The organism is Pseudomonas sp. zjy_15 (genome assembly GCF_043101865.1).
Classification (GTDB): Bacteria; Pseudomonadota; Gammaproteobacteria; order Pseudomonadales; family Pseudomonadaceae; genus Aquipseudomonas; species Aquipseudomonas putida_Y.
In genome coordinates, this window is sequence record NZ_JBICII010000064.1 from 112980 (window position 1) to 170254 (window position 57275).

General features: G+C 62.4%; 46 protein-coding genes (2 of these 46 cut by a window edge). 26 read left to right on the plus strand and 20 right to left on the minus strand.

Going from position 1 to position 57275, the window contains the following annotated elements; all coding sequences use genetic code 11:
- The 3 genes from ACF8EF_RS12550 to ACF8EF_RS12560 all read right to left on the minus strand — a co-directional run.
- Positions 1–3, minus strand: the beginning of a protein-coding gene (locus ACF8EF_RS12550; RefSeq protein WP_003256068.1) for an amino acid synthesis family protein. It extends 594 nt beyond the left edge of the window; 3 of the gene's 597 nt are visible here — the first part of the coding sequence; its start codon is at positions 1–3; its stop codon lies off the left edge, out of view.
- Positions 4–267: 264 nt separating this feature from the next.
- Positions 268–1308, minus strand: a complete 1041-nt coding sequence (locus ACF8EF_RS12555; protein WP_392461216.1) for an LLM class flavin-dependent oxidoreductase — start codon at positions 1306–1308, stop codon at positions 268–270.
- 157 nt (positions 1309–1465) lie between these two features.
- Positions 1466–1951, minus strand: coding sequence for a flavin reductase family protein (locus ACF8EF_RS12560; protein WP_176682482.1), 486 nt, complete (start codon positions 1949–1951; stop codon positions 1466–1468).
- A gap of 316 nt (positions 1952–2267) precedes the next feature.
- Between ACF8EF_RS12560 and ACF8EF_RS12565 the strand changes: the two genes are divergently transcribed.
- Positions 2268–3671, plus strand: a complete 1404-nt coding sequence (locus ACF8EF_RS12565; RefSeq protein ID WP_392461217.1) for a purine-cytosine permease family protein — start codon at positions 2268–2270, stop codon at positions 3669–3671.
- A gap of 68 nt (positions 3672–3739) precedes the next feature.
- On the opposite strand, the gene ACF8EF_RS12570 is transcribed toward ACF8EF_RS12565, so the two are convergent.
- Positions 3740–4660, minus strand: a complete 921-nt coding sequence (locus ACF8EF_RS12570; protein WP_392461218.1) for an AraC family transcriptional regulator — start codon at positions 4658–4660, stop codon at positions 3740–3742.
- Between the two features lie 102 nt (positions 4661–4762).
- On the opposite strand from ACF8EF_RS12570, the gene ACF8EF_RS12575 reads away from it, so the two are divergent.
- The 5 genes from ACF8EF_RS12575 (at position 4763) to ACF8EF_RS12595 (ending at position 9252) form a co-directional block, all read left to right on the plus strand.
- Positions 4763–5323, plus strand: coding sequence for a carboxymuconolactone decarboxylase family protein (locus ACF8EF_RS12575; protein WP_003256052.1), 561 nt, complete (start codon positions 4763–4765; stop codon positions 5321–5323).
- A gap of 99 nt (positions 5324–5422) precedes the next feature.
- Positions 5423–6487 (plus strand): acyl-CoA dehydrogenase family protein, encoded by a 1065-nt coding sequence (locus tag ACF8EF_RS12580; RefSeq protein WP_392461219.1) that lies wholly within the window; start codon positions 5423–5425, stop codon positions 6485–6487.
- On the plus strand, positions 6484–7305 hold the full coding sequence (locus ACF8EF_RS12585; protein ID WP_176682486.1) for an ABC transporter ATP-binding protein: 822 nt from the start codon (positions 6484–6486) through the stop codon (positions 7303–7305). Before ACF8EF_RS12580 ends, ACF8EF_RS12585 begins: the two co-directional genes overlap by 4 nt.
- Positions 7292–8497, plus strand: coding sequence for an ABC transporter substrate-binding protein (locus ACF8EF_RS12590; protein ID WP_176682487.1), 1206 nt, complete (start codon positions 7292–7294; stop codon positions 8495–8497). Before ACF8EF_RS12585 ends, ACF8EF_RS12590 begins: the two co-directional genes overlap by 14 nt.
- A complete protein-coding gene (locus ACF8EF_RS12595; RefSeq protein WP_176682488.1) occupies positions 8497–9252 on the plus strand; it encodes an ABC transporter permease in 756 nt (251 codons plus the stop codon). Before ACF8EF_RS12590 ends, ACF8EF_RS12595 begins: the two co-directional genes overlap by 1 nt.
- A 111-nt stretch (positions 9253–9363) precedes the next feature.
- Here the strand turns inward: ACF8EF_RS12595 and ACF8EF_RS12600 are convergent, their stop codons facing one another.
- Positions 9364–10050, minus strand: a complete 687-nt coding sequence (locus ACF8EF_RS12600; RefSeq protein ID WP_339534953.1) for a GNAT family N-acetyltransferase — start codon at positions 10048–10050, stop codon at positions 9364–9366.
- A gap of 77 nt (positions 10051–10127) precedes the next feature.
- Positions 10128–11069, minus strand: a complete 942-nt coding sequence (gene argC / locus ACF8EF_RS12605; protein ID WP_176685733.1) for an N-acetyl-gamma-glutamyl-phosphate reductase — start codon at positions 11067–11069, stop codon at positions 10128–10130.
- 156 nt (positions 11070–11225) lie between these two features.
- On the opposite strand from argC, the gene ACF8EF_RS12610 reads away from it, so the two are divergent.
- Entirely contained in the window at positions 11226–12104 is an 879-nt protein-coding gene (locus ACF8EF_RS12610; protein WP_176685732.1) for a LysR family transcriptional regulator, read from the plus strand.
- 75 nt (positions 12105–12179) lie between these two features.
- On the opposite strand, the gene ACF8EF_RS12615 is transcribed toward ACF8EF_RS12610, so the two are convergent.
- The gene (locus ACF8EF_RS12615; protein WP_176685731.1) at positions 12180–12830 is read right to left on the minus strand and encodes a TIGR04211 family SH3 domain-containing protein; all 651 of its coding nucleotides are present in this window, start codon (positions 12828–12830) and stop codon (positions 12180–12182) included.
- Positions 12831–13111: 281 nt separating this feature from the next.
- Between ACF8EF_RS12615 and ACF8EF_RS12620 the strand changes: the two genes are divergently transcribed.
- Both ACF8EF_RS12620 and ACF8EF_RS12625 read left to right on the plus strand, forming a co-directional pair.
- Complete coding sequence (locus ACF8EF_RS12620) at positions 13112–14455, plus strand: OprD family porin (protein WP_392461220.1); 1344 nt, start codon at positions 13112–13114, stop codon at positions 14453–14455.
- A gap of 188 nt (positions 14456–14643) precedes the next feature.
- On the plus strand, positions 14644–15123 hold the full coding sequence (locus ACF8EF_RS12625) for a VOC family protein (RefSeq protein WP_176685729.1): 480 nt from the start codon (positions 14644–14646) through the stop codon (positions 15121–15123).
- A gap of 81 nt (positions 15124–15204) precedes the next feature.
- Here the strand turns inward: ACF8EF_RS12625 and ACF8EF_RS12630 are convergent, their stop codons facing one another.
- Positions 15205–16950, minus strand: a complete 1746-nt coding sequence (locus ACF8EF_RS12630) for a BCCT family transporter (protein ID WP_392461221.1) — start codon at positions 16948–16950, stop codon at positions 15205–15207.
- Positions 16951–17264: 314 nt separating this feature from the next.
- On the opposite strand from ACF8EF_RS12630, the gene ACF8EF_RS12635 reads away from it, so the two are divergent.
- The 4 genes from ACF8EF_RS12635 (at position 17265) to ACF8EF_RS12650 (ending at position 19477) form a co-directional block, all read left to right on the plus strand.
- A complete protein-coding gene (locus ACF8EF_RS12635) occupies positions 17265–17582 on the plus strand; it encodes a hypothetical protein (RefSeq protein ID WP_003256033.1) in 318 nt (105 codons plus the stop codon).
- Between the two features lie 8 nt (positions 17583–17590).
- Entirely contained in the window at positions 17591–17791 is a 201-nt protein-coding gene (locus ACF8EF_RS12640) for a DUF1289 domain-containing protein (RefSeq protein ID WP_012271937.1), read from the plus strand.
- 49 nt (positions 17792–17840) lie between these two features.
- Positions 17841–18482, plus strand: coding sequence for a LysE family translocator (locus ACF8EF_RS12645; RefSeq protein WP_176685727.1), 642 nt, complete (start codon positions 17841–17843; stop codon positions 18480–18482).
- A gap of 206 nt (positions 18483–18688) precedes the next feature.
- Positions 18689–19477 (plus strand): substrate-binding periplasmic protein, encoded by a 789-nt coding sequence (locus ACF8EF_RS12650; RefSeq protein WP_392461222.1) that lies wholly within the window; start codon positions 18689–18691, stop codon positions 19475–19477.
- Positions 19478–19545: 68 nt separating this feature from the next.
- Here the strand turns inward: ACF8EF_RS12650 and ACF8EF_RS12655 are convergent, their stop codons facing one another.
- Genes ACF8EF_RS12655 through ACF8EF_RS12665 form a run of 3 tightly spaced genes read right to left on the minus strand, consistent with a single transcriptional unit; the run spans position 19546 to position 23618 of the window.
- Positions 19546–20889 carry a c-type cytochrome gene (locus tag ACF8EF_RS12655; protein ID WP_392461223.1) on the minus strand — a complete coding sequence of 448 codons (1344 nt, stop codon included), beginning with the start codon at positions 20887–20889 and terminating at the stop codon, positions 19546–19548.
- A gap of 18 nt (positions 20890–20907) precedes the next feature.
- Complete coding sequence (locus ACF8EF_RS12660) at positions 20908–23163, minus strand: molybdopterin cofactor-binding domain-containing protein (protein ID WP_176685724.1); 2256 nt, start codon at positions 23161–23163, stop codon at positions 20908–20910.
- A complete protein-coding gene (locus tag ACF8EF_RS12665; protein WP_176685723.1) occupies positions 23163–23618 on the minus strand; it encodes a (2Fe-2S)-binding protein in 456 nt (151 codons plus the stop codon). Before ACF8EF_RS12665 ends, ACF8EF_RS12660 begins: the two co-directional genes overlap by 1 nt.
- Before the next feature lie 268 nt (positions 23619–23886).
- On the opposite strand from ACF8EF_RS12665, the gene ACF8EF_RS12670 reads away from it, so the two are divergent.
- Entirely contained in the window at positions 23887–26073 is a 2187-nt protein-coding gene (locus ACF8EF_RS12670) for an OsmC domain/YcaO domain-containing protein (protein ID WP_003256021.1), read from the plus strand.
- Positions 26074–26282: 209 nt separating this feature from the next.
- Here ACF8EF_RS12670 and ACF8EF_RS12675 read toward each other — a convergent pair whose 3' ends face one another.
- The 8 genes from ACF8EF_RS12675 to ACF8EF_RS12710 form a co-directional block, all read right to left on the minus strand.
- Positions 26283–27161 (minus strand): DUF6708 domain-containing protein, encoded by an 879-nt coding sequence (locus ACF8EF_RS12675; RefSeq protein WP_392461224.1) that lies wholly within the window; start codon positions 27159–27161, stop codon positions 26283–26285.
- Between the two features lie 4 nt (positions 27162–27165).
- Positions 27166–30156 (minus strand): T6SS effector BTH_I2691 family protein, encoded by a 2991-nt coding sequence (locus ACF8EF_RS12680; protein WP_392529109.1) that lies wholly within the window; start codon positions 30154–30156, stop codon positions 27166–27168.
- Complete coding sequence (locus tag ACF8EF_RS12685; protein WP_176684156.1) at positions 30149–31072, minus strand: DUF4123 domain-containing protein; 924 nt, start codon at positions 31070–31072, stop codon at positions 30149–30151. The genes ACF8EF_RS12680 and ACF8EF_RS12685 overlap by 8 nt, the downstream gene beginning before the upstream one ends.
- Positions 31069–33237, minus strand: coding sequence for a type VI secretion system Vgr family protein (locus ACF8EF_RS12690; protein WP_176684155.1), 2169 nt, complete (start codon positions 33235–33237; stop codon positions 31069–31071). Before ACF8EF_RS12690 ends, ACF8EF_RS12685 begins: the two co-directional genes overlap by 4 nt.
- A 75-nt stretch (positions 33238–33312) precedes the next feature.
- The gene (locus tag ACF8EF_RS12695; protein WP_176684154.1) at positions 33313–33828 is read right to left on the minus strand and encodes an Hcp family type VI secretion system effector; all 516 of its coding nucleotides are present in this window, start codon (positions 33826–33828) and stop codon (positions 33313–33315) included.
- A gap of 95 nt (positions 33829–33923) precedes the next feature.
- Positions 33924–35234, minus strand: a complete 1311-nt coding sequence (tssK, locus tag ACF8EF_RS12700) for a type VI secretion system baseplate subunit TssK (RefSeq protein WP_392529111.1) — start codon at positions 35232–35234, stop codon at positions 33924–33926.
- 55 nt (positions 35235–35289) lie between these two features.
- Positions 35290–36087 (minus strand): type VI secretion system lipoprotein TssJ, encoded by a 798-nt coding sequence (gene tssJ, locus ACF8EF_RS12705; RefSeq protein ID WP_176684152.1) that lies wholly within the window; start codon positions 36085–36087, stop codon positions 35290–35292.
- Positions 36084–36617: an FHA domain-containing protein gene (locus ACF8EF_RS12710; RefSeq protein WP_392529112.1), complete on the minus strand. Its 534-nt coding sequence runs from the start codon at positions 36615–36617 to the stop codon at positions 36084–36086. Before ACF8EF_RS12710 ends, tssJ begins: the two co-directional genes overlap by 4 nt.
- On the opposite strand from ACF8EF_RS12710, the gene ACF8EF_RS12715 reads away from it, so the two are divergent.
- Genes ACF8EF_RS12715 through tssM form a run of 3 tightly spaced genes read left to right on the plus strand, consistent with a single transcriptional unit; the run spans position 36550 to position 41800 of the window.
- A complete protein-coding gene (locus ACF8EF_RS12715; RefSeq protein ID WP_392529114.1) occupies positions 36550–36732 on the plus strand; it encodes a type VI secretion system-associated protein TagO in 183 nt (60 codons plus the stop codon). The two genes, ACF8EF_RS12710 and ACF8EF_RS12715, sit on opposite strands and share 68 nt — an antisense overlap.
- Positions 36720–38183, plus strand: a complete 1464-nt coding sequence (gene tssA / locus ACF8EF_RS12720; RefSeq protein ID WP_392461225.1) for a type VI secretion system protein TssA — start codon at positions 36720–36722, stop codon at positions 38181–38183. The genes ACF8EF_RS12715 and tssA overlap by 13 nt, the downstream gene beginning before the upstream one ends.
- Positions 38180–41800: a type VI secretion system membrane subunit TssM gene (gene tssM / locus ACF8EF_RS12725; RefSeq protein ID WP_392461226.1), complete on the plus strand. Its 3621-nt coding sequence runs from the start codon at positions 38180–38182 to the stop codon at positions 41798–41800. Before tssA ends, tssM begins: the two co-directional genes overlap by 4 nt.
- Positions 41801–41877: 77 nt before the next feature.
- Here tssM and ACF8EF_RS12730 read toward each other — a convergent pair whose 3' ends face one another.
- Entirely contained in the window at positions 41878–43731 is a 1854-nt protein-coding gene (locus ACF8EF_RS12730) for an ABC transporter ATP-binding protein (protein ID WP_176684143.1), read from the minus strand.
- Between the two features lie 303 nt (positions 43732–44034).
- On the opposite strand from ACF8EF_RS12730, the gene ACF8EF_RS12735 reads away from it, so the two are divergent.
- The 9 genes in view from ACF8EF_RS12735 to bcsC are tightly spaced (each overlapping or abutting the next) and all read left to right on the plus strand, a layout consistent with a single transcriptional unit that may run on beyond the window.
- Positions 44035–45525: a BcsE family c-di-GMP-binding protein gene (locus ACF8EF_RS12735; RefSeq protein ID WP_392461252.1), complete on the plus strand. Its 1491-nt coding sequence runs from the start codon at positions 44035–44037 to the stop codon at positions 45523–45525.
- Positions 45522–45707, plus strand: coding sequence for a cellulose biosynthesis protein BcsF (bcsF, locus tag ACF8EF_RS12740; RefSeq protein ID WP_176684142.1), 186 nt, complete (start codon positions 45522–45524; stop codon positions 45705–45707). The genes ACF8EF_RS12735 and bcsF overlap by 4 nt, the downstream gene beginning before the upstream one ends.
- Complete coding sequence (gene bcsG / locus ACF8EF_RS12745) at positions 45700–47313, plus strand: cellulose biosynthesis protein BcsG (RefSeq protein WP_392461227.1); 1614 nt, start codon at positions 45700–45702, stop codon at positions 47311–47313. The genes bcsF and bcsG overlap by 8 nt, the downstream gene beginning before the upstream one ends.
- Positions 47310–47528, plus strand: coding sequence for a cellulose biosynthesis protein BcsR (gene bcsR, locus ACF8EF_RS12750; protein ID WP_176684140.1), 219 nt, complete (start codon positions 47310–47312; stop codon positions 47526–47528). The genes bcsG and bcsR overlap by 4 nt, the downstream gene beginning before the upstream one ends.
- Complete coding sequence (gene bcsQ, locus ACF8EF_RS12755) at positions 47525–48232, plus strand: cellulose biosynthesis protein BcsQ (protein WP_176684139.1); 708 nt, start codon at positions 47525–47527, stop codon at positions 48230–48232. Before bcsR ends, bcsQ begins: the two co-directional genes overlap by 4 nt.
- On the plus strand, positions 48229–50838 hold the full coding sequence (bcsA, locus tag ACF8EF_RS12760) for a UDP-forming cellulose synthase catalytic subunit (protein WP_392461228.1): 2610 nt from the start codon (positions 48229–48231) through the stop codon (positions 50836–50838). The genes bcsQ and bcsA overlap by 4 nt, the downstream gene beginning before the upstream one ends.
- Positions 50835–53123, plus strand: a complete 2289-nt coding sequence (bcsB, locus tag ACF8EF_RS12765) for a cellulose biosynthesis cyclic di-GMP-binding regulatory protein BcsB (protein WP_176684137.1) — start codon at positions 50835–50837, stop codon at positions 53121–53123. The genes bcsA and bcsB overlap by 4 nt, the downstream gene beginning before the upstream one ends.
- Positions 53123–54238: a cellulose synthase complex periplasmic endoglucanase BcsZ gene (gene bcsZ / locus ACF8EF_RS12770; RefSeq protein ID WP_176684136.1), complete on the plus strand. Its 1116-nt coding sequence runs from the start codon at positions 53123–53125 to the stop codon at positions 54236–54238. Before bcsB ends, bcsZ begins: the two co-directional genes overlap by 1 nt.
- Positions 54226–57275, plus strand: partial view of a cellulose synthase complex outer membrane protein BcsC gene (gene bcsC / locus ACF8EF_RS12775; RefSeq protein ID WP_392461229.1) — the 5' portion only. It continues 469 nt past the right edge of the window; only the first 3050 of its 3519 coding nucleotides appear in the window; the start codon lies at positions 54226–54228; the stop codon falls past the right edge of the window. The genes bcsZ and bcsC overlap by 13 nt, the downstream gene beginning before the upstream one ends.

A 57275-nucleotide genomic window follows, 5' to 3' on the forward strand; every position in this document is an offset into this window, starting at 1 on the left:
CATGGTTGGCTCCTGGTGAGGGGTATCAGCTCTTGTTGTCTGATGGTATACCATAATATTTGTTGTGCAAGAGGTGTCAGGAAATTTCTCTTGTCGGGAGACGAAAGGTGGCCTGATGCCTTGATTTCTCTGTTGTCTGTACTGGTCTCTTCGCGGGCTTGCCCGCTCCCACAGGGACTGCACAGGTTTCAAAAAAAAGCCCGCTCACGCAGGCCGAAGGGGCCCACGGGAGCGGGCGTGTCCCGCAATGTTTCAGGCAATGGGAATTCAGGCGAACGCCGGCACCACTTCCTTGATGAACAGCTCCAGTGACTTTTTCTTCTCGGCGTGGGGCAGGCTGTTGTCGCACCAGAAGCTGAACTCGTCGACGCCCAGTTCCTGGTAGTACTTGATGCGTGCGATGACTTCTTCCGGGGTGCCGATCATGGTGTTCTTGCGGATGTTCTCCAGCTGGAACGCCGGCACTTCGGCAAATTTCGACTCCGGGCTTGGCTCGAGGAAGCCGTTTACCGGGGTGGTCTTGTTGCCGAACCAGGCATCGAACGTGCGGTAGAAGCGCGATATGGCCTGGGCGCCGACCTTCCAGCCTTCCGGTTCGGACGGGCTGTGCACGTGAGTGTGGCGCAGCACCATCAGTTGTGGGCGCGGCACGTCCGGATTGTTGTCCAGGGCGGCCTGGAACTTGTTCTTCAGGTCCAGCACTTCTTCGTCCCCCTTCATCAGCGGGGTGACCATGACGTTGCAGCCGTTGGCCACGGCAAAGTTGTGCGAGTCCGGATCGCGTGCGGCGATCCACATGGGCGGCGTGGCGTTGAACGGCTTCGGCACGCTGGTAGAGGTAGGGAACTTGTAGACTTCGCCATCGTGGGCGTAGTCGCCTTCCCACAGCTTGCGCACCACCGGCACCATCTCGCGCAGCGCCTTGCCGCCGTCGGTGGCCGGCATGCCACCTGCCATGCGGTCGAATTCGAACTGATAGGCGCCGCGGGCCAGGCCCACTTCCATACGACCGTTGCTGATCACGTCGAGCAGCGCGCATTCGCCCGCAACGCGGATCGGGTTCCAGAACGGCGCGATGATGGTGCCGGCGCCCAGGCGGATCTTCTCGGTGCGTGCGGCCAGGTAGGCCAGCAGTGGCATCGGGCTTGGCGAAATGGTGTATTCCATGGCGTGGTGTTCGCCGATCCACACGGTGCTGAAACCGCCGTTCTCGGCCATCAGAGTCAGTTCGGTCAGGTCTTCGAACAGCTGGCGGTGGCTGACCTGTTCATCCCAACGTTCCATGTGCACGAACAACGAAAATTTCATGGGTTTTTCCTCAACGCTTGTTGTTACCCGTCAGTAAAGCGGGCTTCAGTGTGGGGGCGGGCTTGCCCGCGAAACAGAACACGCGGTGGGTGGCACCGGCTTCGCCGGTGTTCGCGGGCAAGCCCGCTCCCACAGGGTCTGCGTCGAATTGCAGGCTTCAGGCAAAGGCCGGCAGGCTGGCCATTTTGCCGCGGCAGTACACCATGGGCCGTGGTGCTTCTGCCGGGACGATCAGGTTGTGCACCTTGCCGACCATGATGGCGTGGTCGCCACCTTCGTATTCACGCCACAGTTCACATTCGATCACCGCGGTTGCGCCGGCCAGGATCGGATTGCCCAGTTCACTCAGGCTCCACTCGATACCGCAGGCCTTGTCCTTGCCCTTCTTGGCGAACGCGTAGGCTTCTGCCTGCTGTTCACCCGAGAGCAGATGAATGGCAAAGCGCTTCTGTTTGATCAGTATCGGGTAGGAGTCGGAGGTGTAGTTGGGGCAGAACAGCACCAGTGGCGGGTCCATCGACAGGGAGGAGAAGGCGCTGGCGGTCAGGCCGACGACCGAGCCGTCGTCGTCCTGGGTGGTGATGACGGTAACGCCGGACGGGAAGGAGCCCAGAACGTTCTTGTAGACAGTTGCGTCGATCATCGGGAGTACCTCTGAAGGGCTGCGGTGGTCCGCGGTTTTTATCGTTGATGTGTCTGATGGTATACCGTAATACCTATTTTGCAAGCGGAATTTTCAACCTGGCTTTTCCACGATGAACGGCTCAAGGCCACGTATACCGTGGCCTTGAGCGATCAGGTGGTTTGCCGCCAGGGTTGCGCAAGCGGATCAGCGGGCTTTTTTTACTGCGGATCAGTGTTGTCAAAAGTTTGGAATACCATAATATGGTCCGCAGCTGAGAGGCCGCCTAGATGCGGTTTCCTTACAAAGATAAAAACGACCTTTCGAGCTGAAAACCATGTCCCAACCGTCGTCGCAACACCAGTTTGTCGAGAATCACACGGTCGATTACGTTCCACCTGCCGAGCGCCATGGGAAGGCGCGCGACCTGTTCACCCTCTGGTTCAGTACCAACATTGCACCACTGCCCATCGTCACCGGTGCCATGGTGGTCCAGGTGTTCCACCTGAACCTGTTGTGGGGGTTGATAGCCATCGTCCTGGGCCATCTGGTCGGGGGCGTGGTCATCGCCCTGGCCTCTGCGCAGGGGCCGCAGCTGGGCATTCCACAAATGGTTCAAAGCCGTGGCCAGTTCGGCCGTTACGGCGCCTTGCTGATCGTGTTCTTCACCGCGCTGATCTATGTCGGCTTCTTTATTTCCAACATTGTCCTGGCAGGCAAGACCATCCACGGCATCGCCCCGAGCGTGCCGATGCCCGGCGCGATCGTGATAGGCGCCCTGAGCGCTACTGCCATCGGCGTGATCGGCTATCGTTTCATCCACATTCTCAACCGCATCGGTACCTGGGTGATGGGTTCGGCTTTGCTGGCCGGTTTCATCATGATGTTCATCCAGGACCTGCCGGCAGACTTCTTCAGCCGCGGCGCATTCAACCTGTCGGGCTTCATCGCCACCGTGTCGCTGGGCACCATCTGGCAGATCAGCTTCTCGCCGTACACGTCAGACTATTCGCGCTATCTGCCGCGTGAAGTGGGCATTGCCAAACCGTTCTGGGCGACCTACCTGGGCGCCACCCTGGGTACCATCCTGTGCTTCAGCTTTGGTGCAGTGGCCGTGTTGTGCGTACCGCAAGGCACCGACGCAATGGACGCGGTGAAGCAGGCTACCGGCTGGCTGGGCCCGATCCTGATGGTGCTGTTCCTGCTCAACATCATCAGCCACAACGCCCTCAACCTGTATGGTGCGGTGCTGTCGATCGTGACCGCAATCCAGACTTTCGTGGCCGAGTGGACGCCGAGCGTCAAGGTGCGGGTGATCCTGGCCTCGGTCATTCTGGTGGGCTGCGGGATGGTTGCACTGAATGCTTCGGCGGACTTCATCGGCCAGTTCATCGGCCTGATCCTGGCGCTGCTGCTGGTCCTGGTGCCGTGGGCTTCGATCAACCTGATCGATTTCTACCTGATCAAGAAGGGCCAGTACGACATCGCCTCGATCTTCAGTGCAGACGGCGGCATCTATGGCCGTTTCAACCACCACGCGATCATTGCCTATGCCTGCGGCATCCTGGTGCAGCTGCCGTTTGCCAATACTTCGCTGTATGTGGGGCCGTACTCGAACATTGTCGAAGGGGCCGACCTGTCGTGGCTGTTCGGCTTGCTGGTGACCGTGCCGCTGTACTACTGCCTGGCGACGCGCGGGAAGTCGGTTAACAGTGCGCGGGTTATCAGCGTCAACGACTGACAACTGCAACGGGGGCTGCAAAGCAGCCCCGACTATGGCCGCTTGGTCGATTTCCGCGCTTTGCTGGGTCAGGTATTCCCGCGCCCGTCATGCTGCCTGCGATATGCCCCCGGCTGCACCCCCACTGCCTTGGCAAACGCCCGGGTGAATGCGGCCACCGACTGATACCCCACCTGCGCACCTACCTGCTCAACGGTATGCCCCGCCTGCAGCAACTGGCTGGCATGGCGCATGCGCAGCGCCAGCAGCACTTGTCCCGGTGACTGCCCGGCCAGCTCGCTGAAACGCTTGAAAAATGCCGAGCGTGACAATCCGGTGCAAGCGGCCATGTTCTCCATGGTCCAGGGTCGTCCCGGTTGCTCGATCAATTGCTCCAGCAGCCCGGCAAATAGCGGCTGGCGGGCGAGGGTGACCAGCCCGCCCAGCGATTGGCCGGCGTGCACCTGCTGGCGCAGCACATACAGAAACAGCAAATGCGTCAGCCGCTCGAGCAGCGCCTGCGACGGCCCGGGCGCGCGTCGGCACTCCTCCAGAATCAACCCGAACAGCGCCCGCGCTGCGCAGCCTGCGGGGTCTTCGGCACGCAGCAGGATCCACTCGGCCAGGCCCTCGACGATCAGCGACGACAGGCCCGAGTGGAAATGAAAGAACCCGCAGACCAGCCCGACTCCGTCGCCAGCCGCATTGTCCAGTGCCTGCATGGCCTGACGCGGTTGCGCACACGCGTCGACCGGGTCATGGTCGCTGGACAAGCGATAGGCCAGGTCGCGCAGCAGGAACACGGCATCACCTTTCTCCAAGCGCACGGCCTGGGGCTGGCCGTCAATGTGCAGCCAGCAATGGCCTTGCACCACCAGATGGAAGCTGGCGCGGCCCATGCCCTGGGTACTGGCATGCCAGCCGCCGCAATAGCGGCCTACATGAAACAGGCTGGCATCGAGCTCCAGGCCTTCTAATAACCAATCGACAAGCGGGCTGGACGAAATCATCTAATGCAAAGACTCAGGAGCAAGGAAAGGCGACTGACGAATATGGAGGGTGGTTCTTATAACCAACAGACTGTAGTGACACTCATCAAAGGAGATCACTGCATGTCCTCGCGCATTACTTTACACACGCTGCAGAGCGCCCCGGAAGCGGCACGGCCGTTCCTTGAGAACGCGCAGAAGAATTCCGGCTTCATCCCCAACCTGCTCGGCGTGCTGGCCAACGCCCCGGCGGCGCTGGAAACCTACGTGACCGTTTCGGCACTCAATGGCAAGTCTGAGCTTGGCCTGGCCGAGCGTGAAGTGGTGCAACTGATCGCCGCCACCCAGCATGGCTGCGACTTTTGCGTGGCCGGCCATACGGCCGTCGCGCTGAACAAGGCCAAGCTGCCGCAGGAGGTGGTCGATGCTCTGCGTGCCCGTGGCGAACTCCCGAACGCCCGCTACGAAACCCTGGCCGCCTTTGCCCGCGAAGTGATCGCCACCCGTGGCAATGTCAGCGAAGCCACCTACCAGGCCTTCCGTGAGGCCGGCTTCAGTGAAGGCAACGCCTTGGAGGTGATTCTGGGCGTAAGTCTCGCAACCCTGTGCAACTTTGCTAATGTTTTCGCCCAGACGCCACTCAACGAAGAGCTTGGCAAATACCGCTGGCAGCCTTCTGCGTAGTCCACCTGTGATAATGGCCATTACCAGGCCGTTGTAGGAGCGGCCTTGTGCCGCGAACGGGCCGCAGAGTGGCCCCGGCGTTCCCTAAGGAGCAAGACCATGCAAGATTGTGCATTTCGACACTGGCTGGATGCCAATGCCGAGGCCATCGATCGGGGCCTGTGCGAACCGCAGCAGGTGCTGGCCCAGATCGCAGAATCGCAGTTGCTGCGCACGGGAGTCGACCCAGCGCTGGGCGGTACGGGCGGGCAGGTGACCGACGCGGTCGAGGCCATCGCCGCCATTGCCAGCCGCTCATTGGCTGCGGCGTTCGTCTGCTGGGGTCAGCGTGCCTTCATCGAATACCTGCTGCACAGCCCCAACCAGCCCCTGCGTGAGCGCCTGCTGCCACGTCTGTTGACCGGTGAACTGGCCGGTGCCACCGGGCTGTCCAACGCCATGAAGTTCCTGTCCGGTATCGAAGCGCTGCAGGTGCGTGGCCGCCCGGCAGCCGATGGCTGGCACCTGGAAGGGCGACTGCACTGGGTGACCAACTTGCGCAAAAGCGGCTTCGTGGTGGCGGCGGCCATCGAGGATGAAGCCGGCGGCGCGCCGTTTGTGCTGGCCATTCCTTCCGACGCTCCAGGCCTGGAGCGCTCTGATGATCTACAACTGATGGGCCTGCAGTCGAGCAACACGGCAGCACTGGCTTTTCACCAGGTGCCGCTGGCGCGCGACTGGCTGCTGCATGAAAATGCGCGCGAATTCCTGCCACGGGTACGCCCGGCATTCCTGGCGCTGCAATGTGGCATGGCCATTGGCCTGGCGCGACGGGCGCTGGAAGAGGTTCAGGCGCACCTGCATGGCCGAGCCTCGTTCCTCGATGAAGCCCGTCAGGTGCTCAGCGAACGCCTGGAAAACACCGTCAGCGAGCTCAAGCAGGGCTTGCTCGAAGGTCGCTTCCAGCAGCAGCCGGCGGCCTTGTTCAAGCTGCGCATCATCCTGGCTGAAAGTGCTGCCGACGCGGTACAACTGGAATTGCAGGCCAGTGGCGGCAAGGCTTACCTCAGCGAATATGGCGAAGGGTTCGCCCGCCGCTGGCGCGAGTCGGCCTTCGTTCCGATCGTCACGCCCAGCCTGGTGCAGCTGCGCGCCGAACTGCAACGCCAGGCGGGCGTTGCATGAGCGCAGTATTGCTGGAGGCCCGTGACATCCGCCTGGGCTACCCGCGTGAGGATGGGTGGCAGCAGGTACTGGCGCAGTTCGACCTGCAGCTGGCGCCGGGTGAAGTCGTGAGCATTCTTGGCCCTAGCGGTGTGGGCAAGTCAAGCCTGCTGCGGGTGTTGGCAGGGCTGCAGCAGCCTGGCGGCGGCAGCGTGAGCTTGCACGGCCAGACCCTGCAGGGGCCGCACCCGCGTCTGGCGGTGGCCTTTCAGGACCCCAGTCTGCTGCCATGGCTGAGCCTGGAGAAAAATGTCGCCTTCGGCCTGGATTTCGCCCGTCAGCCCAGGCTGGCTGATGCCGAACGACGTGCACGCATCGACCATGCGATTGCCGCTGTGGGCCTGGCCCACGCCCGTGGCCAGTACCCGGCGCAGTTGTCTGGCGGCATGGCCCAGCGCACCGCGCTGGCCCGCTGTCTGGCACGCCAGCCCGAAGTGCTGCTGCTCGACGAACCGTTCGGCGCGCTGGATGAAGTGACTCGCGCCGACATGCAGCAACTGCTGCTGCAACTGATCGCCACCCACAACACGGCGGCGGTGCTGATTACCCACGATATCGACGAAGCCTTGCTGCTGTCTGACCGGGTTCTGCTACTGGGCAACCACCCAGCGCACATCCTCGGCCAGTGGCACATCGACCTGCCGCAACCACGGACGCAGCGGGTCGAAGAACTGGGTGCTTTGCGTATCGAAATCCTGAAAACCCTTCGGCGGGCAAGCCGCACAGTCGAACCTACCCCAACCCCGTTGCCCTCGGAGGCTGTCCATGTGCATGGATGACTGCTGTTCCTCTTCTTCGCGTCGTGATCTTCTCAAGCTCGGCGTCATGCTCACTGCTGCCGGTGCATTGCCGTTGCTGTCGAGCTTGCAGGCGCGTGCCGCTGCCGAGCCGGACGCGCCGGTGCGCATCGGCTACCTGCCGATCACTGACGCCACGCCGCTGCTGGTGGCACATAACAACGGCCTGTTCGAGGCCGAAGGCATCAAGGCTGAGCGCCCGGTGCTGCTGCGCAGCTGGGCGCAGGTGATCGAGGCATTCATCTCCGGCCAGGTCAATGTCATACACCTGCTTTCGCCGATGACGGTATGGGCGCGCTATGGCAGCAAGGTGCCCGCCAAGGTGGTGGCCTGGAACCACGTGGGCGGTTCGGGCCTGACTGTTGCGCCGGATATATCCGAGGTGAAACAGCTCGGTGGTAAGACAGTGGCCATTCCGTTCTGGTACTCGATCCACAATGTGGTACTGCAACAGATGCTCAACGACAACGGCCTGACGCCGGTGTCGAAGCCGGCCAATGCGCAACTGGCCGCCAACGAAGTCAACCTGCTGGTGCTGCCGCCATCCGACATGCCACCCGCCCTGGCCAGCAAGCGCATTGCCGGCTACATCGTTGCCGAGCCGTTCAACGCACTGGCCGAGAACCTCAAGGTAGGCCGCGTGCAGCGCTTTACCGGCGATGTATGGCGCAATCATGCGTGCTGCGTGGTGTTCATGCACGAGCATGACCTGAATAACCGCCCGGAGTGGTCGCAGAAAGTGGTCAACGCCATCGTCAAGGCCCAGCAATGGACCCGTGACCATCGCACCGAAGCCGCCGCATTACTTTCCCGGGCGGGCCCCAACAAGTACACCCCCCACGAGCCAGCGGTGCTGACCAAGGTCCTGGCGCCAGCCGCCGAAGACCGTGCTGGCTACATTGCCAGTGGTGCCATTCGCCATCAGCAGTGGGACGAAAAGCGCATCGACTTCCAGCCATACCCGTTCCCGAGTTACACCGAAGAGCTGGTCAAGCGCCTGAAAAGCACCCTGATCGAAGGCGACAATGCGTTCCTTGCCGGGCTGGATCCGGCGTATGCCGCCCGCGACCTGGTCGACGATCGCTTCGTGCGTAATGCCATCGCGACGGTGGGGGGACCGTCGGTATTCGGCATTGCCGACAACTTCGAGCGTAGCGAGGAGTTTGCGGTCTGATGCGCACGCATGTCGTACATGCCGGCCTTGGGCTGGTCGGGTTGCTGGCCTTGTTGCTGCTATGGTGGGCCGGTGTTGCAGTGTTTGGCCAGGCCGACGGCCTGTCGGCGCGCTTTTCGCCGGCGGCAACCCTGGCCAGCCTGGTCGAGCTGCTGGGGCAGGGCGAGGTCTATGGGCATATCTGGGTCAGCCTCAAGCGCATCCTGATTGGGCTGCTGCTGGCGCTGCTGATGGGGGTACCGTTAGGCTTGCTGGTAGGCAGCTACCGGCACCTGGAGGCGGCGACCACGCCGGCATTCCAGTTTCTGCGCATGATATCGCCATTGTCGTGGATGCCTGTGGTGGTGATGCTGATGGGCGTGGGTGACCAGCCGATCTACTTCCTGCTGGCGTTTGCCGCGTTGTGGCCGATCTTGCTGAACACGGCGGCAGGGGTGCGTCAACTGGACCCGCGCTGGCTGCAACTGAGCCGCAGCTTGAGTGCCACGCGCTGGGAAACCTTGTGCAAGGTGATCGTGCCGGGGGTGATCGGTCACGTGCTGACGGGGGTGCGCCTGGCCATCGGTATTCTGTGGATTGTGCTGGTGCCGTGCGAAATGCTTGGGGTGAGTGCGGGGCTTGGGTATTTCATTCTTGATACCCGCGACCGGCTGGCGTATTCCGAACTGATGGCCATGGTGCTGCTGATTGGCGTGCTGGGGTTTGTGCTGGATGCCCTGGCGCGTGGGCTGCATCGGCGCTGGGTGCATGGCTGAAAGGCCAATGGGGCTTCTTCGCGGGCTCGCCCGCTCCCACAGGTACATCACCGGCCTTGGGCCTTACGGTATTCCTGTGGGAGCGGGCAAGCCCGCGAACAGGCCCTTGGATCAATGCACGGTTTTGCGCTGGCGCACACATTCCCGGGCTTGAGCGGCCAGTTCATCCAGCCGCTCATCGCGCATCTGCTCCGCTTCGATCATCGCATCCTCACCCTGCTGGTTAAGCAGATAGGTGTGAATCTGCAGCACTTCAGCCGTCTGATAGATGGGCGCAATGTCCAGGCGCCCGATCAGCGCACCACTGGGCTGGCCGGTACTGCTCATCAGCACCTGCGGGCCGTTGGCGGCCACCACTTGCATGCCCATCGCCTCGAACCATGGCACTTGGTTGGCAAAGGCGTTCAGCTCCACGCAGGCATGGCGCGACTGCAGGTCGCCCAGCAGAGCACGGGCGATGCCCTGGCGGCGATGGTTGGCGGAAACGGCCAGAAAGGCCAATGCACAGGCCAGCCCATCGTCCTGGGCTGGCAGTGACAGAGCAAAGCCCAGCAACTGGTCCGGTGCTTCGGCATCCAGCGCCAAGGTAAGCGCCACCGCCAGACCGCGGGTACCGTCCAGCGCTTGCAGGTACTGGTGGACTTCCATGCCGACGCCATACTGGTACAGCGGGTACAGCGGGTTGTCGACGGCGATGGCGACACTGCTCAATTCGCCGACATTGTGAATGACCAGCTCGCGGATCTGGTTCTGGAAAGATTCGGGCGGCACGCTGTCGAGGCGGCTCAGGATGAACATCTGGGGGGCTCCGGCGGATGAGAATACAACCCGCGCTGTGTTGGCGCGGGTTGTACAGTCTAACCGGTTTTGCCGTATCAGCCGTGTGCCTGTAAGGCACCGAGCATCAGGTCGAGGTTTTGCACGGCAGCACCAGAGGCACCTTTGCCCAGGTTGTCGAACACTGCGGTGAGCAGTACCTGGCCATGCTCGGGGTTGGCGTACAGCGCCAGGCGCAGGTCATTGCTGTCATTCAATGCCTCGGGATCGAGGTTTGCCGCAGCGCCGCACTGATGCAGGGGCATCACCTGGACATGGCGGGCACCCTGGTAATGCTGTTCCAGGCAGGCTTGCAACTGCTCGGCGCTGATGTGTCCAGGCAGCAGGCGAAGTTGCAGGGGAATGCTCAGCACGATGCCTTGGCGGTAGGCGCCATAGCCGGGCATGAACATCGGCCGCGCCGACAACCCCGCGTGCTGCTGGATTTCCGGTACGTGCTTGTGCGCCAGCTCCAGGCCATACAGCTGTAGCGCAGGGGCTTTGGCGGCGCCGGGCTGTTCGTGCCGCTCGACCGCCGCGCGACCACCGCCGGAGTAGCCTGACACGGCGTGGATGTTCAGCGGGTAGTCCGCAGGCAGCAAGCCGGCCTTGACCAGTGGGTGCAGCAGCGCGATGGCGCCGGTGGGATAGCAGCCGGGGTTGCTGACACGCTTGCATTGCGCGATACGCTCGGCTTGCTGTTCGTCCAGTTCCGGCAGGCCATATACCCAACCTGGTGCGGTGCGGTGCGCCGAACTGGCGTCGATCACCCGCACCTGCGGGTTGTGGATTGCGGCCACGGCCTCGCGGGCGGCGTCGTCGGGCAGGCACAGCAGGGCGATGTCGGCGCTGTTGATCGCTTCGCAGCGGCGTTGCGGGTCCTTGCGCTCTGCCTCGGGGAGGGTCAGCAGACGAAGGTCGGTACGGCCCTTCAGGCGGGCATGGATCTGCAGGCCTGTGGTGCCTTGGTCGCCGTCGATGAAAACAACAGGGGTGTGCATGGTCGGGGTCCGGTTGGAGAAAGATGGCCTATGCTCGCCCGTAGCTTTGGTAACGAAAATTTGAATATGATGATCGATATATTCAGGTTTTCTGAATGACTTTTTGAAATGCGTGGTGACCCTTCGGGTGTGCCCGCGAAAGGGCCGGCTCTGACAATGCGCGAAATCAGCCTCGACCGCCTCCGCACACTGGTGGTCATCAGCGACCTGGGCTCCTTTGCCGAGGCTGCCCGCCAGCTTAACCTGGCGCCGCCCACCATCAGCTTGCATGTGGCTGAGCTGGAGGCGCGTATCGGCGCCCCGTTGCTCACCCGCACCCGCGGCCAGGTGCGGCCCACCGTCATCGGTGAAACACTGCTGGGGCGTGCCAGGCGCCTGCTGGCGGACGCCGACTTGGCGCTGGACGAAGTACGCCGGCAGGTCGAAGGGTTGACCGGGCGTGTGCGCCTGGGCGCTTCCACCGGTGCCATCGCCCATTTGCTGCCGCAGGCATTGGCGCGCCTGCGTGTGGAGCACCCGGGGATCGACGTCCAGGTACAGGTGCTGACCTCCCAGGCGTCGCTCACGCGCTTGCGTGAGGGCACACTGGACATCGGCCTTGTGGCCTTGCCGCAGGTGGCCGGCAAAGGGCTGACGGTCACCCCCTGGCGGCGCGACCCGATCCTGGCGTATGTGCCGGCCGACTGGCAGCCGCCGGCCAGGATCACCCCGGCGTGGCTGGCGCAACGGGCGTTGATTCTCAACGACAGCACCACCCAGCTGTCGCGGGTTACCGGCGAGTGGTTTGCAGCGGCGGGGTTGTACCCCGAGCCGCGGATCGAGCTGAACTACAACGATGCAATCAAGAGCCTGGTCGGCGCCGGCTATGGGGCGACATTGTTGCCGCAGGAGGGGGAGGCGACCGAGTTGGACCGGCGCATTGCCCGCCGACCGCTGCGGCCCGGGTTGTGGCGGCAGTTGGGGATCGCTTGTCGGGAGGGGCAGGTGGAGCGGGCCACGGGGTATGTGCTGGAGGCGCTGGAACGGTTGTTGTAGGGGCGACTCCACTATTCCGCTATAGCAAGGCCTGTGGCCAGGCCTGCACGTTCCAGCTCCAGCGCCTTGCCGAACTCAGAACCAGCGATCGTTCTTCTTGCGCCCACGGGTCAGTGCCGGCAGGATCAGCCCCGCCAGCAAGCCTGCACCGGCAATGCTGCCGCCATACACCATGTAGCGCATCATCACCTGCTTGTTCTCATCCCCCAGGCGGGCCTGGGTATCGCGCAGGTCCGATTGGCTCTGATCGAGCTGCTCGTTCAGTGCCTTGTTGCGCGCCTCCAGCTCGTCAATCAGCTGCTTGCGCGAATCAAGTGTTTCCTGCATGCCCTGCACACGGTTCTTCCAGTTGTCGTCGATGGTCTTCAACTGCCCGGTCAGTTCGGCGACCTGGGCATCGAGCAATGGCAGGCGTTCGTTCTGCCCGGGTACCGTCTGCAGGTCGTTGCTGAGGATCCACACCACATCTCCGTTCTGCCCACGCACCCGGCTGTAATTGCCCTGGCTGCCGAGCAAGGTCAGCTTCTGACCGGACTTGAGCGTGCCGACAATGCGGTGCCCGTCGGTCGGGCCGCTGCGCACATAGGTGCTCAGGCTGTCGCTGACCCAGCGTGCGTCGCTGGCAGGCTCTTCGGCGTGCACGGGGGCGGCAATACCCACCACGGCGGCAATCAGGCCGATGCGCAGGGCGGGGAGGGCGGAAGCATTTGGGCGGGAATCGGGCATGTTGGGTCTTCGCTGAATTCGCTGGAACAGGGACAAAAAGTAGGCCCGGTGACTGGGCCGATGAACCGGTCGGTGAGTTGACCGTCAGCGAAAGACCGTTTTTTTGTCAGCAGGTTCACTGCCTGACGTCGGAAATATCTGCAGAATGTTGCAGTACTTCACTCAGAGCGCTGCGTTGCCGATGACGCAATTGTAATGCGCCGATCACCTTGGCGTTATCTGCCGGCCGTCAATCTCGGCCCGCCGACATAACAACAAATGCGACGTTCAAGGAGCATCGGATGACGTGTAGATCACCCCTGACACTGGCTGCTTGCCTGGCGCTGGCCAGCGTTGGCAGTCAGGTTGTTGCTGCAGAAAAAAGCGCGGACGGCTTCATGGAGGGCAGTACCCTCAGCGTGCTTAACCGCAACTTCTATTTCAACCGCGATAACCGCGATTCTGCGGCCCCGACACACAACCCGGGCAAACAGCCTGACAGCGGCTACTCCGAAGCCTGGGGGCACGCCGTGATTACCCGATTTGAGTCGGGCTTCACCCTGGGCACTGTAGGTGTTGGCCTGGATGCGTTTGCCATGCTTGGCCTTAAGCTCGACACTGGCGGCGGCCGCAACGGCGGGCGCAGTTCCTTCGACGTATTGCCGGTCGACCGCGACGGCCAGGCACGTGACGAGTACACCAAGGTGGGGGGCGCGGCCAAGGTGCGACTGTTCGACACGGTACTGAAGGTGGGCGATGTGTTCCCGGCCAACCCGGTGGTGGCTGCTGGCGACTCGCGGCTGCTGCCGGAAAGCTTCCGTGGGGTGACCCTGGAGAACAACAGCATCAAGGACCTTGCCCTGCAAGCCGGACGTCTGCATGCCATGAGCCAGCCGATGTCCAGCGACCTGCGGGAGAACTTCGTGACCTTCTATGGCGGCCCGGTCGATTCGCCGTGGATCGCCTATGGCGGGGGTGACTACACGCTCAATGAGCATGTCAGCGTCAGCCTGTTCAGTAGCCGGCTCAAGGACGTGTGGAACCAGTACTACGTCGGCACCAGCCTGAGCTGGCCGCTGAGCGAGGAGCTGGCCCTGATTGGTGGTTTCAACTATTACAAGGCTGTTGATGAAGGGCAGCAGCGCCTGGGAGCCTTTGACAACGATATCTGGAGCGCCAAGCTGGGTGTGCGCTTTGCTGCTCACACCCTGGCCCTGACTCACCAGCGCAACAACGGCGACGACGACTTCGACTACCTGCGCCAATCCGACTCGATCTTCCTCGACAACTCCATCCAGTACAGCGACTTCAACGCGCCCAAGGAGCGTTCATGGATGCTGCGCTATGACCTGAACATGGCCACCTACGGCGTACCTGGGCTGTCGTTCATGACACGTTACGGCAAGGGTACCGACGCCGATTACTCCAATGCCAACGCCACTTACATGCGCCGCGACGTCGCGGGCAACCCGCTGACCGACCAGAAACGCTGGGAACGTGACATCGAGGTCAAATATGTGGTGCAGACTGGCGCGGCCAAGGACCTGTCGTTGCGGGTGCGCCAGGCCACCACCCGGGCCACGGTGTTCGAGTCGGACCTGGACGAAGTGCGGCTGATCGTGGAGTACCCGTTGTCGATTCTGTGATTCCACTTTGGCAACCTCGTTGCTCCTTTGGTCTGGGTGGATTTTTTGGGCGCTCCGCTTGGGGCGCCTTTTTTTGTATCGGCGTCATCGCGGTTAAACCTGCATTGGCATCAGTTGGTCAGGCGTTACCAGTACGCCGGGGCTATGGGGCTAGACTCAAGGCTCACCTTCGATCTTGGAGCGAAGCCATGACTGCCAAGAACACCATCTGCCTGTGGTATGACCACGAAGCTGAAGCGGCGGCGAACTTCTATGCCCGAACGTTCCCCGATAGCCGAGTGGTCGCTGTGCACCAGGCGCCCGCCGATTACCCTTCAGGCAAGCAGGGCGATGTGATCACCGTGGAGTTCACGGTAATGGGCATTCCTTGCGTGGGGCTCAATGGGGGGGCGGCCTTCAAGCACTGTGAGGCATTTTCGTTCCAGGTCAGTACCGCGGACCAGGCAGAGACCGACCGCTTGTGGGATGCCATTATCGGCAACGGCGGCGAGGCCAGTGTTTGCGGTTGGTGCAAGGACAAATGGGGGATTTCGTGGCAGATCACTCCACGCATCCTCATCGAAGCCATCGGCCACCCCGACCGAGCGGCGGCCAAGCGTGCGTTCGAGGCCATGATGCAGATGGGCAAGATCGATGTGGCCCAGATAGAGGTGGCGTTAAAAGGTTGAAGCAGACCTGTGTTTTCAGCAGCAGCGGCCGCGTGCCGCGATCGGGCTGCACAGCAGCCCGTGGCTTTCTGGTTGGCGCAGTCAGTTGCTGGTTACTTCGGCCTCTGTCGCTGTCTTGGTCGATGCCTTCTTCTCCTGCACTACAATGTAGAACTCCTCTCCATGCTTCACCGCCCCATACAGTACGGCCTTCTCGATCAGCTCGTTGCCGCGCAGGTGGCGCAGCATCATCGGGTCCTTGCGCAGGTCGCGGTACAGCGCCAGGCATAGCAGTACCATCACCACCACGAATGGCAAGGCCACGACGATGGTCAGGTTCTGTAGCCCGGTCAGCGCCTCGCCAGGGTTACGTGGGTCGCCGATCGCCAGCATGATCGCCGCCACCGTACCGGTTAGCGAGCCCCAGAAAATCACTGTGCGTCGTGATGGCGCGGTGGTGCCGTGTTCCGACAGCGTGCCCATCACCAGCGAGGCTGCGTCGGCACCCGAAACGAAAAAGATGCCTACCAGGATCATCACCAGCACCGAGGTTGCCGATGCCAGCGGGTAGCTGTCCAGCAGCTGGTACAGGGCGTGGTTACTGTTGACCGCACCGTTGGCCAGCTGGAAGGCGCCTTCGCGCACAGCGTCGATGGCGGCACCGCCGAAGATGGTGAACCACACCAGGCTGACCAGGCTTGGCACCAGCAGCACCCCGGTCACGAACTGGCGAATGGTGCGACCGCGGCTGATGCGGGCGATGAACATGCCCACGAAAGGCGTCCAGGAGATCCACCAGGCCCAGTAGAACACGGTCCAGCCGGCCAGCCAGCTGTTCATCTGCTCGCCGCCGCTGGCGTTGGTGCGGGCCATCATCTCCGGCAGCATCTTGATGTAGATGCCGAGCGAGGTCGGCAGCAGATTGAGCATCAGCAGCGTCGGCCCGACCATGAACACGAACACTGCCAGCACCAGTGCCAGCACCATGTTGGTGTTGGACAGCCACTGGATACCCTTGCCGATGCCCGACACCGCCGAGGTGACGAAGGCAATGGTCAGCAGTGTGATGATCGAGATGTAGAACAGTTTACCGGGGCTTTCGATCCAGCCGTTGTATTCCAGGCCGCCGGCGATCTGCAGCGCGCCAAGGCCCAGCGAGGCGGCCGAGCCGAACAGTGTGGCGAAGATCGCCATCATGTCGATCAGGCGGCCGAGTGGGCCGTTTGCGTGCTTGCCGATCAGCGGCCGAAAGGCAGCGGAAATCAGTTGCGAGCGGCCACGGCGGAAGGTGCCGTAGGCGATTACCAGGCCAACGATGGCGTACATGGCCCAAGGGTGCAGGGTCCAGTGGAACAGGGTGGTGGCCATTGCCACCTGCATCGCTTCGCTGGTCTGCCCGCTGGCTGAGCCTGGCGGCGGCGATATGTAGTGCGACAGCGGCTCGGCCACGCCGAAGAACATCAGGCCGATGCCCATACCGGCGCTGAACATCATCGCTACCCAGGACACCGTGCGAAATTCTGGCTGTTCGCCATCGCGGCCCAGCGGCACCCGCCCGTAACGGCTGGCGGCCAGCCACAGCACGAACACCACGAAGAGGGAGGAGGTGAGCACGAAGAACCAGCCGAAATTGAGAATGACCCAGGATTGCGCGCTGGAGGCGCTGCTGGCCAGGCTGGCCTGGTTGAGGAAGCCCCAGAGCACGAAAGCGATGGCCAGGAGGCTGGTGAAACCAAAGACGATCCAGTCAAGCTTGCCCTCGAAATGCCGATCCTGGCGGGCTTCTGCGGTTTTCGAGGGGTCTGTGACGCCAAGATCGAGTGTTTCGGGGATGTGTTCCTTTGCCATGTATGATGAGGCCCCATTTGTGTATTGCCTGAACGCGCAGGCTTGTTGTGTGGGCTGCCGAGCGCGATGACGGCCTCGGCGGGGTGGATTGCTGGCGGGATTATCCTGTGCAGCAGATAGCGGCTCATGTCCCCATAACGTCCTGGGGCGTCCATTACGCGACTTGGCAAATACTTTTAGTTCTGGGGGCAGTGGCCCTTTCTGCCTCGGCTTCTGGTACCCTGATGGGCATAACCCGGGCCCGCACATACGAGCATCGTAGAAGCGCTGCTGCTTGCGGGCCTGGCCGCACCAGGAAACGGAGATTCGTCATAATGGCCACTGACCGTGTGAGCCTGATTCATTTCGATAAATTGAGCATGAGCCCAGCCGCTGCCGATCGGTTCCAGAAAGCCCTCGACGCGCTGGAAGCGCTCAAGCTGCAGGACCGTTACGTGTATCTCATCGCTCCCTATCTGGGTGATATCGCTGACGCCTCCGACGCCGAGCAACTGGCCACAGCCCTGGAGCAGGGCTTGCGCGTGGTCGAAGAGTTGCTGGCAGCCAGGTCGGTAACCAAGGTCAAGGCCGAAGAAGTGCGTCAGGTGTTCCACAGCGCGGGTGAACGTGCGCGGGCAGAACTGCCTGGCTGAGTAGTGGCATGGCCAAAGACATCGACAACCCCTGCGTCTCGTTATGCCAGCTCAACAGCGAACTGTGCGTGAGCTGCGGCCGCACCCGTGACGAAATCCGCAAGTGGCGGGGCATGAAGAGGCCCGAGAAAATGGCCACTGTGCAGCGGGCGGCGACGCGAATGAAGGCTATCGCCAAGAAGGCGGCAAAGCGGCAGAATGCCGACTGAACCTGCCCAGAATTGACGCAGCCTTTCCTGATTGTCTGACGAGCCTGAAATGGATTCTCACTCGCTGTTCGCATTCACCCTGGTCGCCGCCATCGCGATCGCCAGCCCCGGCCCTGCCACCTTGATGGCTATCAACAACAGCCTTGCCCATGGTCAGCGCAGCGCGATCTGGTCGTCGCTGGGCAATGGCACGGGCCTGTTCTGTTTGTCGGCTGCAGCCATGCTGGGGCTAGGCGCACTGCTGGCCAGTTCTGAAGTACTGTTCAATGCCGTGAAGGTTCTGGGGGCGGGCTACCTGTTCTACCTGGGGGCGCGACAACTGCTGAAGAAGAGCCCGATGCTGGGGCAGGGTGCCGCAGAGCGTACGGCCAAGGTGCGCCCCTCGCCGCTGAAGCTGTTCAAATCGGCCTTCCTCACTGCAGTAACCAACCCCAAGGCAACCCTGTTCTTTACTGCACTGTTCCCGCAGTTCATCGACCAAGGGGCTGCATTGTTGCCACAGTTTCTGACCTTGACCGGGATCTTCGTGGCCTTGTCGCTGACTTCGCTGAGCGTGTATGCCGCTTTGGCTGCGCGGGCCAAGGGTGTGCTGACCCGGCCGTCGATGTCGCGCTGGGTGAGCCGGGTGGTGGGCACCACCTTTATCGGTTTTGGCGCGGCGATCCTGGCGATGCGGCGGCAGGGAGGCTGAAAAGCCCAAGTGTCGCCGGCCGTGCAGCTCCTCACTGTCTGTCCTTCGGCAGATTTTTCTACTGGACGATGAAAGGCTCGTCTGCGGGTTGTTGATGGTCCAGACTATCTACAGTGCGCGGATGATAGCTGCAGGCGACCACAGTAGGTGGCAGCCTTGGGCTACCACGCCGGGTCGCCGGGTGTTTCATGTGCCGAGGGTCTTGGATGATCGAGCGTTGCTTTCGCCACGCCTTGCTCATGGTGTACCTGTCGCTGCTGCCTCTGGCTGCGGTAGCGGATGATGCATGCCTACGGTTGACCGCCACAGGCAACCCGGAATACCCCCCCTACCTGTGGCGCGATCCGCTAAACCCTCAACAGTTGATCGGTGCCAATGCCGACTTGCTCAGGTACCTGGGCAAGCAGTTGGGCCTGGAAATAGAGGTGGTTTACGCCGGGCCGTGGTCGCGAGCCCAGGAAGAAGTGCGCACCGGGCGGATCGACTTGATGGCCGGGTATTTCCTGACCGAAGCGCGCCGGCAGCATGTGGACTACATTAACCCGCCGTTCTTGCGCACACCCAGCGTCATCTGGGTGCACCAGGACAATGCCTTTGCCTACCAGCAATGGGCCGACCTCAAAGGCCGCAAGGGTGGCACTCTGGTCAACAACAGCCACGGCCAACAGTTCGATGAATACGCCCAGGCCAATCTCACCCTCGAGGCAGTGCCCAGTGCCAGGCAGGCGTTCGAGAAGCTGATGCACAAACGCAGCGATTACGTGGTGTACGAGCAGTATCCTGGCATGGCGCTGGCGCGCACGTTGGGCATCGCAGCCACTGTGCAGGTGTTGCAGCCACCCGTGTCCAGCGAAGGGTTGTACCTGGCAATCTCACGAGAGTCGCCCTGCAACCGGCCATCGCTACGTGAGGCGCTGGCGCGGGAAATGGCGAAGATCGTTGATGAGGCCATGCCCGAGCAGTGGTTGAAACAGAATCTGGAACGGTGGCAGTGACAGCGTGGCTAAGGTGCTTCGCGGTCTTTGTGGGAGCAGCCTTGCGTCGGTACATGTACTACTCCAGTTCAACGCATATGCAAGATGATGGGGCTGCTGCTGGCCGGATCGGTATGGCCACGCAGCTTGCCTACCGCCTGCGCATCCACCGCACCACCCTGGTTGCCCCAGGCCGTACGCACAAAGCTGAGCACGTCGGCAATCTCCTGATCTCCCAACTGTTCGCGGAAAGCCGGCATGCGATAGGCGTCCGGCACCCCTGCAGCCACCACCCGCTGCGAACCATTGAGCGTGATATTGATTGCCGAGGCGTCCTCCTTGGCCAGTGCCGAGGTCGCTCCAGCCAAGGGCGGCATCCACTCGGCCTGGCCCTTGCCGTCCAGGCCGTGGCAAGACGCACAGCGTGTCACGTAGGTGCGCGCTCCTGGGCTGTCCAACCGTAGAGCTACCGATTCGGCTTGGTATTGCCACGGCGCGCCGTCACGTTGAGGGTCGCCGGGCAGCGACTTCAGGTAGTGGGCGATGGCTGCCAGGTCGTCGTCATGCATGAACTGCGTGGAGTTGTTGAACGCCTCGGTCATCGAACCGAATACCACTGCATGCCGGTTGCGCCCGGTCTTCAGGAACTGCGCGATCTCCGTCTCGCTCCAGCGCCCCAGCCCGGTGTTGTGGTCGGCGCGCAGGCTGGGTGCATACCAGCCATCGAGCAGTGCACCGGACAGGAACGGCTTGCCGCTCTCATCCAGCGCTTTTTCATTGAACGCCAGGCCGCGTGGCGTGTGGCAACTGCCGCAGTGTCCGGGGCCCTGGACGATATAGGCGCCACGGTTCCACTGTGCATCCTGCCCGGTCTTGTCGGTGTAAGGTGTGGTGGCGGCAAACAGGCCGTTCCACAAGGCGATGGGCCAGCGCAGGTTCAGCGGCCAGGGGATGTCGCTGGCCAGGTTGGCCTGCCGCGCCGGTTGCACGCCGTGCATGAAGAACGCATACAGCGCCTTGACGTCATCATCGCTGAGCTTGGCGTAGGACGGGTAAGGCATAGCCGGGTACAACCGCCGGCCACCGGGCGCGACACCCTGGCGCACGGCGCGGTCGAAGTCGGCCAAGGTGTAGCTACCGATACCGCTGTCGCGGTCAGGGGTGATGTTGGTGGCGTGGATCGTCCCCAGCGGGGTGGCCATTTCAAGTCCGCCGGCGAACGGCTTGCCATCCGGCAGGCTATGGCAGGCCACGCAGTCACTGAGCCGGGCCACATATTCTCCGCGGCTGACCAGCGCCGGGTCTGCAGCAGTGGCCTGCGCGTCGGCAAACGGCGATGCGGGTTCACGGGTGACATACCAGGCCAGCAGGCCCGCCGCGACCAGGCACGGCATCGCCAGCCAGCCAGCGGTTCTTGCGAAACGATGGGTCATGAGGCGTCCCTTGTGCGATCAGCTGAAGGTGTGGCGGCTCAATGGCAAACTGCGCACGCGCTGGCCGGTGAGCTGCGCAACCGCGTTGGCCACCGCCGGGGCCACGGCGGGTAACGGTGGTTCGCCGATGCCGCCCATCTTCGCCCCGCTTTCGATGATGCGCACATGCACCCGGGCCATGCGCGAAGGCGGCAGGATCGGGTACAGGTCGTAGTTGCGCGCGCGCGGCTTGCCATCCACGTACACCGCTTCTTCCACCAGCGTCTGCGAAAGGCCGAGGGCGACGGCGCCATTGACCTGATGCTCGATGATCGCCGGGTTGACGATGCTGCCAGGGTCGATGGCTTGCCAGATGTCGTGCACCTTGACCTGGCCGTTGTCGATCGAAACCTCGGCAATGACCGCAGCCTCCGAGCCGAACGGTGAGGCCATGGCCACGCCGCGTGCACGCTTGCTGCCGTCCTCGGCGGTGAACGGCCCGCGCTTCCAGCCGCCGGACAAGTCGGCCACAGCGTTCAGCAGGTTGGTCAGGCGCGGGTTGTCGCGCAGCAGGTGCAGGCGCAGTTCAAACGGGTCCTTGCCACCTTTATCAGCCAGTTCGTCGAGGAATGATTCGTAGAAGAAGTCGTTCAGCGAGTTACCCACCGAGCGCCAGTAACCGAGCATGGCCGGACCTTTGACATAGATCTGGGCAATGCGCTTGTTGGCGATGGCGTAGGACTTGCCTGACAGTCCCTCAAGCGCGGTCGGGTCGATCTTCTCCCCTTGTTTACCAGCAAGAGCCTCGGTTGGGCCTTCGGTGGCGCTTACCGCTTCGAGCGCCACCGGCATGCCGTCGGCATCCAGCCCGGCGCGGAACTTCACCACTGCGACGGGGCGCAGCACATCGCGCAGAAATTCCTCCTCGCGGCTCCAGATGAGCTTCACCGGCCGGCCAACCGCCTTTGCCAGGGCAATGGCCTGCGGGTAGGGGTTGGCAGAGTCGTACAGGAAGTGGCGGCCAAAGAAGCCGCCCAGCAGCGGCGAGTGCAGGTTGATTTGTGCAGGCTCCAGGCCGGTGCGTCTGGCAATGTCGTCACGGAACATGTCCGGGGCCTGGTTGGGTAGCCAGACGTCGAGGCTGCCGTCCGGGTTGAAGCGGGCGAGGGCGGACGGTGGCTCCAGCTGGGCGTGGTTCAGGTACTGGTTGTGGTAGCTGGCCTCGACCTTGGTCTTGGCGTTGGCCAAGGCGCCGGCAATGTCGCCTTCGTTCTCTTCATCACGGGACGGCCCTTGCACCGTCGCGAGGTGTTCGCGCCAGGCGTCGCTGGAAAAATCGGCCGGCATCGGTCGCACTTTGCTGTCGGCGGCCGGCTCTTTCCAGTCCACCTGAATCGCCTCCACTGCACGCTTGGCGTGCCACCAGCGCTCGGCGACCACGGCCACGGCACCCGGCAGCTGATGCACTGAATGTACCCCTTTCATGGCCTTGACCTGGTCTTCGTTGCGCAGGCTGCCGACCGTCATGCCCAGGCGCGGTGCATGCTGCACGGCAGCGTGGAGCATGCCGTCGACTTTGATGTCGATGCAGTACTGGGCCTTGCCGGTGGACTTGTCGTAGGCATCCAGGCGGCGTATGGGCTTTCCAATCCAGCGAAACTGGCTGGGGTCGCGCAGCTTGACGCTGGCCGGGTCGGGCACCGGCAGGTCCATGGCGCGACCGGCCAGCTCACCGTAGGGTACGGAACGTCCGGTCGTGGTATGTACCACGTTACCCGGCGTGGTAGAAAGCTCATCGACCGGTACACCCAGGTGTTCGGCGCCCGCCTGCAGCAGCATGCCCCGGGCGAGCGCGCCCAGACGGCGCATGGTCGGGTAGCTCATGCGCACCGACATGCTGCCACCGGTGATACGCATGCCGTTCTCCATCACCACGTAGGCTTCGCCCGGTGGCGCGCTATCGACCACGAAATGGGCCGGGTCGACATCCAGCTCTTCACCCACAATCTGCGCCATGGCGGTGAAAGGGCCTTGCCCGCCTTCCATGAAGGGGCTCAACAGGCGCACCGTGCCATCCGGGCGAATCTCCAGAAATGCAGGCACCTGGGTGCCGCGTTCCGTAGTTGCCGCAGCGGCGGCGGCTGCCTGCACGCGGGCCGAGCCCATGGGCAGGCCGAAACCTAGCACCAGGGCACCGACTGCGGTGCCGGCAAGAAAGCGCCGACGTGACAGGTTGACCGTTTCGCCCCGCTGCAACCTGAGCAGTTCGGCAGGCGTATCGACTGGCGTGTTCATCAGGCCTGTTCCCCCTGGGCCAGCTCATGCACGGCGGCATGGATGGCGTTGTAGGTGCCGCAGCGGCACAGGTTGACCATGGCTGCATCGATCTGCGCATCGCTGGGTTTTGGCGTGTGCTTGAGCAGCGCCGTGGCCGCCATTACCTGGCCGGACTGGCAATAGCCGCATTGAGCCACCTGGTGCTCGACCCAGGCGGTGACTACCCGTTTACCGACGGGGTCGGCCTCGATCGCCTCGATGGTGGTGACCTCACGCCCCACCACACCGGCCACGGGGGTAACGCAGGCGCGCACCACATTGCCGTCCACCAGCACCGAACAGGCGCCGCACTGGGCCAAGCCGCAGCCATACTTGGTACCGGTCAGCCCCAAGTCATCGCGGATTACCCACAGCAGGGGCGTGTCGGCGTCCGCCTCGACCTGATAGGTCTTCTGGTTGATGCGTAGTTCCATGGTTTCACCTGCCCGTCACGGTTGTTGTCGCTGTGTTTCTGCATGGGGAATACGTTGTCCCCCCGGTGCAGAAACGCTAGCACAGGAGGATGACCGCTGGTCTGGTGGCGGGGGTGGCTTCAGAGGATCAGGCAAGTAATCCGGCGGAATACGCAAGCCAGCTTCGAAAAATCAAGCCTGCGGTCGGCGTTGAACAGGACTTGCGTAACGAAAACCCGGATAATGCCGGCCAATTTCGTTTTGCACGCTTAAATCACGGTAATCCCGCATGGAAATCAAGGTCAATTTTCTCGACAATCTCCGTCTCGAAGCCAAATTCGATGACTTCACGGTGATCGCCGACCAACCTATCCGCTACAAAGGCGATGGTTCGGCCCCCGGCCCGTTCGACTATTTCCTGGCGTCTTCGGCCTTGTGCGCGGCTTACTTCGTCAAGCTGTACTGCCAGACCCGCGATATTCCCACCGAAAACATCCGCCTGTCGCAGAACAACATCGTCGATCCGGAAAACCGCTACAACCAGATCTTCAAGATCCAGGTCGAACTCCCCGAGGACATTTCCGACAAGGACCGCCAGGGCATCCTGCGTTCCATCGACCGCTGCACGGTGAAAAAGGTGGTGCAGACCGGCCCTGAGTTCGTGATCGAAGTGGTCGACAACCTCGATGCCGATGCCCAGGGGCTGCTGATGCCGGTGTCGGACACCAGCACCTATATCCCTGGCAAGGACCTGCCGCTGGAGCAGACCATTGCCAACATGTCGGGCATTCTTGCCGGGCTGGGGATGAAGATCGAGATCGCCTCTTGGCGCAACATTGTCCCCAACGTCTGGTCGCTGCACGTACGCGATGCGCAGTCGCCGATGTGCTTTACCAACGGTAAAGGGGCCACCAAGGAGGCTGCGCTGGCCTCGGCGCTGGGCGAGTTCATCGAGCGCCTCAACTGCAACTTCTTTTACAATGACCAGTTCTGGGGCGAAGACCTGGCCAACGCGCCGTTCGTGCACTACCCGAACGAGCAGTGGTTCAAGCCGGGCCCGCGCGACGCGTTGCCGGCCGAGATCCTCGATGAGCACTGCCTGGCGATCTACAACCCTGACGGGGAGCTGCGTGGTTCGCACCTGTACGACACCAACTCGGGTAACACGGCGCGGGGCATCTGTTCGCTGCCGTTCGTGCGCCAGTCCGACCAGCAGGTGGTGTACTTCCCGTCCAACCTGATCGAAAACCTGTTTCTCAGCAACGGCATGAGCGCGGGCAACACCTTGGCTGAGGCGCAGGTGCAGTGCCTGTCGGAAATCTTCGAGCGCGCGGTGAAGCGCGAAATCCTCGAAGGCGAGTTGTGCCTGCCGGACGTGCCGCAAGAGGTGCTGGCCAAATACCCGGCGATCCTCGCTGGCATCCAGGGCCTGGAAGAGCAAGGCTTCCCGGTGCTGGTCAAGGATGCGTCGCTGGGGGGCGAGTTCCCGGTCATGTGCGTGACCTTGATGAACCCGCGCACGGGTGGCGTGTTTGCCTCGTTCGGTGCCCACCCGAGCCTGGAAGTGGCGCTGGAGCGCAGCCTCACCGAACTGCTGCAGGGCCGTAGCTTCGAAGGCCTGAACGACCTGCCGCAACCCACCTTCGAAAGCCACGCGCTGACCGAGCCGAACAACTTCGTCGAGCACTTCATCGACTCTAGCGGCGTGGTGTCATGGCGTTTCTTCAGCGCCAAGGCCGACTTCGAATTCGTCGAGTGGGACTTCTCCGGGCACGGCGAGGACTCCAACCAGCAGGAGGCCGCGACCCTGTTCGGCATCCTCGAAGACCTGGGCAAGGAAGTGTACATGGCGGTGTACGACAACCTTGGCGCCACCGCGTGCCGCATCCTGGTACCGGGCTATTCGGAAATCTACCCGGTCGAGGATCTGATCTGGGACAACACCAACCGCGCCTTGTCATTCCGTGCCGACATCCTCAACCTGCACAGCCTCGACAGCCGCTCGTTGAAGCTGCTGCTCAAGCGCCTGGACAACTGCGATGTGGATGACTACACCACCATCACCACGTTGATCGGTGTGGAGTTCGACGAAAACACAGTGTGGGGCCAACTGACCATTCTCGAACTGAAGTTGCTGATCTGCCTCGCGGTACAGCGTTTCGAGGACGCCAAGGAACTGGTCGAGGCATTCTTGCAGTTCAACGACAACACCGTAGACCGCGGCCTGTTCTACCAGGCGCTGAACGTGGTGCTGGAGGTGCAACTGGATGACGAACTGGAGATGGATGACTACGAAGCCAACTTCCGCCGTATGTTCGGCAATGCGCGCATGGACGCGGTATTGGGTTCGGTGGACGGCAGTGTGCGCTTCCATGGTCTGACCCCGACCAGCATGAAGCTCGAAGGCCTTGATCGCCACCTGCGCCTGATCGACAGCTACAAGAAGCTGCACGCGGCCCGGGCCAAGTTCGCCTGACAGGCGCTGCGCCCAATCATCGCCGGCAAGCCAGCGCCACAGGTATTGCACCGCTCTTGAGATTTGTGCCGAACCTGTGGACGCTGGCTTGCCTGCGATAAGTCAGGAGCCGTCCTACAGCCCTTTGATCTGGGCGCCATCCCCATTCTGTCTTGCCGCGTTGCCATCCAGGCGCATAGCGTTCTCTTCCTATCCACTTCAGGTGGTGACTATTCGGGCTTAGCAGGCCCACCTTCGAAAGCCTCCGCCGGTGGTGGCGCTGCACGGACATTGAAAAGCTTGCAGACACAGTACCAACAGAGAGCGACGGTCAGGTTGTAGGGGAACAGCACCGCCCAGAACGGCAATTGCCAGTTCTTTTTGCCCTGCATTTCACCGGGCTCACCGGTTCGCCAAGGGGCGTAGTGGCGCCAGGCTTCTGCCGGGGTCAGGCAGATGGCGTGCAGTGGCTTGTGCCACCAGTTGGGTTCACCGGGCGGGGGGAGTTTGTCCGGGCCGTGGTCCATGAAGTGGCGGAGGTATTCCCATACCTCGGCTACATGCTTGACGCCGGGTTCGGTGGGTTCGTTGCTGTCGACCCAGAGGCAGTCTTTTTGGTGCAGGCTGCCGTCTTCCCGGCGGGGGGCGAAGGCGAGGGCATAGCTGGTGGTGAATGATGAACCGCCGAATTCTGTGCGTTTGAAAATACCGCCTCCAGTGTTATTCCAATCAAAAACTATGAGTGTATTTATGCGTTTGTAATATATTTTTTTGGTGGCTCTATTGAGGTATATGTCAGAGAGTTTTTTTATTAAGAAAACACGGTAGGCTAAGAATGGAGTAAAAATAAATGGTCCGAGGAGCTGTATTGCAATAAATACATATGCCCCTTCCTGTTGGTAATTGACTGAGTGGGTGAAAAAGCCTGTGTAGGATACAATCGCGATGGCTAAAATCGTGGCGGTATACATCTTGGCCATGAAGACTGAGTCGGAAACCCATGGATTTCTGAGCTGCGCTAATGTAGTGGTTATTTTGCTGATCTGTCCGTGGATCTTTGGTTTGATATAAGTGTTTTCGTGTGGGCTAAATAACCATGTTGTGGCCACAGTGCTACCTCTCGACATGAAGGGTTGAGGTTGAATGAGTGTTGGCGGATAAGCCTTGGTTTGATAGGAAACTTATTAATAGAGTGCCACTTTTTGCTCTGGCTCTATCGATTTTGTAATGTAGAACAAGGCCTGCGCAAGTTAAGTGGCAGGTCGGCTCAGTCTTTGAGGGGGTTGCCTTGCTGTCGAAGTCCAAGGTGCTTAAGGTGCCATGCCATAAGCTCTGCCCTATAATGAAGTCTTTTAGGAGTACGGTTAGTTCAATGGTGGCCATGCCCTCGTCTACATGGCTATGGATGATTGTTGCCCAATCTGGTGTTGGCCACTGATTGTTGATACTCAATCGTGTAGTAAGCCCTTCAAGATTTAGGCGTGCTGTTTGTTCAGCAGTCAGAGCAATGGGAGCGTAGATCTGAGTATGCCAGGCTTCAAGTTCTTCGTTGATATTGGTGAAGCTTGGGAGAAGTTTCTGGTGGTCTAACTTAATCCCAGAACGGATTTCGCCATCGTTCTCTCTTGTGCCAAAAATACTTCTGCTTGCCCAAAGCTCTATCGGAGTATGGAGGCGCTCATGTGCTTTAGCGTGTAGGTAAAGCCCACCGACAAGCACGATAGCACCGACAAGCACGAGACCCGCAGCAGCCCAGCCTGCGAAGGGGATTAAAGATGTTGGGCCAGAAATCGCGAGGCTAGCTTCCAGTATAAGAGCGGATCCAGCGGCAGATGTGAATCCACCAGCAGCAGTATACGCACCTGATAGAGCCCCCCCATTTCGGGACTGTCGATACCCTTTTAATATGTCTGAGGTTAGTCCAAGGATAATCGCCGGGTAGCCAGAGGCGCGGGCGAATAAATTGCTACTTAAGTGCTTTACTATGCCATTTCCAAACGCCATTCCTGGCGCCGTAGAACTGAATTTGATGACTACGGCTTTATGCGTGGCCCGCACGCTAACCAGCGTCACTACCGCCGCGCCGATCACCCCGAAGACTGATGAAGCAAACCCCATCGTGTATTCCGGTGCATCACTCTGCTGCAGGTTGCTGTACGCCGTCTTCAGCGAGATCACGTTGAACCACAGCATCCCCGCGTTTAAACCACCACCACCGCCCGAGGTGAGTAACCCAAGGAAGTTGGGTTTCGCACGCGCAGTGGTGGTCAGCTCGATGGACACCGTGCGGCTTCCTGATATGCGCAACGCTTTCATCTCTTCAACCTGCGCCATGCCGCTCTTCAAATACCGCTGCACCTCCTGGCTAAAGGGATTCTCCGTAATGGCCTGCTCGGTGATTCGATAGCGTGCCGCCAACAACCCCAGCGCTTTCTCGGCATTGGCCTCACGCGCTGCCAACTGCACCTGCCGCCGCAGGCCATGGCTGGCATCCCAGCGGGTCTGCCCGCGCAGGCGCTTGAGCACCACGGTATTGACCGACTGGGCGGTGAGGTCGGTGATGTCGGCCATGGCCGGGAAGCGACCGGCCAGCCCTTCGATCACGTTGTCGCTGGCGTCGAACAAGGCGCCGATGGCGTCGGCTTTGTCCTTGAACGGGTTGAACGGCGCCAAGGCGGTGTAAAGCGGGCTGTCGTGCTGGTCCAGCCATTGCTCCAGGCGTTTGAAGCGCCGGTCATGCTCTTCGGTGCCGGGTGTCGGCTGGCCCATTGGGTGAATCAGCAATGCCAGTGAGATTTCCAGACCGCGGGCGGAGGTGCGTTCGTCGCGGTCGTAACAGGCCAGTGCCGCAGCGAGGCTGTAGGGGTTATCGATGTGTTGGGATTCGGCCGTCGCCAGCCAGGCGTCATGATCGTTGCTGGCTTGCAAGGCCAGGTTGCGCAGGGCGGCAATGCGCCGTTCCAGCGCGTCGCGTTCGGCGAGGAAACGCCGGTATTTGTCGACATCGAGACGCTGTGCCAGGCGCGCGCCATTGGGGGAGTAATCTTCATGGGTGAGGGCCTGGAAGTGTGCCTCGGCCGGCGACAGGGCGGGGCCCCGGCGTGACGTGCCAAGCCTGAACGCGGCCAGTTCTGGTGAGGGAGCATCTGCCGGGTACAGGCTTTCCAGCGTCTTGTTCAGCAGCATGGCGACCAGGTTGCGATGGTGAAAGTCGCGGCTCTGCGGGCTGAGCTGCTCGGCATCCAGCCGGTAGCATGCCGGCACGCGCTCCTGCTCGGGAGGCTGAGCGGGTCTTGTGTGTTCCAGTTGCTCGGCCGGCATCAGGTCACGCAGTTGATGCTGGTAGGCCGAGACCGACAGGCTCAGGTCCAGGGCCATGCCTTCGGCGTCGGCGAGCGCCACCACCACTGGCACTTTCGGCTGGGTCCAGGGGTAGTGGCGGGCGATGGCATTGAGGTTGCCGATGGGCAAGGTTTCGGTGACCGGGTCGCTGCTCCAGGTCAGCGGCATGCGCCGCTCGGTTGGCTTGAAGTCTTCGACCCAGGTTTGCAGGGCACTCACTGGCAACACATGGGGCTGGGTGGACGGGGTCTGGCTGCCGCTCACCAGCTCGGCCATGTCCAGCTGGCGCATGTGCCGTTTGCGCAGGGCTGGCGAACCGGTGATACGGGCGGTGATGGCGTTGGTCCACAGGTGCGGGCTGTAACCGATCCACACTTCCTTGGCGGTGTGCTGACAGGTGTCGGCCCACACCCAGCCGGTGCTCTGGCCGGAGAGGTAGCGGCCACGCTGGTGATAGTCCTCCAGCCCTTGGTAGCGCAGCTCCTTGTAGAGGCCCGCGCCGACGTGCTCATGAATGACCAGCTTTTCGCCCTGAGGGCCTTTCATGAACACGTAGACATAACCTGGACGCAAGGCGCGGAGGGTGTAGGCCGAGTGCTGCAGCGTGGGGAAGCCTTGTTCCAGGTTGAAGCCTGCATCGGCATAGCGGCAGGCGGGGGCGTCGGCGGTGCGTGGCACGATGGCGTAGCGCACTGGCAGGATGGGCACGCGTGCGCTGCAGGCAGGGCCGGAGGTGGCGCTACTGACGGAGGCGTTAGTCATGGGCAGACTCCTTGCTTTCGACCAGAGCCTGGAGCTCGCGAAGGCGGGCCTGGGGCGACTCTTCGAGGTTGGTGTAGATTTTTCCCGCCTTGTCATTGCTCATCAGCCACATGTGCCCGGCTATCAGCCGAATGAATTGGCCCGCAACTTCCTCGCTCCGGAAATTGAGGGCTGTCAGTTGCGGCAGGAGTGTTTCTATCCAGAGGCGTATGTCCGCCAAGGTATGGTGGGCATGGGGCGGCATGGCCAAGACCTCATGTGCCAATGAGAGGACAAAGTGCTCGTGCATGCCTGCTTGCAGCCGATCAAGTTCAAGCTGCTGGAGGGTCAAAGGCAGTTCTGATTTTGAGCGGGCAGCAATCGGCTTGTTTTCGTGTGTTTTCCACTCATGAGCCGGCCCCCAGTTGACTCGCCATGCCAACCGAGACACCGGGCCAAGCCAGGCCTTGCGATGGTCGTCGTCCAGCGCATTCAGCCAGGCCGCAAGATGGTCCGGTGTGACATGGTGAGTGGCAACGCTCTGGTCAGGGAGCACGACCTGCACCAGGCTGGTGAAGTGGTCTGCCAGCGCTGCCAGGCCAACCTCGGCATCCAGCGCGATGGCGCCACCGATAGGCATCCAGGTCGTGATTGCATGGGCAAGCAGCTCGTGAGCGTCTGCAACGTCCACCAGCAAAGGCCCAAACTCATGACGGTCATCCAGGGCGCTGCTCTTCCATAACCATGCCTTTTGAGTATTCCGGCTGACAGCGTTTATAAGGTCGAGTACCGATGGGGCATAAGCAGGAACCAGTTCACCTTCCTGCGGGATGGGCCGATAGGCCCAGTTCTCGATTGCACTGGTCATGAGCAGCAGAAAGCGGCAGTTGTGAGCGAAGTCTTCGCTACGCGGAGGAGGTGATGACAAGGTGGTCATTGGACTTGCCCTCGGATACAGCGGCAATCGGGCAGGGGGCAGGAACCATCAGGGCGACGCCCACACAAGCGCTCCAGAGGCTTGCCGGTGTTCGGTGCACTGCTGATGGAAAAGGGGCTTGCCGTCCCATTTGCCGACTTGAGCATCTGGCCGGTGATGCGAATCGTCGGGCTGTCCAGGGTGATGCCTGTTTCGTCGATTCGAATGGAGCCCCCAGGGCCTTGAATGACCACGGCTTCCGATGCTCGAAGTTCATAACGGCGGGTACGTCTGCGGATATCCCCGCGAGCTTCCAGCTCGGCATGCCCTTCGACCCGTTGTTCGAAGTTGCCACCGATACGGGTGTGGTGATTGGCGGCGATCTGATCGTGACGGTGATTGCCGATGTTTTCGACACGGTCCTTGGCGATCCTGATCGTGTGGTTTCTACCGATGTCGAGCGCGGCATCCTGCCCAATGGTGATGCGCTCGTCATTGCCAACCGTTTCCGTACGGTCGTGGCCGATCAGGATCGATTCGTCGTTATCGACCTGCTCTTTGCGGTCATTGCCGACCTGCGTAGTCTCATCGTGCTTGACCACATTGTTCTGGTCCCTCTGGGCATGAATGAACACTTCCTCCTGGCCCAGTTCGTCCTCGAAGCGCAGCTCGTTGAAGCCATCGCCTTTGTGGGTCTGGCTTTTGATGGTCATGCGGGTCTTGTGGCGGGGAAGGTCGTAGGGTGGCAATTGGTTACCGCAGTAAGTACGGCCGGTGATCATCGGCTGATCAGGGTCGCCGTTGACGTAGTGGATGATCACGTCCTGGCCGATGCGCGGGATGGCCATCGAGCCCCAGCTGCCACCGGCCCAGCCTTGGGATACGCGTACCCAGCAGGAGCTGAACGCGTTGTCCTGGCTTTCTCTGTCCCAGGGGAAGCTGACCTTGACCCGGCCCCATTCGTCGCAGTAGATCTCTTCACCGGGCGGCCCGACCACAGTGGCCATGTGCGGGCCGTCAACGCGTGGTTTGGGCAACGGAGCTGGGCGCCACTCGGTTCTGCCTGGCACCAGTACCGCTTTTTGCTCGTAACGTGTGCCCTGGTCGGCCCCGGCAGCTTCTTCCTGCAGGCTGGTGAACTGGCTGCCTTCGTGGCGGACCGTGCTGACCCGCCAATGCACATTCAGGTCTTCGCGTGGGTGGCCGGTCAGGGTGAAGCTAAGGCCCGGTTGAAGGCGCACATCGTTGCCTTGCACCTCGGCAATGCGCACGTCGTGGCGCAGGCCAGTGATGCGGTTTTCGGTGAACGGCTTGCCAACGGCATCGCGTTTGTAACGGCCGGGGTAGTCGAAGCACTCATAATCCGTGGACTGGTGCTCAAGATAGGGGCCCGAGGCCCTGTGTTCCTGACGATAGGCTGGGTGGGTGAACGTGTAGTCGCGTTGAACCTGCCGTGCAGTACGCACTTGTTCGCTGTAGCGCAAGCGCCGTAGGCAAGGTTGAGCCTGGTCGCCGCCGTGGTTGGAATGGTACAGCACGGTGTCCGGGGCTGACGGTTCACGCTCACGGTAGAAGCGTTCGGCGTCGTCCTCGTGTTTGATGACACCGTGACTTATCAGGCCGAGTGACTGCAGTCTGTCGGTGATGATCAGCTTATGGCGCTTTTCGTTGTGCTCGAAGCGGTAGACCAGGCCTTCTTCGGCCGCCAGGCGGGCGATGAAGTCGAGGTCGGTTTCGCCGGCTTGTACGCAGAATTCGCGCACCTGATGGTCCAGGCCGGCGCGTAGTTCGTACTGGTCGATGCCCTGGCGCTTGAGCATCAGCTCGAGAATTTGCGGAACGGTCTTGTGCTGGAAGATGCGCCAGTTCGAGCGCAGCCTGGCGCGGGCCAGTTGCGGTTCGACCAAGGCGTGATAGTAAGTGCGGTAGAAGCCACTCTCGCCCTGGCTGAAGCTGCTGACAAGGCCGTGCACGTACCGTACCGGGCGTTCTCCGTCCAAGATGGTGAAGAGCACGGGTTTGTCGAGCAAATGGCCGAAGTCGATATCGTTTTCGAAGCTGATCAGTTTCAGCTCCAGTTCAAAGGGGGCGCTGATGCCCTCTCGGAGTTCGAACGACACCACTTCGAATTCAGCTTTGCCAACCAGCGGCTGGAAGCTGTAACGCACGTCAGATTGGCTAGGCATACACGATCCTTGTCCGCCGTCTGAATATTCGAAAAGCCCAGGCAGAGCACGCCTGCCTGGGGCATTTCAGTGAGATCAGGCGATCGGTTTGCGCCAGTCGTCAGAGCCTTCGGTACCCGCCGTTACGTGGGTCCAGGTGATCTTGCGATACATCATCGCCACTTCCACCAGCTGCGTGTAGTTCGCGTTCTTCGCATTCTGGGCGTGGGGTAGCACGGTGTTGATCTCGACGATGATGGCGTCTTCCAGCTTGGTGGTGAAGAAGTGCTCCTGCTCGCCCACTGCCGAGGTGCGGTACCAGTTGACTTCAACCGTTGGCAGCTTTTCGCCACTGGCCAGCGCTTGGTACATCAGTGGCGTGGCCTTGTTCAGCGAGCTGGTGAAAATGAAGGGCTTGTGGGTCCGTTGCCCGGCCGGTTGACCGCTTTGCGGGTCGGTGGGGACGGTGACCTGGTGCTTGACTTCCTGCACCAGAATTTCATCTTCATGGCCTTCCTGGTAAATGTTGCCGACGGAGTCGGAGGTGAAGGCGTCCGCGGTGATGTTGCCTTGTTTCTGGCCTTCGATCTTGATGTAAGCGGGTGTTGGCATGGCAGTTACTCCTGCGTCCATGTGGGTAAAGCACGCGCACCCCAGGTGGCGTGGCCATCGGAAACGATGGGCTTGTCAGCGAGGCAAAAGCCTCGCTAATTCGTTGAACTCAGTGGTGCTGTGTCACGGTTGCCGAAGCCATTCGCCTTGCTCATGCACGCCCAGGCCGGGTCACGTCGGTCCAGCTCGAAGTAGCTGAAGCCCGCATGGAAGGGCAGGTCGCGGGGCGCTACCGGTAAAGGCAACAAAGGGATGCCTGGCAATTGCAGCGGCACCAGGTCATTCAGTGACTCAAGTGAGGTGATCTTGGCTTTCTGGATGAACATCTGGCGCAACGCCTGTGGTGGCAGGTCGGCGCGCACGGCGAGGATGAAGTCGGCTTCGTCGATCAGCCGGCGGTCTTCCAGCGTGGTCGTCATCACGCCGAATTGTTCGCTCTCCAAGCGCAGTGAAACAGCGCGCGGCCGCAAGACGGTGCTCAGAGATCGGCGCAAGGTGTCTTCCAGTGGTTTGAAAGAGGTGCGCAGCGCGGTGTGGTGATAGGCGGGGTACTCCTGCGGCAGCCTGTTCTGGTCGGTGAAAGTGACGAATTCGCCACAGGCCTGGCTCATGCACAGGTACAGCTGCTCGGGGTGCGTTTGCGCTTGCCTGGCCAAATGCTGGAAGCATGGCCACCAACGGTTCATGGCCTGCAGCAGGTTGAAGTCGCGAATGTCGGCGATCCCGGACTGGCCCGATGCACCAATCCGCGTGGCAAGGCCGCGCGCCCGCTCGCGCAAGGTATGGGTGATTTCTTCAAGAAACCGCAGCAGCGCTGGCACCGCCCGCACCGAAACGCTGGTGGGGTAGAACGCTTCGTCCAGTTGCAGGCTGCCGTCGGCGCGCCGTTCCAGAATACGTGCCAGGGCCAGGCGGGTGTAGGCGCTGCTGTCTTCGGTCTTGCGTTTGAGCTGCAGGTTGGGCACCGCGAGGTCTACCTGCACCAGGTCACCATCAGCGGTGTGGGTATCCTTGATTTCCTGTGCCTGGGCGGTATAGCGGAAATTGGCTGCATTGTCGGGCCAGCTCACTTCGCGGCCGCCATCGGTGCGCAGCGGCAGGCACAGATACACCTCACTGTCTTTGCACGCGTCGTCGCCGATTTCCAGTGGCGGCGGTGGCGGCAGGTCGGCGGGAATGTCGAACACCGTGCCGTCCGGCATCACACCTCGCGCCCGGGTGATGGCGACTTTGCCCAGGCTCAGGTATTCGTCGTTCAACTGAAGTTCGCTGAAGCCGTAGAAGGCTGCATTGAGGCTGGCGAGGCGCTGGTGCAGGGCTGCTTCGCTGGCTCTGGTCGCCTGTTGGAAATGCTGTGGTTTGACGAACAGGCCTTCAGGCCAGAGAACGGGATTGCGTGAACTCATGGGCGCTCCGTGTCAGCGTGAGTAAGCAGGAAGGGCAAAGGGTGTTGAGGCGCCATCAGTCTTCTTCCTTGAGCACGATGTGCGTGTCGTTGACCAACACCGACAGCATGATCTGGCGGCCACGCGGCGGAATGCGCAGTACTTGCCGCCAGCTGGCGTTTTCATGGCCTCGGTAGTCGGCAATCACCGCGACGAAGCGGGTTTCGGCGTGGATGGGTTCGAACGGGATGTACTTGAACTGGCCAGGGCGCAGCAGGTAGTCGTCACTACGGATATAGGTACTGCGCAGCGCCTTGGCCGGGTCCTGCTCCAGCAGCTGGTACACGGTGTTGCGCAGCAGTGAGTCGTCGCGCAATTGCAGGATCGTGATGGCAATGGGCGTGGCGACCAGCGCTGAGGCAACGCTTGTGGTGGGCGGCAAGGTCAACGCCACCTGAGGGTCGTCGTAGCTGCCTGGGCCGCTTTCTTCCAGGGGCGAGCGAGCCGGGTCGCTTTCGTCTCCTTCGTCCAGCTCGACGGGGGACATGGCCGGGAATTGCGCTTGCAGGTATTCGAACAGAACCCCGATTTTTTCGGTCAACGCATAGGGGTCGCCAGCACTCAGGGTCACAGCGTAGGGACTGGGCTCCAGGGCGCGATCCTGATCGGCTGCGACGTCAAGGCTGTCCGGATTGCCGTTGAGGGTAGGGCTGGCATTGATGCTGAATGCGACCTCGGTCGGGTGATCCTTGGGCGGCCCGATGGGCAACGAGTGGTCCATGGCTACCTGGCTCATTCTGCTCAAAGATGTGCAGCCGGCGGGCCCGACCAGCGCAAGCAGCAGGGGGGCGAGCAGAAGTGGATGAGGCTTCATGGGTATGCTCCGGCAATCAGGCGCTGCAGCGGGCTTTCTCGGAGTGCCCCTTCACCGTCTGCTGCGTCCAGCGCTGCCAGAGGGTCGCTCCCCATGGCTGCTTTGAAGACCGAGCAGATCTCGACGGCTGGTTGGGGGGCAGAAGGCTGTGCCGGCCAAGCGGGTGCAGGCGCTTCGGCTATCAGGCGGTCGAGCACCCTCGGGTCAGAGTTGAACAGGTCCTCCAGCGAGCGTGTGCAGGCCTGATCCTGGGAGTACTGAACCTGTAGGCGATAGGCACCAATGAGAAGCTGGTCACCCTCAACCAGGCGCCTGGGTGGAAGCGGCCCCAGGCTGTTGGCACTGCCACTGACGTAGGTGCGGTGGCAATGGTCGATCACACAGAAGCTGCCTTCGATCCAGCGGATTTCGCAGTGGATGAGCGGGGAGGGCTGGTCTACCCATGAGACGCCTTGGCAGGTGATGGAGAACGGCCAAGTGCTCGATGCCGGGCGGGGTCTGCCCGCCATCGAGCAGATCAGGAAGCTCATCGGTGCTCAGCGTATCCAGGTTTCAAGTGATCACCGTGAGATCGACGGGCTGACTTTCGATGCGCTAGGCCTGGACTCCTTGATCAGCCGGGCGAGAAGCACATGTCGGTGGTAGCGCAGGTATCCGGGGAAGAGGTCACTCGGTTGCTCACGCCGATTGATCCGGCAGTTCCGGCTGGCCTGTTCGATGTCGAGGACGAAACCTACCAGGCCATTGATCAGGAGATGGTCAAGCTGGGTGGGTTGCAGGAAGCCTCTATCGACTGGGTCTACATCGAAGACGCGTCCCGTCAGTACCTGAGCCGGCAATGCAAGCACTTGCGAATCGTTGCGCACCTGAGTGCCGCATGGTTGCGTAGCGGCTGCTGGGAGCAGTGGGGATGCACCTTGGCGTTGCTGGCCGGCATGCTCGAGTGCTATTGGGAGGCCGCTCATCCCAAGCCGGGACCGAAAGGCTTCCTGGGTAAGCGCAAGCTGGTTGCCCTGGTGATCGATCGCTTGGCCGAGGCGCTCCCTCGTCTTGATCGTTTTACCTACACCCCGACCCACGCAGCGGCAGCGCAGGCTGCCTTGAAACGCCTGCAACAACAGGAAACGGTGCAGCTGGACACGGCAGCACTCGGCGAACTTGAGCGCCTGCTAGGCAAATACTCGGAACTTGCCAACGGCGTCAGCGAGGCTGCTGTGCCCAAAGCAACGGCTGCAACCGAGAAGCCTGCACCGTTGGCCGATGTCATCGCCACACCCGTGTCACGCATGTCGATGGGCAATGAGCGTGAGACACGCCGGGCCGTCCTGTCCATGGCCGAGCTCATCAACCAGCAGGACCCTTACGACACTACCGGCTACCAGTTACGGCGTTTCGGTTTGTGGGCGCACATTCAGGTTGCTCCGCAAGTCAGGCAGGGCAACCTTACGGAATTGATGGCGGTTCCGCTGGATATCACGCGGGTCTATGAAGAGGCCATAGCCAGTAGGGTGGTTGACCCTGCCTTGCTGCAGCGCATTGAAAAGAGCCTGACGGCTTGCCCCTTCTGGATTCGTGGCAGCTTTCTGGCTGCGACCGTCGCCACGCAGCTGGCGATGTGCGAGGTGGCCGAAGCCATCCGTTGTGCCACCGCCCGTTTTGTACAGCGTATGCCGTCGCTGCAGCAGTTGTGCTTCAGCGACGGGCTGGTATTTGTCGACGACCAGTGCCTGGCCTGGCTCAAGGGCACGCAAGGGCCGTCTGGCCAAGGTGCAACCCCCCAGGAGTTCAGCGGCCTGCGTGAGGAGTTGGTCAGCCAGCTGGAAACCGGTGGCGTAGAACCGCTGCTCCTTCGGCTGCAAGGGCTGCAAGCCGGCTTTCGTGCTCCCCGTGAGCGCTGCCACACCACGGTGATCGCAGCCGATCTGCTGGCCGCCCGGGGTGTGTCCTGGTTGGCCCAGGACCTGTGCGCCAGCGTTGCCCGAACCATGCAGCAAACCACCGCCAGTGCGTGGGAGCCCGAGGTATTTCAGCGGCTTCAGCAGTACGCGGCATCCCCAGTACTGGCAGTTCAAGACAAGGATCAGGAGCCTCGATGAATCAAATATGGACGCAACTCAAACGTTGGGGCTGGCCGTGGGTAACGCGCATTGGCCTGGCGCTGCCGCTGCTGCTCGGGCTTGGCGCCTTGCTGATGCTGGTCGCCATCTGGTGGCTTGGCCCGCAATGGACATGGCGTGAGCAGCAGCCGCTGGCAAGTGTGGCTCATCGCAGCGTGGCCAGCCTGGTGCTCGTGCTGGTGCCGCTTCTGTGCTGGCTTGGAGTGCTGCGCACGCGCTTTCGCCGCCTGCAAGCGGAGCGCCAGCAGGCATTGGCCGCCGAGCAGGATGTCGCGCTACCGTTTGTTCAGGCGCAAGAGCGGGCGTTGAGCCAGGGGCTTGAGCGGTACCTCTACAATGCCGGTGGGCGACGTGCGTTGTACCGGCTGCCCTGGTACCTGGTGTTGGGCGTCGAACAGTCCGGTAAAAGCAGCTTCATCGACCGCACCGATCAGCGCTTTACCCTGACGCGTATCGACCAGGCCCAGGCACGGGGCCGACAGTCTGAAGCACTGGCCTACCCGGTAGGCTGGTGGGTGAGCGACGATGCCGTGATCATCGACCCGCCTGGTGTTTTCATCAGTCAAGAAACACCGGCGGGCTCGGCGGCCAACGCCCCCTCCGAAGCCTGCGCGCCGCCCGGCATCCAGGCCAGGTTGTGGGAGCACCTGTTGAGCTGGCTGCAGCGTAAGCGAAGCCAGCGGGCACTCAATGGTGTGTTGCTGGTGGTCGACTTGCCGGCGCTGCTGCATGGCAAGCCCGAGCAGCGCGTCGCGCTGGCCCATGGGTTGCGCACACGCCTGTACGAAGTGAGCAGTCAATTGGGGGCGCGCCTGCCGCTGTACGTGGTACTGACCAAATTCGATCTGCTGGACGGCTTCGACCAGTTCTACAGCCAGCTTCCGGCCGCCAAGCGTGAAAGCCTGTTGGGGTTTACCTTCAAGCTGGATGCGGTAGACGCGTTCGACGCCTGGCTGGATGAGTATGACGAGCACTACGGGCGGCTTCTCACCCAATTGCATGAGCAGGTTATCGACCGGCTGGATGTACTGGGCAAGACAACACCGTGCGGGCGCCTGTTCTCACTGCATGCACAACTGATCGGGTTGCGCCCCATACTGCAAGCATTCTTGCGCGAAACCTTGGCGAGTGACCGGTTCACCACGCCACCCTTGGTACGTGGTGTGTACTGGTCGTCAGTGGTACAGCAAGGCGACATGCGCAATGCCTTTGTCCGTGAAGCGGCACAGCCCTACACGACGAAGTTGCCCCTGCGTGAAGGTAAGGCACAAGGGAAGGCGTTGGTCTATTTCATCCAGCAAGCATTCAGGCGGGTTATTTATCAGGAAGCCGGGCTGGCGGGCGACAATGTTCGGGTTGCGCGCAGCAAGCGCCACTTGCTGTGGGTGGGCTCTGGTGTAGGCATCCTGGCGTTCAGTATCGCCATTGCCAGCTGGCAGCGTTACGCCGATATCAATGGCGCCAAGGCTGCCAGTGTGCTCGCCAAAAGCCAGGAGTACAGCGGTCACGAAGTCGATATGCGTCTTGATCCGACCGGGCGCAACCTGCTGGCGCCACTGGACCAGATTCGCGATGCGGTGGCGGTGTTTGGCGACTATCGTGCGGCCTGGCCGGTGGTTGCCGATTTTGGCTTGTATCAAGGGCGCAACATTGGTCCCTTGGTTGATGAGGCGTACCTCAGCTTGTTGTCGAAACGTTTCTTGCCGGCCTTGGCCAGTGGTGTGATCGATGCCATGAACGCAGCACCCCCTGGCAGCGAGCAACAAATGGCCGCGCTCAGGGTTTACCGGATGATCGAGGACCGCCACAGCCGCCGCCCCGAATGGGTCGAGGACTGGATGGCCCGGCAGTGGCAACGCGCCTTTCCTGGCCAGGGGCAGTTGCAGCGTGACCTCATGCAGCACCTGAAATACGCCTTGGCCTATGCCGATACCGATTTGCCGCAGTATCGCCAGCGGGTCAGCGAAGTGCAGCAGGCGTTGCGCAAATTGCCGTTGCCACAGCGGGTCTATGCTGGGCTCAAACAACAATCGTACCAGCAGTTGCACGCCGGGCTGGACCTGCGCCACCAGGTAGGGCCTGCGTTCGATGTAGTGTACCAGCCGTCTTCCGGGGCCAGGCAAGGAAATGAGGATGTACGGCTGGCCGCCATGCTCACCGCCAAAGGCTTCAGGGAATACTTCGCGCCGCGCAGCCAGCGGTTCGCTGAAATGGCGATGGTTGATCAATGGGCATTGGGGGAGCGCAGTCAACTTGACTATTCGGACGTTGACCGCGATGCGCTGACCGAGCGGCTGTATAACCTATACAGCGCCGATTACATTGACAGCTGGCGGCGCGCCCTGAACGCTTTTACGGTGGCTGACTTCCGTGATCTGGACCATGGTGTCACGATCCTGGAACAGTTGACCGGCCCCGCAGCACCTTTGCAGCGGCTGCTGGATACGGTCAGGGATAACACCTCGCTTGCGCCTCCAGCAGTTGTTGAATCACTGGGTGAGCTGAGTACGCTGCGGGTAGTAGCCGGAAAACCCGAGCAACAGCAAGCGTTGGCCATCCAGCGGGCGTTTGCAGGCTTGGGCGCCATGCTGCAGGCGACAGGAGAAAAGCCGAGCTACTACGATGAAACCCTTGGCGCTGTTGCGGCCGTGCTGGACTACGCCAAGGCCGTACAAGACAGCCCGGACCGCGGCAAGGCTGCGTTGCAAGCCGTGCATCAGCGCTTTGCGATGACAGGGCAGGACCCGATCGGCACCCTGCAACGTGTTGCCACAGGTTTACCGGAGCCCATCAGCCACCAGGTCAGAAAGCTCGCCGACCAGACTGCCCAGGTGCTGAACGTTGAAGCACTGCGCGAACTTGAGCGACGCTGGGATGCTGACGTGTACAGTTTTTTCCAGCAACGCCTGGCAGGCCGCTACCCCTTTGTGGTGAAGGCACCCGATGCTTCTTTGGATGACTTCGAGGCGTTCTTCGGGCCGAAAGGGCGCCTGCAGCAGTTCAATGAACGGTATCTCAAGGTTTTCCTGAAGGACAACCTTGAGGCCTTGCAATCCGCTCAGCACGGGCAATCCCTGATTCGTGCCGACGTGATCGAGCAGCTCGAGCTGGCGGATCGCATCCGCGAAACATTCTTCGATCAGCGTGGCAAGCTAAGTGTGCAGTTCAGCATCGAGCCCTTGGGGCTCAGTGCGAACCAGCGTACCAGCCTGCTGGACCTGGATGGCCAGTTGATTGCCTACACCCATGGCCCAAGCCATATCACGGGCATTGTCTGGCCCAACACTCTGGGGCAGCAGGTCCGTAGCAATCTCACCTTGCTAAGGCAAAATGGCAACAGCAGCAGCCTGGAGTACCGTGGCCCGTGGTCGATGTTCCGCTTGTTCAGCCGCGGCGCGCTCAATGGCCGGACGGCGACCAGCGTGGACCTGAGCTTCAGGACCGGAGATGGCGTGATGCGCTATCGGCTTAACGCTGAAAAAGCCTTCAACCCCATTACCCAGCAACCGTTCAAAGGCTTCCGCTTGCCCCGAGGCTTGTTGCAACAGCCAGCCAATGGGGGGCAGGCGATGTTGTCGGGTGAGCAGCGACCATGAACATCGTCACGGGCGCAGTTCATAGACTGCGCAGGCTTTCTAAGGCTGGGTATGCGCTGGCTGACCCCAGCCTCTGCTTACTCCACAGCCTCCGCCACGCCCTGATCCTCACCCAGGAACCCGCCACTCTGATGCTGCCACAACCGTGCATAGGTACCCTTTTTCGCCAACAGTTCGGCATGGGTGCCTTGCTCGATGATGCGCCCTTCATCCATCACGATCAGCCGGTCCATGGCGGCGATCGTCGACAACCGGTGGGCGATGGCAATAACGGTCTTGCCTTGCATCATTTCATCCAGGCTCTCCTGAATGGCCACTTCCACCTCCGAGTCCAGCGCGCTGGTGGCTTCGTCCAGCAGCAGGATCGGTGCGTTCTTCAGCATCACCCGGGCAATTGCAATACGCTGGCGTTGGCCGCCAGACAGCTTGATGCCGCGTTCACCCACCAGGGTGTCGTAACCGCTGTTGCCCTGGCGGTCGCTGAGCTGGCTTATGAAACCATCGGCCTGGGCACTGGCCGCGGCGGCACGGATCTGTGCTTCGGTAGCATCAGGGCGGCCATAGGCAATGTTGTCGCGAATCGAACGGTGCAACAGCGAGGTGTCCTGAGTGACCATGCCGATGGCGCTGCGCAGGCTGTCTTGCGTGACCTTGGCGACGTTCTGCCCGTCGATGCGTATTTCCCCTTTGTCCACGTCGTAGAAGCGCAGCAGCAGGTTGATCAAGGTGGACTTGCCGGCGCCGGAGCGGCCGACCAGGCCGACTTTTTCGCCCGGCCGAATGTGCAGCGTCAGCTCATTGAGTACCTGGCGCTCGCCATTGTAGTTGAAGCTGACCTTGTCGAAACTCACCGCGCCACCCGTGGTTACCAGCTCTGCGGCACCCGGCGCATCCTGCACTTTGGGGCCGCGGGTAAGGGTGGCCATACCGTCCTGCACGGTGCCGATGTTTTCGAACAGCGAGGTAATTTCCCACATGATCCAGTGCGACATACCGTTGACGCGCAAGGCCATGGCGGTAATCGCCGCGACGGCCCCGGTGCCGACCTGTCCCTGGTGCCATAGCCACAGTGCATAGCCACCGGCACCAAAGATCAAGCCCACCACCAGCGCCTGGTTGACGATTTCGAACTGGCTCACCAGGCGCATCTGGCGAAAACCGGTCTGCTTGAAGTCTTCCATGGCTGCGCGCGCAAAGTGCGCTTCGCGGTTGGAGTGCGAAAACAGTTTTACCGTGGTGATGTTGGTGTAAGCGTCAGAAACCCGCCCGGTCATCGACGATCGGGCATTGGCCTGCTCCTGTCCGACCTTGCCCAACCGGGGTACGAAATACAGCATGGCCAAACCGAACAGCACGACCCAGGCAATGAAGGGCAGCATCAGTTTCAGGGCAAAGCCACCGGCCAGGGCAATGATCGCGATGAAATACACGCCAATCCCGGGCAGGATTTCGATGAGGGTAAACAGCACATCGCGTACTGCCAGCGCCGTCTGCATCACCTTGGTAGTGACCCGGCCAGAAAACTCGTCAGAAAAGAACGACAAGCTCTGGCGCAACATCAGGCGGTGAAAATCCCAACGCAGCCGCAGCGGCAGGTTGATCGCCAGCACTTGGTGCTGAACCATGGTGCGCAGCGCCACCAGCCCGATGCTGACCAGCAGGACGATGCCGATACCCCACAGCACTCGGCTTTCCTCGGGGCCAACAGTACCGCCGGCCTGCCAGGACGCGAGCAGGTCGACCACCTGACCGAGGAACGCGAACAGCCAGGCTTCGTATATCGACACCCCGGCACTGAGCAGTGCCAGCGCCAGGATGTAGCCACGAGCGCCGCGGGTACAAGCCCACATGAAGCGCAACAGGCCAACCGGCGGCGGTGGTACCTCGTCGGGCGGGAAGGGGTCGAGCCGACGTTCAAAGATACGCAGCATGCTTGTCTCCGGAAAACGGTTTTTGCATTGGCCAATGCCCTGCCGGCTTGCCTTTGGCGACTTTTGTTTTTAACCCGGAAAAGGTCGGCCTTGGGGTGTTTGTTAACAAACCTTTGCAACTCATTACATTTCAGATTGATTTCATTCTGCCTTGATGCTGTATAATTGACGCAACTTTGTGTTTCTCATCATTTTTGTCGTTTTTTTGACATGGGTCATAAGGCGTCAGCAGAGGATGTGACACATTCCGCCTTCAAACCGTTTCAATTTACCTTTTGCAGAGCCAGTGTTTTGACTAATGGAATGCAGTTGTTGGCGATTTCCGGCCTGAGCGTCGAGAGCAGCCAGCTTCATCAACAAGGACTGTACTGGTTAGCCTGTGACGCCGCCGAAGACGCCTCCTTGCTATGCCGCCAGGTAGTCGAAGGCCTGCCCGATAATACCAGGGCAGCCTTGATCGCCGATGCGCAAGCCATGGATGACGTGCTGGGTGCGCTCGACGCAACGCGCGGCCCGGCCGAGCTGGCACTGTATGAGGCCAACTCGCAAGCCACCCGTTATCTGGTTGAAGACCTGCCTCGTCTTGATGCCCATGGGCGTGTGCTGGTGCTGCTGGCACCGGCACACGCCTGGCTGGATAGCGAAGTCGAGCACTGGTGCAATGCGCTGCGCACGGCATTGTTGGCTGAAGCGGCGTTGCTGCTGGTCGTCAGTGGGGGGCAGAGCACTGCCTTGGTCGAGCGTCTGCGCGTTTTCAACCAGTGCCTCGACGGCCTGGGGCAGGTGTACCGCGGCAAAGGTGGGGTACGCTACCTGCAGCATTTCTGGAGCAGCCCGCTTGGCAAAGCCGCCACCCGGGACATGGAGCTGACTCGGCTGAGCGCGGGCTTTGCCGTTGCTGCCGCGCCTCAGGCACCCAGCGACACCGGTGGTGACGAGTTGCTGTGCCTGGCCCAGCGCCCGGTACTGGAAGGCGCGCCAGCCTTCTCCGAACACTGGCAGGTCTGCGAAAGCTTTGAGGAACTGGGGGGCAAAGCCAGCCGGGCGGTGTCTGCCACGGTGATCTTTGCCATGGACGGTGGGCAGCGTCTGGATAGCCTGGCGCGCCAACTGCACCACCTGCGGCAGTCGCGTGGCAACGCCTTGAAGCTGGTCGTGCGCGAAATGGCGCCGACCCTGCGTTATCAGGACGAACAGTTGCTGCTGGCTTGTGGTGCCAGCCAGATCGTGCCGTTCGGTGCCAGCTTGTCACGCTTCCTGACCATGGTGGAGAGCATCCAGGGTTACGTCTGGCGTCGACACCTGCCAACCGACTTCGATGCCTTGCTGGCACGTCTGCGGCCGCTGGCCATCTGCGGATTGGTAGCGCCACGGGCGTTCGCCGATGCTGTGCAAAGCATGTGGCACGGGGTGCGCAACGGCGAAATCGTCCACCAGTTGCTGGTGTTGCGTCCGGCGCCTGGCCTGACCCCGTTGCAGGCTTGCTCGCGTACGGTATTCCGCCGTGATGGCGACATTGCCTGCGTGGTTGGCGAGGTGCTGTTCCTGTTCCTGTTCGCTTGCCGCTCCGAAGGGGTCGAGCAAGCGCTTGACCACATTTTCCAACTGTCATGGAAAGAGTTGTTCATCAGCCAGGAGGTGCTTGCCGGCGTCGACAGCCTGTCCACTCCGGCCTTCCTCGACAGCAACCTACCGCAGCCACCCCGGAGCGACACAGTGGCGCAACTGCCTGCACAGGCATGGTCGGCGCTGGCACCGCGCAAGGTAGGCCTGGCCAAGCGGGGCGACGCATGAACTTCGTGCAACTGCTGCAGGTGGTCGGCATTACCGCACTCGTCACGCTGGGCCTGGCCTTGTTGCTAGTGCGCCTGAGTTCGGCATTACGTGGCGGGTTGCGCCGCCGCCTTCCCCCCCGCTATCTGAAACCGCTGGGCGTACGCCGCCGCGCTGCACGCCAGGAACCCCAGAATGACTAATACCACCATCACCCTCCCGGTACTGGCCCGCTGGCCTGGACTGGGAGGGTGGAACCTCTATTTTTTTGCAAAGTTTCTGCTGGTCGCACTTGGCATGCTCGACTTCCAGGCGCTGCCGAACCTGTTGTTCGCTGCGTTTCTGCTTGTCCCTTTGCCGGGCAAGTGGCTGCGTATTGCCCGGCAACTGCTGGCGGTGCCAATCGGCATCGCGCTGTTCTACCAGGACACCTGGCTGCCACCCTTCAGCCGGCTGCTTGCGCAGCCGGGGGTGCTGGACTTCTCGTGGGACTATCTGCTCGAGCTGCTGGGCCGTTTCATCAACTGGAACCTGCTGGGGGCGCTGGCAATGTTGCTGGTGGGTTACCTGTACCTACGCCATTGGCTGCGCCTGAGCACCCTGAGCCTGCTGGGGTTGGCATGGCTGTCGGTCGGCGGCTTGCCGTTGCTGGGTGCAAGCCAGGCGCCCGGCGTGGCGGCGCGCACCGCAGCCGAACCCGCGCCAGCCACTGCAGTAGCCGACAATGCCGCGCTCGACAGCTGGCTTGAGCGCTTCTTCGCCAGTGAGCGCGAGCGGGTGACGGCGTTCCCGGCCGTGAATGCCGATGAGCAACCGTTCGACCTGCTGGTGATCAACATCTGCTCGCTGGCCTGGGATGACCTGTCTGCCGTGGGGCTACGGGACAACCCGCTGTTGTCGCGCATGGACGTGATCTTCGACCAGTTCAACTCGGCGACCTCCTACAGCGGCCCGGCCGCCATCCGTGTGCTGCGAGCCAGTTGCGGGCAGTCGTCGCACGCTGGCCTGTACCAACCGGCCCCGGAGCAGTGCCTGTTGTTCCAGAACCTGGCCCGGCTGGGTTTCCAGAGCAATACCTTGCTCAACCACAGCGGCCGGTTCGACAACTTCATCGGCGACATTACCCAGCAGCACATGCCGCAACCGGGCATGCGAAATACCGACTTCCCACGGGCACTGGTGGGCTTCGACGGCTCGCCGATTGCCAGTGACCTGGATGTATTGCGCCGTTGGTGGGGGCAACGCAAAGGTACCCCGGACGAGCATGTGTCACTGTTCTACAACAGCATCAGCCTGCATGACGGCAACCGTATCGTCACTGCCGACGGCGGTACCCGCGTGGCCGACTATGCCACCCGCGCCAATCGCCTGTTTGGCGAGCTTGGCACCTTCCTTGACGAACTGGAGCGCAGTGGCCGCCGGGTAGTGGTGGCCATTGTCCCTGAGCATGGGGCCGCGTTGCATGGTGACCGCATGCAGTTGTCTGGCATGCGCGAAATTCCCACGCCGTCGATTACCCATGTGCCGGTCGGCCTGAAGTTCATCGGCATGGGCCAGCCTGCCCGCAACGAGCCGCTGCGGGTCACAGCTGCCACCAGCTACCTGGCGTTGTCCGAGCTGATCTCGCGTGTGTATGCGGGCCTCGGCCAGCAGCCGGTGCTGGATGTGCCCGGCCTGCTGACCGACCTGCCAACCACCGAGCAGGTTGCCGAAACCTCTGGCGCACAGGTGCTGAATTACCAGGGGCGTGCCTACATGCGCCTGCAAGGCCAGCCTGACTGGCAGCCGATCCCCAAGGAGCGCCCATGATCACTGGCAAGTCAGACCCGTCCGACCGTAGCGACGATATTGCCCAGTTGCGCCAGCACCTGGACATGCCAGAGCTGAACTATCAGGACATCTCGATGCTGGTGGGCGTTCAGCAGGCCCTGCAGCGCTGGCCATTGCTGGGTGAAAGCTGCAGGGCCAGCAGCGACGATGCGCTGTACGCGGCTGTCATCCAGCGCGAGAGGGTCGCGCCATGACCAGCCTGGCATTGCATGGGGTGCGCGGAGGCCTGGGGCGCAGCGCCTTGCTGGCTGCATTGGGCTACGCGCTGCAGGGCGTGGGCGAACGGGTGCTGTTGATTGACCTGTGCCCCAGCAACTTGCTCGGGCTGCACTTCAACCTGCCGCTGAATACATCCGAGGGCTGGGCGCTGGCCGAGCGGGAAGGGCGGCCATTCAGTGATGCCGTGTACGAGGTGCTCGATGGCCTGTGCCTGCTGCCGTACGGCAACCTGGCCGACGGTGCGCAGCACCGTGTGCCCGATGCGCAGTCATGGCGCGCCCGCCAGGTCGAGCTGGCCAAGCATTTCGACTGGCTGTTGTACGACCTGCCGCAATTGCCGGGCGATACCGCCGGCAACGGCATCGAGACTGATGTACGGGTACTGGTGGCGGAAGCCGAAATGGCCAGCCACCTGCTGCTCGGGCGCCGCCCGGTCGAGCACTTCGACATGCTGCTGGTCAATCGCTACGACCCGGCCAGCCGCTTGCAGAGCGACCTGTTGATGGTGTGGCGTGATCTGTTCCGTGATCGCTTGCCGATCCAGGTGGTCCATCGCGACGAAGCCTTCCTCGAAGCGCTGGCGTACAAGGCACCTCTTGGCCTTTACGCACCGCAGAGCCTGGCCTGCCGTGATGTGCAGAGTCTGGCGGTGCGCTGTCTGACGAGGCGCCAGCCGTGACCCTGACCCCTCTGTCGGCCTATACCTGGTTCACAGTCCGTGGCACGCGCCTGCCGGTTGCATGGCTGTTCACCCTCGGCGTGTGGCTGGCCTTCCTGTTCCTGCGCCTGGAGTCTCCTGCCTGGCAGGCGCTGCTGGCCGAGCGCCAACGCCTGTACCCGCAGCTGGCGGGCAAGCGCCCCACGCTGGGTGACCCGCTACGCCTGTTGATCCAGAGCCTGTGGTTGCTGCTGCGGCGCCAACCGCAGGCACGTACTGCAGGGCCTGGCCGCCGCGCATTGGGCGCGGTGCGCATGCACCTGCGGGGGGCAGGCGGGGTGGCGCGCCACTACCGCGGCCTGCTGATCGATGCACTGCACCAGGTGCCTGCGCGCTACCGCGCCAGTGCTTTCAGGCACGAAGCCTCGGCACGCCTGCGCGGCCTGAACGCGGTTGCCCGGCGGACGTTCTACAGCGTGCTGACGGTGTTCGCCCTCAGCCTCGCCCTGCTGTGTGTGACCGAGCCGTTCGGCTACCTGGCGCAGCTGATGTTCATCTGCCTGCTGCTGGTCATCGCCATGCTGGTGCGACACATGCCGGGGCGTTTCCCGACTTTGATGCTGATCGTGCTGTCGACCATCATCTCCTGCCGCTATCTGTGGTGGCGCTACACCTCGACCCTGAACTGGAACGACAACACCGACTTGGTATTCGGGGTGATCCTGCTGGCGGCAGAAACCTATTCGTGGTTCGTGCTGATCCTGGGTTACATCCAGACCAGCTGGCCATTGCAGCGCAAGCCGGCGAACCTCCCGGCCAACACCAGGCACTGGCCAACCGTCGATTTGCTGATCCCCACCTACAACGAAGACCTGTCAGTGGTGCGCACCACGGTAATGGCCGCGCTGGGCCTGGACTGGCCACGCGAGTGCCTGCGCATCTACATCCTCGATGATGGCCGCCGCGACACGTTTCGTGCCTTTGCCGACGAAGTGGGGGTAGGGTATATCGTGCGGCCCGACAGCAAGCATGCCAAGGCCGGTAACCTCAATCATGCGCTGGGCGTCACCGACAGCGAGTTGATCGCCATCTTCGACTGCGACCATGTACCGGTGCGCTCCTTCCTGCAACTGACCGTGGGCTGGTTTCTCAAGGACTCGAAACTGGCGCTGGTGCAGACACCGCACCATTTCTTCTCGCCTGACCCGTTCGAGCGCAACCTCGGCTCGTTCCGCCGCCGCCCCAACGAAGGGGAGCTGTTCTACGGCCTGATTCAGGATGGCAACGATATGTGGAACGCGGCGTTTTTCTGCGGCTCTTGTGCCGTGCTGCGCCGCACCGCGCTGGAAAGCATCGGTGGTTTTGCCGTCGAGACCGTGACCGAAGATGCCCACACCGCCCTGCGCCTGCATCGCCAAGGGTGGACGTCGGCCTACCTGAGCATTCCGCAGGCCGCGGGCCTGGCCACCGAAAGCCTGTCGGCGCACATCGGCCAGCGCATTCGCTGGGCCCGTGGCATGGTGCAGATCTTCCGCACCGACAACCCGCTGTTCGGGCGTGGCCTTAGCCTGTTCCAGCGGGTGTGCTACGCCAACGCGATGCTGCACTTCCTGGCCGGCCTGCCGCGGCTGGTGTTCCTGACGGCGCCTCTGGCGTTCCTGTTGCTGCATGCCTATATCATCTACGCACCGGCATTGATGATTCTGCTGTACGTGCTGCCGCACATGATCCACGCCAGCCTGACCAACTCGCGGATGCAGGGCAAGTACCGACAAACCTTCTGGGGCGAGGTCTACGAGACCGTACTGGCCTGGTACATCGCCCGCCCGACCACGGTGGCGCTGTTCGCGCCGAAAAAAGGCACGTTCAACGTCACCGCCAAGGGCGGCCTGATGGAGCAGGAACAGTTCGACTGGCGCATCGCCCAACCTTACCTGTGGCTGGCGGCGCTCAACGTGGTGGGTCTGGGTTTTGCGGTGTGGCGTATGTTCGCCGGCCCGACGTCCGAAATCGGCACGGTGATCGTCAGCTCGCTGTGGGTGATCTACAACCTGCTGATCATCGGTGCCGCAGTTGCGGTGGCCGCCGAAGTGCGCCAGGTGCGCCGCGCCCATCGGGTGCAGATGCGCTTGCCGGCGGGGTTGATGCTGGCCAGCGGTCATGCCTACCCCTGCACCCTGGTCGACTACTCCGACGGTGGTGTCGGCCTGCAGGTACAGCCAGGTCTGGAGCTGAACCCGGGGGAGCAGGTACGCCTGCTGCTCAACCGCGGCCAGCGTGAGTTCGCCTTCCAGGCGTGTGTCACCCGTACGGTCGGGCAACACGTGGGCCTGGTGTTCCACGACCTCGCCCTGCAACAGCGCATCGATCTGGTCCACTGCACCTTTGCCCGCGCCGATGCCTGGCTTGGCTGGAACGAGCAGCACGAGGTCGAGCGCCCGCTGCGCAGCCTGATCGATGTGTTGAAGCTGGGCGGCGTCGGTTACGTGCGCCTGGTCGAGCACATGCCGCCATGGCTGCGGGCGTGGTTGCGCCCACTGCGTTCGCTGGCGCTGTGGCTGGCCAGCTACTGGCCCCGCACACCGCGGGCCATCCCTTCCATGAACCCTGTTGATCGAGACGCATGATGACTGGTTATCCCGCGCGTACCTGGGGCCTGGCGATGGCGCTGTTTACCGCCTTGTCGCAGAGCGCCGCTGCTGCTCCTGTAGCCCCGCTTGCCGAGCCTGCGGTACCCACAACCACGGTACCAAACTGGCCGGTTGTGAAAACCTTCGAGCAGCTTGGGCATGCGTCCGACAGCCTGCTGCTGGGGGTACGCAACAGCGAGCATATCGAGTTCGGCCTGCGTCGCGATCGCCTGGCCACCGATGCCAGCTTGCAACTGGACTACACGCCTTCGCCAGCCTTGCTGCCGAACCTGTCGCACTTGCGTGTCTACCTCAACGACGAGCTGATGGGCGTAGTTCCGGTGGAAAAGGAGCAGTTGGGCCAGCGTGTACGTCGCCAGCTGCCGTTGGACCCGAAACTGCTCGGCGACTTCAACCGGGTACGTCTGGAGTTTGTCGGACACTATACCGATGTCTGCGAAGACCCGGCGCACAGCGGCCTGTGGCTTAACCTTAACCGCAAGAGCCAGGTACAGTTGCACGAGCAGGCGCTGGTGCTGGAAAACGACCTGGCGTATTTCCCGTTGCCGTTCTTCGATACTCGCGACACCGGCAAGGTAGTACTGCCGGTGGTGTTCAGCGGCGTGCCGAGCCTGGGCGAGCAGCGTGCGGCAGCAATCCTGGCATCCTACTTCGGCAGCCAGGCCGGTTGGCGCAAGGCCAGCTTCCCTGTGCTGTACAACCACCTGCCGGCCCGTGGCGAAAAACCTGCACCGAGCATCGTGTTTGCCAGCAACGACCGTCGCCCGGCGTTCCTCGCCGATCTGCAGCAGTTCCCGCCAGTCGACGGCCCCGTGCTGCAGGTGATCGATCATCCGGACGACCGCTTCAGCAAAGTGCTGCTGGTGCTGGGCCGTAACGACGACGACCTGATCAAGGCCGCCTCGGCGCTGGCGGTCGGCAACAATCTGTTCCGTGGCGCGCGCGTCAAAGTGGAGCAGATGACCGCGCTGCAACCGCGTCAGCCCTACGATGCGCCGAACTGGACGCGCACCGACCGGCCGGTACGATTTGCCGAACTGATGGATTACCCCGAGCAACTGCAAGTCAGTGGCCTGCAACCGCGGCCGGTGACACTGGAACTGAACCTGCCGCCCGACTTGTTCGTCTGGCGCAACCAGGGTATTCCGCTGCGCACCCTGTACCGCTATACGGCGCCAGCGGTGACCGACGAATCGCGCCTGAGCATCAGCGTCAACGATCAGTACATCACCAGCATGCCGCTGGTGGGCAATGACCGGCGCGGCGGTACCCTTGAGGAAATGCGCCTGGCAGTGCTGTCCGGTGACAACACTGCATTGACCGAGAACTCGCTGGTGCCGGCGCTGAAGATTGGCGACCGCAACCGCCTGCGCTTCGACTTCAGCTTTGCCAGCACCCTGGGCAGCGCCCAGCGCGATCGCTGCCAGACCTCGCTGCCGGTGGACGTGCGTGCAGCGATCGACGACAACTCCACCATCGACCTTTCCGGTTACCACCATTACATCGCCATGCCCGACCTGCGTGCATTCGCCCGCAGTGGCTTCCCGTTCAGCCGCATGGCCGACCTGTCCGAGACGCTGGTCATCATGCCGGCCAAACCTACGGCGATGCAGGTCGGCACTTTGCTCGACACGGTTGGCGGGTTTGCCGGACAGATCGGTTACCCGGCGCTTGGCCTGCAATTGATCGACGACTGGCAACAGGCCGCAGCGGCAGATGCCGACTTGCTGCTGATCGGCAGCCTGCCCGAGGCCCTGCGCGATGCGCCCAACCTTGGCCTGTTGCTCAGCGCCCAGCGTGACTGGTTACTGCAGGGCCGCAGCGCATCGTTGCCCGGTGGCCAGCGTTTCGATACTGAGCCGGTGGCTGCAAGCAGCCGCGTGGCGGTCAGCGCCCAGGCGCCGATTGCGGCCATCACCGGGCTGAAGTCGCCGTTCCACGAGCAGCGCAGTGTTGTGGCCTTGCTGGCCAACAGCGACAGCGATTACGCATTGCTGCGCGACGTGCTTGGCGATGTGGGCAAGCTCGATGCGGTGGCGGGTTCGGTAACGCTGGTACGCAGCAGTGGCGTGAGCAGCCAGTTCGTCGGCGAGCACTACTTCGTGGGCGCGCTGCCGTGGTGGCTGCTGCTGTGGTTCCACTTGTCCGAGCACCCTGTGTTGCTGGCGGTGATCGCGGCTGTTTGTGTGGTGCTGTTCGCCTTCTTGTTGTGGCGGGCACTGCGCTGGGCTGGCAAGCGCCGCTTGGGTGAGGCGGGGTGATGATGCGCCAGATGCTGGTAGGGCTGGTCGCCTTGGGCCTGCCCGTTTTCGCCACTGCCGGGTCGGTTTGCCCATGGCCTGCCTGGGAGCGGTTCAAGGCCGAGCTGGTGAGTGTGGATGGGCGGGTCATCGACCCGAGTGACGAGCGCCTGATCACCACCTCGGAAGGGCAGAGTTACGCGCTGTTCTTCGCCCTGGTAGGCAACGACCGGCAAACCTTCGCGCAGTTGCTGCGTTGGACCAGCAACAACCTCGCCGAGGGTGACCTGGCCCGGCATCTGCCTGCCTGGCTGTGGGGCCGTGACGGGCAGCAGCAGTGGCAGGTGCTGGACGCCAACAACGCCAGTGATGCCGACCTGTGGATCGCCTACAGCCTGCTGGAAGCAGGGCGGTTGTGGGACCAGCCGGCCTACACGCAGCTGGGCCAGCACCTGCTGTGGCGTATCGCCGCGCAGACCGTGCGCAAGCTTCCAGGCCTCGGCGTGATGTTGCTGCCAGGTGACTACGGCTTCGAAGACGCCCAGGGTACCCGCCTGAACCCCAGCTACCTGCCGCTGCAGCTGCTCGACCGCTTCAGCGAGGTGGACCCATTGTGGGGTGAGCTGGCGGCCAACACGCGGCGTTTGTGGTTGGCATCGTCGCCAAAGGGCTTTGCCCCGGACTGGTTGCTGTGGACCCCGGCCGGAAAGCCAGCGGCAGACACGAAACATGGCAATGCCGGTGATTATGACGCCATTCGCGTGTACCTGTGGGTCGGCATGTTGGCCGAGGGGGCGGCGCAACGCCGCGAGCTGGTGGCCCATTATGCGCCGATGGCGGCATTGACCCAGCGCCAGGGGCTACCTCCTGAGCATCTGGATACACGCAGCGGTGAAGCCCGCGGCCATGGCCCGGCGGGTTTCTCTGCGGCCTTGCTGCCATTGCTTGCTGCCTCGCCTGAGCACGTGGCCGGCTTGGCGGCCCAGCGCCAGCGCTTGCGCGAACAGCCGATCGAGGCCAAGGCGTATTACAGCCAGGTGCTGGCGCTGTTCGGCCAGGGCTTCGACGAGGCCCGTTACCGTTTTGACCCGCACGGCCGCCTGTTGCCGGCCTGGAGCGCGCCATGCAGCGAATGATCGGCGTGTTGATGCTGGCGGCAATAACCTGGCAGGCAGATGCGCAACCCAAGGATATCGATGAACAGCGCCAATGGCTGCTGGACCAGGTACGCCGCGGCGAAGCGCTGCACCGTGACGACCTGGTGCGCGATGCGCTGGGCCGTTTGCAGTTGCTTGAACCGCGCAACCCGGACGTGTTGCTGGCGGCCTTGAGCCTGGCATTGCGCGAGAAGAACAGCAGTGAAGCCGAGCAGTTGAGTGCGCGGATCAGTGCCGTTGCGCCTGGCAGCCTGCAAGCACGTCAGGCCAGGCGCCTGCTTGAACTTCAACAACCGGCGCCTGCGCGGCGCTTGCAGCAGGCGCGTCTGCTGGCGGTTACCGGCCGTAACGAAGAGGCGCTGGCGGTGTACGAACAGTTGTTTGCCGGCGAACCACCCAGCCTTGAATTGGCCCTGGACTACTGGCGCGTGCGCGGCAATCTGCCAGGCCAACGCCCAGAGGCGATCCGCCAGTTGCAGCGGTTGGATCAGCAGTATCCAGGCAGTGCCGGGCTGCGCCAGACCTTGGCTGGCTGGTTGTTCGCCGAAAAGCGTGATCGCGAGGCCTTGGCCCTGCTCGATCAGCTGGCGCGAGACCCCGGTGCACGGGATGCCGCTGCCCAGCGCGAGTTCGACTACCTGTCCGGGCAAGCCGTGAGTGCCACCAGCGCGGCGGCCTGGCAAGCCTTTCTTCAGCGTTACCCGGCTTCACCGTTGTTGGCACAGGCCAGCGAGACCTTGCAACAGCAGCGCAAGCTGCTGGCCGACCCGGCATGGCAGGCCGGTCAACGGGGTAAGGCGTTGCTCGACAAGGGCCGTAATGTCGAAGCCGAAACGCAGCTGCGCCGCGCCCTGCGCCAGTACCCGGGCGATGCCAGCCTGCAGGGGGCCCTGGGTTATGCGTTGATGCGCCAGGGCCGCCATGAAGACGCCCATGCTGCGTTCCGCGCGGCGAGCGCCAAGGAGCAGGACACCTACCGGATCAGCCAATGGAAGGACCTGGAGTCGTCCAGCCAGTATTGGGCCCTGCTGAAAAAAGCCGAGCGGGCCCTGGCGGCGAAAGATGTGCGCGGTGCGCGCACACTTTACCGGCAGGCTCGCCAGCAACGGCCAAAGGATGAATACGCGTTGTTGGGCCTGGCAGATGTCTCGCTGGCCGAGGGCGATGTGGCGGCTGCCGAGCGGCAGTACCTGCAGGTACGGCGTATGGCGCCGGATAACGAAAGTGCCGTGCGTGGCTTGATGCGCGTTTACCAGGTGCAATCGCCAGGCAAGGCGCAGGCATACCTGGACAGCCTGCCACCACGGCAGCAGGCGCAGTTCGCCAGCCTGCGACGTAGCCTGGAACTTGCGCGGCTGCGCCAGCAAGGGGACGAAGCCCTGCAGCGCGAGGACTGGTCGACGGCCAGCCACGTGCTGGGCCAGGCCACGGCTCTGGCCCCCGATGAGCCTTGGCTGGTGTATCAGCTGGCCAACAGCCTGCGTCACCAAGGGCGTACTGGCGAGGCCGACGCGGCATTTGCCAGGCTGGTGCGGCACCAGCCACATGATCCGGCAACGCGCTATGCCCACGGCCTGTTCCTGGAGTCCAGCGACCGTGATGCCTTGGCTCTGGACAGTCTGAGGGCGGTACCTCAGGCGACCTGGAGCGCGGACATGCACGCGCTGGAGCAACGTGTTCAACGGCGTATGACCCTGGCCTCTGCGCAGCAGTTGCAGGCACAAGGCCGCAGTGCCGAGGCGACAGCCTTGCTTGAAGCCGGCCTGGCGCGTGGTGAAGGTAGCCCGGACGACTTAATGCTGTTGGCTGACTGGGCAGCAGCGCGTGGTGAACATGGCAAGGCGCGCAGCTATTACCAGCGTGTACTGGTCGTGCAGCCTGGGCGCCCTGATGCACGCCTTGGGGTGATGGAAAGCGCCGTGGCCGAAGGCAACCTGCAGCAGGCCCGGCACATGCTGGGCGTGAAGGTGCCACAATTTGCCGCTGATGACGGCAACGCCCAGCGGCGCCTGGCGGCGGTGTGGACCGCGTTGGGCGAACACGATCAGGCGGCCAGGCTGCTTGACCGTGTTGCAGCGCAGCAGACGCGCCCCGATCCGTTGTTACGGCGCGACGCCGCCCGCCTGGTAGCGCAGGATGATCCTCAACGAGCACTGGACCTTTATGCGGCGGCGATGGCCGATGCACAGTTGCTGGACCGTGCTGCCGTAGCGCCACGGGATGACCGTGCATTGACCCTGGCCAGCCGCGAACAGGATGGCGACGACTGGCTGGCCCGCAGCCTGCGCAGTGATCTGGATGCCCTGTATCGCCAGCGCAATACCCATGTGACGCTGATGCATGACTACGGCTGGCGCGAGGATGACGGTACGCCCGGCACGTCGGAACTGAGTACCCAGTCGACCTTGTTGCATGTCGACACTCCTTGGCAGGAGGGCACCGCGTTTGCGCGGGTAGAGCGCATTGGCATGGATGCGGGGTCGTTCGAGCCGAACGATCAGGGGCGCTACACCCCCGACTTCGGCAGTTGCCAGTTTGTTGGCCAGACCGCTGACGGCAAAACACTGCCCGCGTGCCCGGGGGGATCGCAGACTGCAAGCGGCAGTCTGTTGGCGTTGGGTTGGCAGGGCAGCCGCTGGGCGTTCGACCTGGGCACCACCCAGGGCTATGCAATCAACAGCTGGCTGGGCGGCGCAACGGTCAACGGTGACCTCGGGCAGGTTGGCTGGTCGCTGACCGCCTCGCGCCGGCCGATGAGCAATTCATTGCTGTCGTTCGCCGGCGCACGCGACCGCCCGACGGGCGTGCGCTGGGGCGGGGTCACTGCCAATGGCGCCACGCTCGGCCTGAGCTGGGACCAAGGTGGCGACAACGGGGTGTGGGCCAGCCTGGGGCACCATTGGCTGTACGGCGAAAACGTGGCCGACAACCAGCGGACCCGGGCCATGGCCGGCTTTTACCACCGCGTGGTGGAAAAGGCCGACGAGCGTGTGCGTGTAGGCGTGACGCTGATGCA

What these genes read in the sequence shown, in the direction of transcription:
- ACF8EF_RS12555 (WP_392461216.1), bottom strand. Translation starts at nt 1,308, where the DNA reads ATGAAATTTTCGTTGTTCGTGCACATGGAACGTTGGGATGAACAGGTC.
- ACF8EF_RS12560 (WP_176682482.1), bottom strand. Translation starts at nt 1,951, where the DNA reads ATGATCGACGCAACTGTCTACAAGAACGTTCTGGGCTCCTTCCCGTCC.
- ACF8EF_RS12565 (WP_392461217.1), top strand. Translation starts at nt 2,268, where the DNA reads ATGTCCCAACCGTCGTCGCAACACCAGTTTGTCGAGAATCACACGGTC.
- ACF8EF_RS12570 (WP_392461218.1), bottom strand. Translation starts at nt 4,660, where the DNA reads ATGATTTCGTCCAGCCCGCTTGTCGATTGGTTATTAGAAGGCCTGGAG.
- ACF8EF_RS12575 (WP_003256052.1), top strand. Translation starts at nt 4,763, where the DNA reads ATGTCCTCGCGCATTACTTTACACACGCTGCAGAGCGCCCCGGAAGCG.
- ACF8EF_RS12580 (WP_392461219.1), top strand. Translation starts at nt 5,423, where the DNA reads ATGCAAGATTGTGCATTTCGACACTGGCTGGATGCCAATGCCGAGGCC.
- ACF8EF_RS12585 (WP_176682486.1), top strand. Translation starts at nt 6,484, where the DNA reads ATGAGCGCAGTATTGCTGGAGGCCCGTGACATCCGCCTGGGCTACCCG.
- ACF8EF_RS12590 (WP_176682487.1), top strand. Translation starts at nt 7,292, where the DNA reads ATGTGCATGGATGACTGCTGTTCCTCTTCTTCGCGTCGTGATCTTCTC.
- ACF8EF_RS12595 (WP_176682488.1), top strand. Translation starts at nt 8,497, where the DNA reads ATGCGCACGCATGTCGTACATGCCGGCCTTGGGCTGGTCGGGTTGCTG.
- ACF8EF_RS12600 (WP_339534953.1), bottom strand. Translation starts at nt 10,050, where the DNA reads ATGTTCATCCTGAGCCGCCTCGACAGCGTGCCGCCCGAATCTTTCCAG.
- argC (WP_176685733.1), bottom strand. Translation starts at nt 11,069, where the DNA reads ATGCACACCCCTGTTGTTTTCATCGACGGCGACCAAGGCACCACAGGC.
- ACF8EF_RS12610 (WP_176685732.1), top strand. Translation starts at nt 11,226, where the DNA reads ATGCGCGAAATCAGCCTCGACCGCCTCCGCACACTGGTGGTCATCAGC.
- ACF8EF_RS12615 (WP_176685731.1), bottom strand. Translation starts at nt 12,830, where the DNA reads ATGCCCGATTCCCGCCCAAATGCTTCCGCCCTCCCCGCCCTGCGCATC.
- ACF8EF_RS12620 (WP_392461220.1), top strand. Translation starts at nt 13,112, where the DNA reads ATGACGTGTAGATCACCCCTGACACTGGCTGCTTGCCTGGCGCTGGCC.
- ACF8EF_RS12625 (WP_176685729.1), top strand. Translation starts at nt 14,644, where the DNA reads ATGACTGCCAAGAACACCATCTGCCTGTGGTATGACCACGAAGCTGAA.
- ACF8EF_RS12630 (WP_392461221.1), bottom strand. Translation starts at nt 16,950, where the DNA reads ATGGCAAAGGAACACATCCCCGAAACACTCGATCTTGGCGTCACAGAC.
- ACF8EF_RS12635 (WP_003256033.1), top strand. Translation starts at nt 17,265, where the DNA reads ATGGCCACTGACCGTGTGAGCCTGATTCATTTCGATAAATTGAGCATG.
- ACF8EF_RS12640 (WP_012271937.1), top strand. Translation starts at nt 17,591, where the DNA reads ATGGCCAAAGACATCGACAACCCCTGCGTCTCGTTATGCCAGCTCAAC.
- ACF8EF_RS12645 (WP_176685727.1), top strand. Translation starts at nt 17,841, where the DNA reads ATGGATTCTCACTCGCTGTTCGCATTCACCCTGGTCGCCGCCATCGCG.
- ACF8EF_RS12650 (WP_392461222.1), top strand. Translation starts at nt 18,689, where the DNA reads ATGATCGAGCGTTGCTTTCGCCACGCCTTGCTCATGGTGTACCTGTCG.
- ACF8EF_RS12655 (WP_392461223.1), bottom strand. Translation starts at nt 20,889, where the DNA reads ATGACCCATCGTTTCGCAAGAACCGCTGGCTGGCTGGCGATGCCGTGC.
- ACF8EF_RS12660 (WP_176685724.1), bottom strand. Translation starts at nt 23,163, where the DNA reads ATGAACACGCCAGTCGATACGCCTGCCGAACTGCTCAGGTTGCAGCGG.
- ACF8EF_RS12665 (WP_176685723.1), bottom strand. Translation starts at nt 23,618, where the DNA reads ATGGAACTACGCATCAACCAGAAGACCTATCAGGTCGAGGCGGACGCC.
- ACF8EF_RS12670 (WP_003256021.1), top strand. Translation starts at nt 23,887, where the DNA reads ATGGAAATCAAGGTCAATTTTCTCGACAATCTCCGTCTCGAAGCCAAA.
- ACF8EF_RS12680 (WP_392529109.1), bottom strand. Translation starts at nt 30,156, where the DNA reads ATGACTAACGCCTCCGTCAGTAGCGCCACCTCCGGCCCTGCCTGCAGC.
- ACF8EF_RS12685 (WP_176684156.1), bottom strand. Translation starts at nt 31,072, where the DNA reads ATGACCACCTTGTCATCACCTCCTCCGCGTAGCGAAGACTTCGCTCAC.
- ACF8EF_RS12690 (WP_176684155.1), bottom strand. Translation starts at nt 33,237, where the DNA reads ATGCCTAGCCAATCTGACGTGCGTTACAGCTTCCAGCCGCTGGTTGGC.
- ACF8EF_RS12695 (WP_176684154.1), bottom strand. Translation starts at nt 33,828, where the DNA reads ATGCCAACACCCGCTTACATCAAGATCGAAGGCCAGAAACAAGGCAAC.
- tssK (WP_392529111.1), bottom strand. Translation starts at nt 35,234, where the DNA reads ATGAGTTCACGCAATCCCGTTCTCTGGCCTGAAGGCCTGTTCGTCAAA.
- tssJ (WP_176684152.1), bottom strand. Translation starts at nt 36,087, where the DNA reads ATGAAGCCTCATCCACTTCTGCTCGCCCCCCTGCTGCTTGCGCTGGTC.
- ACF8EF_RS12715 (WP_392529114.1), top strand. Translation starts at nt 36,550, where the DNA reads ATGGAGAACGGCCAAGTGCTCGATGCCGGGCGGGGTCTGCCCGCCATC.
- ACF8EF_RS12710 (WP_392529112.1), bottom strand. Translation starts at nt 36,617, where the DNA reads ATGAGCTTCCTGATCTGCTCGATGGCGGGCAGACCCCGCCCGGCATCG.
- tssA (WP_392461225.1), top strand. Translation starts at nt 36,720, where the DNA reads ATGTCGGTGGTAGCGCAGGTATCCGGGGAAGAGGTCACTCGGTTGCTC.
- tssM (WP_392461226.1), top strand. Translation starts at nt 38,180, where the DNA reads ATGAATCAAATATGGACGCAACTCAAACGTTGGGGCTGGCCGTGGGTA.
- ACF8EF_RS12730 (WP_176684143.1), bottom strand. Translation starts at nt 43,731, where the DNA reads ATGCTGCGTATCTTTGAACGTCGGCTCGACCCCTTCCCGCCCGACGAG.
- ACF8EF_RS12735 (WP_392461252.1), top strand. Translation starts at nt 44,035, where the DNA reads ATGCAGTTGTTGGCGATTTCCGGCCTGAGCGTCGAGAGCAGCCAGCTT.
- bcsF (WP_176684142.1), top strand. Translation starts at nt 45,522, where the DNA reads ATGAACTTCGTGCAACTGCTGCAGGTGGTCGGCATTACCGCACTCGTC.
- bcsG (WP_392461227.1), top strand. Translation starts at nt 45,700, where the DNA reads ATGACTAATACCACCATCACCCTCCCGGTACTGGCCCGCTGGCCTGGA.
- bcsR (WP_176684140.1), top strand. Translation starts at nt 47,310, where the DNA reads ATGATCACTGGCAAGTCAGACCCGTCCGACCGTAGCGACGATATTGCC.
- bcsQ (WP_176684139.1), top strand. Translation starts at nt 47,525, where the DNA reads ATGACCAGCCTGGCATTGCATGGGGTGCGCGGAGGCCTGGGGCGCAGC.
- bcsB (WP_176684137.1), top strand. Translation starts at nt 50,835, where the DNA reads ATGATGACTGGTTATCCCGCGCGTACCTGGGGCCTGGCGATGGCGCTG.
- bcsZ (WP_176684136.1), top strand. Translation starts at nt 53,123, where the DNA reads ATGATGCGCCAGATGCTGGTAGGGCTGGTCGCCTTGGGCCTGCCCGTT.